Here is a 54,836-nt window from a genome sequence, read left to right as displayed (position 1 = left end):
CCAGGTCGCGCAGGTGGTTGAGCGTTGCCAGCAAGCGGTCGTTATCGCGCTGGTGCAGGCCGATCGAGGGCTCGTCGAGGATGTACATCACGCCCACCAGGCCTGCGCCGATCTGGCTGGCCAGGCGGATACGCTGGGCCTCGCCGCCAGACAGGGTATCGGCGCTGCGGTCCAGGGTCAGATAGTCGAGGCCGACGTTGACCAGGAACTGCAGGCGTTCGCAGATTTCCTTGAGAATCTTCGCCGCGATCTCGCCACGGCGGCCGGTGAGGCTCAGCGCGCCGAAGTAATTGCTGGCTTCGCCGATCGGCAGGTTGGTCACTGCCGGCAGGGTCTTCTCACCCACCCAGACGTGGCGCGCTTCGCGGCGCAGGCGGGTGCCGCGACAATCAGGGCAGGGCTGGGTGCCGAGGAACTTGGCCAGCTCTTCACGCACGGTGGCCGACTCGGTCTCGCGATAGCGACGCTCAAGGTTCGGCACGATGCCTTCGAACGGGTGCGAGCGCTTGACGATGTCGCCACGGTCGTTGAGGTACTTGAAGTCGACACTCTGCTTGCCACTGCCTTGCAGGATGACCTTCTGGTGCTCGGCGGACAGCTCGCCGAACGGTTCCTCCAGGCTGAAGCCGTAATGCGCGGCCAGCGAGCCGAGCATCTGGAAGTAATAGACGTTGCGCCGGTCCCAGCCGCGAATCGCGCCTTCGGCCAAGGTCAGCTCAGCGTTGACCAGGCGCTTGGTGTCGAAAAACTGCTTGACCCCCAGGCCATCGCAGGTCGGGCAGGCGCCAGCCGGGTTGTTGAAGGAGAACAGCTTCGGCTCCAGCTCGCTGATCGCGTGGCCGCACACCGGGCAGGCGAAGCGCGCCGAGAAGATCACTTCTTCGCCTTCCTCGTCGTCCATCGGCGCTACCAGGGCGATGCCGTCGGCCAGCTTGAGCGCGGTCTCGAAGGACTCGGCCAGGCGCTGCTGCAGGTCGGCGCGGACCTTGAAACGGTCTACCACCACATCAATGCTGTGTTTCTTCTGTTTGTCGAGCTTGGGCAACTCGTCGAGCTCGTACAGCTTGCCGTTGACCCGGGCGCGTACGAAACCCTGGGCGCGCAGCTCGTCGAACACCGCCAGGTGCTCACCCTTGCGCTCGCGGATAACCGGCGCCAACAGCATCAGCTTGCTGCCTTCGGGCTTTTCCAGCACCAGGTCGACCATCTGGCTGATCGTTTGCGCCTCAAGCGGGATGTCATGGTCCGGGCAGCGTGGGGTGCCGACGCGGGCATAGAGCAGGCGCAGGTAGTCGTAGATCTCGGTGATGGTGCCGACGGTCGAGCGCGGGTTGTGCGAGGTCGACTTCTGCTCGATGGAGATGGCCGGCGACAATCCTTCGATGGTGTCGACGTCGGGTTTTTCCATCATCGACAGGAACTGCCGGGCATAGGCCGACAGCGACTCGACATAGCGGCGCTGGCCTTCGGCGTACAGCGTGTCGAACGCCAGCGAGGACTTGCCGGACCCGGACAGGCCGGTGATCACGATCAGTTTGTCCCGGGGCAGGGTCAGGTCGATGTTCTTCAGGTTGTGGGTACGCGCCCCACGGATCAGGATCTTGTCCACTACGGCCTCGCTCGGCGGGCATAAACAAAGCAGTATACGGCGCGCTGCCAGTACGCGGCAAAGCGTCGCGTATATGCCGTCAAGGCGTCGGACTGATAGAATCGCCGCCGGTTCACACGAGGTTAATCCATGCACGACACCCACAACGAGCGCATGAGTGGCAGCGAAACCCGCGCCGCGAGCGGCCTGGCCCTGGTCTTTGCCTTTCGTATGCTGGGCATGTTCATGGTGCTGCCGGTGCTCGCCACCTACGGCATGGACCTGGCCGGCGCCACGCCTGCACTGATCGGCCTGGCCATCGGCGCCTATGGTCTGACGCAAGCGGTGCTGCAGATTCCGTTCGGGGTGATTTCCGACCGCATCGGTCGCCGGCCAGTGATCTATGTGGGGCTGGTGATCTTCGCCCTGGGCAGTGTGCTGGCGGCCCAGGCCGACTCGATCTGGGGGGTTATCGCCGGGCGCATCCTGCAGGGCGCGGGGGCGATTTCTGCGGCGGTCATGGCGCTGTTGTCCGACCTGACCCGCGAACAGCACCGGACCAAGGCCATGGCCATGATCGGCATGAGCATCGGCTTGTCGTTCGCCGTGGCGATGGTGGTCGGCCCGCTGTTGACCCGCGCCTTTGGTTTGTCAGGATTGTTCCTGGCCACTGCAGGACTTGCCCTCGTCGGCATCGCGCTGATCGCTTTCGTCGTGCCCAGCTCGCACAGTGTGCTGAGTCATCGCGAGTCCGGTGTCGCCCGTCAGGCCCTCGGCCCGACCCTGCGCAATCCGGACCTTCTACGCCTGGACATCAGTATTTTCGTGCTGCACGCGATCCTGATGGCCAGCTTCGTGGCGCTGCCGCTGGCCTTCGTCGAGCGCGGCGGGCTGCCCAAGGAGCAGCACTGGTGGGTGTACCTGACCGCGCTGCTGGTTTCATTTTTTGCAATGATCCCCTTCATCATCTACGGGGAAAAGAAGCGCAAGATGAAACGCGTGTTGCTCGGCGCGGTCAGTGTCCTGCTGCTGGTGGAGGTGTTCTTCTGGCAGTGGGCTGACAACTTGCGCGGACTGGTGATCGGCACCGTGGTATTCTTTACTGCATTCAACCTGCTGGAGGCATCCTTGCCTTCGCTGGTCAGCAAGGTGTCGCCTGCCGGCGGCAAGGGCACGGCGATGGGGGTCTACTCCACCAGCCAGTTCCTTGGCGCGGCACTGGGTGGCATCCTCGGTGGCTGGTTGTTCCAGCACGGTGGCTTGAGCATGGTGTTCCTCGGCTGCGCTGGCTTGTGCGCCTTCTGGCTGCTGACGGCGTTGCGCATGAACGAGCCGCCGTACGTGACCAGCCTGCGCATGCCGCTGACGCCGGAAGCGGTCCGGGAAGCCGGGCTGATCGAGCGCCTGATGGCCGTGCCGGGTGTGACCGACGCTGTGGTGGTGGCAGAAGAAGCCGCCATCTATATCAAACTGGATACGAAAATTTTGGACCGTGCGACCCTCGAGCGTCTGGTGAACCCAGCCTCTTCGGCGTGCGAAGCCTAGGAGAACGTTATGGCCCGTGGGGTTAACAAAGTCATTCTGGTCGGTACTTGCGGTCAGGATCCCGAAGTCCGCTACCTGCCCAACGGTAACGCCGTGACCAACCTGAGCCTGGCCACCAGCGAGCAGTGGACCGACAAGCAGTCGGGCCAGAAGGTCGAGCGCACCGAGTGGCACCGTGTCTCGCTGTTCGGCAAGGTCGCCGAAATCGCCGGCGAATACCTGCGCAAGGGTTCGCAGTGCTACATCGAGGGCAAGCTGCAGACCCGCGAGTGGGAAAAGGACGGCATCAAGCGCTACACCACCGAGATCATCGTCGACATCAACGGCACCATGCAGCTGCTCGGCGGTCGTCCGCAGGGCCAGCAGGGCGGTGGCGACCAGTACAACCAGGGTGGTGGCAACAACTACAACCAGGGCGGTCAGCAGCAACAGTACAACCAGGCCCCACGCCAGCAGGCCCAGCGCCCGCAACAAGCGCCGCAGCGCCCAGCGCCGCAACAGCCGGCTCCGCAGCCTGCCGCTGACTTCGACAGCTTCGACGACGATATTCCGTTCTGATCCTTTCCTGTGGGCACTAGGTACCACAGGTGAACGGAGCTGTGACAAGAAACCCGCTTCAGGCATGAAGCGGGTTTCTTTTTGCCAGTCAGTTTTCTTCGAGCGCCGCCTGGGCAAATTGTGCATCAAGCTCTGGTGTTGCTCCGCTGACGCCTATACCGCCGATATGCCTGCCGTTCACATCCATAATTGGCAACCCGCCTTCCAGCAAAGTGAAACCGGGCAGCGAAGCGTAGGGATTGGCTGGCAACCCAGCGCTGCGTTCACCCAGTGAACGGGATGAAAGTGGAAAGCGCGCAGATGTAGCGGCTTTGAGCTGCGCTACCTGGACACTACCGCTGCTGGTGCCGTCCATGCGGTGGAAATGCTTCAGGTTGCCGTGGTTGTCGACGATGCTGATGACGATGGCGAAGCCTTGGGCACGGGCGGCACGTTCAGCGGCATTAGCGATGGCGCGTGCTTGTTCGGCGGTGACTTGAGGCGCGGCGCCACTGTCCAGAGAGGCTGCCACGGTGAGGGAGGGGAGTATCGCGGCGCCGAGCAGAAGGCTGCCGAGTGAGCTTTTCACGTTCATGATAAATACCTCGTCCATGTGTACTACCAACCTAGCAAGCAAGTTACAGCACTTGGTGTAAGGCCTTTCCTAATGTTGTGTAGGGTATTTTTCTCTGCTGCTGCTTGCGCCATCTCATCCTGTTTAAAGGTGACCGCTCAGCTGCTCGGCGATTAAGCACCGTCACTCTGGTAGTTTTGTGTGTTTCCAAGGGGTGAGGTTGATTTGAGATGTTGGTTTGGCATTTTGAAATGCATGGTGGATAAGCGAAATATTTAGTGGATAGCAATGTAGGACTGTTCTGAATTTACTTTTTGGGGTGGCCAGGATAGAGGCGTGGTTTAAGCTATTGGACTTTCGCTGCTGGGGTGTAAAGATGAGCGCTGAAGATAAGCAGAAAATCGACATACAGTTGAACTCTATTCCCGGAGACTATTGCGTAGAGGGTTTGGAAGACGCCTACGCCACCTATCTTGAGGGTGAGGCAGGTGATAAGGCTTACAAAGGCTGGGTTGTTTGGTCCATCGGTATGATAGTCGCGGCACTAGGTGTTGTGACGCTGATCTTCGGGCCGGAAACCATTACATATGATCGGGGAATTGGGCCGAGTCTAATTAAATATGTACAGATTTATCTGGGCTCTATTACAACTATTGGCAACTTTATAGTTGTGGTAGGCATTTAAGATGATCTGCCTTGCAGGCGGGCCTGATAAAGGGTAATTATAGCCATGCAGTCGAACTCTGATTGCGATGCAGTACCTTGCCATTGCCGATTCAAGGCTGCCCTTAAGTACCTGAACTTTAATTGGGGAGAAGCGATGGCTATCGTCACATCTCTTCCATTCAGGAATTGAGACATGGATGTACTAATGGGGCTGCTGGCTGCCGCACTCTGGGGGGCCACCGACTTTCTGGTTGGCATGAATGCCCGGGCGGTCGGCGTAAGGCGGGCGGTATTCTTCGGGCAGTTGTTGGGCCTGTTGTTGATGGGGCTCATCATTGCCGGATCTTCTCAGCAGCTCACCAAGATGGTCGCGGCCCCGACAAGCGTGCTGCTGTTCGCCTGTATGGCGGCACTGTGTACCCTGATCGGCGCATTGGCGCTTTCGAAGGCGTTCGCGATCGGCCAGACATCGGTGGTGGCGCCGTTGGTGACTGCCTATGGCGTGTTCACCACGCTGCTGGCGTGGTTGGGGGGCGAGGTGCTGGGCACCTGGCAGATCTTCGGATTGCTGACCTGCTTTCTGGGCGTGGTCCTGGCCAGCCGTGAGGCAAAGGGCGGTAGTGGGCAAGCGCCTGCGGGCAGTCGTCTGTCAGTCGGTTTCGCCCTGCTGGCCGCGCTGCTGTATGGCATCAGCTTCTGGGTCCAGGGAAAATACGTATTACCGGTGCTGGGGCCAGTGAACATGCTGGCGCTCGGCTATGGGGTGGGGGTTCTGTTCCTGCTGCCCGCAGCGCTGCGAATGTTTCGAGGCCTGATTACGGTCAGGCTCAAGACCTGGGGGACCTTGTGTGGTGCCAGTCTTTTCAATCTGGGAGGTTTCTCGGCGTTTTCCTGGGGCGCGCTGCATGGCTCGATCGCAGTCGTTACGGTGATCAGCACCTTGTCCGGAGGCATTGCCGCCATTCTTGGCTTCCTGTTCTACCGCGAGCGTCTGTCCCTGCTACAGGTCGTCGGGGTGGCCCTGGTGCTGGCGGGCGCTGTACTTCTGCACCTGTATGAATAAGGTGGCGATTTACTTACAACCTGATCCATATCACCCCACTTCCCAGATTCTTGACTAGGCTTAACAGTTGGCGGTCTCTACCCACCGCCACCGTGAAGTCCCTGAGGCGCCGGCCAAGTCCCGTGCGCCCGAGAACCTGATCAGGAGTGCACGATGGACCTCAACCGTCGGCAATTCTTCAAGGTCGCCGCCGTCGGCCTTGGAGGCTCGAGCCTCGCGGCGTTGGGCATGGCCCCGACACCGGCATTCGCCGAGCAGATACGCCACTTCAAGCTGGCGCATACCAAGGAAACCCGTAACACCTGCCCCTACTGCTCGGTCGGCTGCGGCCTGATCATGTACAGCCAGGGTGACGCGGGCAAGAACGTCAAACAGAACATCATCCATATCGAGGGCGACGCGGACCATCCGGTCAACCGCGGCACCCTATGCCCGAAAGGCGCGGGCCTGCTGGACTTTATCCACAGCCCGAGCCGCCTGCAGTACCCTGAGGTGCGCAAGCCGGGCAGCAACGAGTGGACCCGCATCGAGTGGGACGAAGCCCTCGACCGCATCGCCGACCTGATGAAACAGGACCGCGACGCCAACTTCATCGAGAAGAATGCCCAGGGCCAGACGGTCAACCGCTGGCTCACCACCGGATTCCTCGCCGCGTCTGCCGCTTCCAGCGAAGCGGGCTACCTGACGCACAAGGTGGTCCGTGCGACCGGCATGCTGGGGTTCGATAACCAGGCGCGTGTCTGACACGGCCCGACGGTGGCAAGTCTTGCCCCGACGTATGGCCGTGGCGCGATGACCAATCACTGGTCCGATATCGCCAACGCAAACCTGGTCCTGGTGATGGGCGGCAACGCCGCTGAAGCGCACCCGTGCGGCTTCAAGTGGGTGACCGAAGCCAAGGCGCACAACAAGGCGCGGCTGATCGTGGTCGACCCGCGGTTCACCCGTACCGCCTCGGTGGCCGATTACTACGCACCGATCCGTACCGGCAGCGACATCGCCTTCATGGGCGGGCTGATCAACTACCTGCTGAGCAACGACAAGATCCAGCACGAGTACGTGCGCAATTACACCGATGTGTCGTTCATCGTCAAAGAGAGCTATGGCTTCGAGGACGGGCTGTTCAGCGGCTACGACGCGGCCAAGCGCGTGTATGCCGACAAGTCCGGCTGGGGCTATGAGCTGGGCGAGGACGGCTTCGCCAAGGTCGATCCGACCCTGCAGCACCCGCGTTGCGTCTATCAGCTGATGAAGCAGCACTACAGCCGCTACACGCCGGAACTGGCGAGCATGACCTGTGGCATGCCCCAGGACCAGATGATGAAAGTCTGGGAAGAGATCGCCACCTGTTCGGTGCCGGGCAAGACCATGACGATCCTCTATGCCCTGGGCTGGACCCAGCACTCGATCGGCGCGCAGATCATCCGCAGCGCGGCGATGGTGCAGTTGCTGCTGGGCAACGTCGGCATGCCCGGTGGCGGGGTCAACGCCCTGCGCGGGCACTCCAACATCCAGGGCCTGACCGACCTGGGCCTGCTGTCGAACTCGCTGCCGGGCTACCTCACGCTGGCCGGCGACGCCGAGCAGGACTACGCCACCTACATCGACAAGCGCGCCTCCAAGCCCTTGCGTCCGGGGCAGCTGTCGTACTGGCAGAACTACGGCAAGTTCCACGTCAGCCTGATGAAGGCCTGGTACGGCGCCAATGCCACGGCGGAGAACAACTGGGGCTATGACTGGCTGCCCAAGCTCGACGTGCCGGCCTACGACGTGCTGCGCATGTTCGAGATGATGGGCCAGGGCAAGGTCAACGGCTACATGTGCCAGGGCTTCAACCCGATCGCCGCGTTGCCGGACAAGAACCGCGTCACCGCCGCGCTGGCCAAGCTCAAGTGGTTGGTGATCATGGACCCGCTGGCTACCGAAACGTCCGAGTTCTGGCGCAACGCCGGCCCGTTCAACGACGTCGACACGGCCAACATCCAGACCGAGGTGATCCGCCTGCCCACCACCTGCTTCGCCGAAGAGGACGGTTCGCTGGTCAACAGCAGCCGCTGGCTGCAGTGGCACTGGAAGGGCGCCGATGGCCCGGGCCAGACCCGTACCGACGTGCACATCATGAGCGAGCTGTTCCTGCGCCTGCGCCAGCGCTATCAGGCCGAGGGCGGCGCCTATCCGGACCCACTGCTCAACATCAGCTGGCCGTACAAGGTCCCTGAGGAGCCATCCCCCGAAGAGCTGGCCAAGGAGATGAACGGCTGGGCGGTCAGTGATCTCACCGACGCCACCGGTGCCACGCTCAAGGCTGGGCAACAGCTCGCCGGCTTCGCGCAGTTGAAGGATGACGGCAGCACCGCGTCGGGCTGTTGGATCTTCGCCGGCAGCTGGACCGAGCAGGGCAACCAGATGGCCCGTCGCGACAACAGCGATCCCTATGGCATGCACCAGGTGCAGAACTGGGCCTGGGCCTGGCCGGCCAACCGCCGCATCCTCTACAACCGCGCCTCCAGCGACCCGCAAGGCAAGCCGTGGGACCCGGAGAAAAAACGCCTGGTGTGGTGGAACGGCAAGGCCTGGACCGGCACCGACGTGCCCGACTTCAAGGTCGACTCGCCGCCGGAAGCGGGGATGAATCCGTTCATCATGAACCCCGAGGGTGTGGCGCGCTTCTTCGCCATCGACAAGATGGCCGAGGGCCCGTTCCCCGAGCATTACGAACCTTTCGAGACACCGATCGGCATCAACCCGCTGCACCCGCAGAACAAGAAGGCCACCAGCAACCCGGCCGGGCGGATCTTCGATTCGGTGTGGGACACCTTGGGTACCCACGACGAGTTCCCGCACGCCGCGACCACCTACCGGCTGACCGAGCACTTCCACTTCTGGAGCAAGCATTGCCGGCTCAACGCCATCGCCCAGCCCGAGCAGTTCGTCGAGATCGGCGAGGTGCTGGCGAACGAGAAGGGCATCAAGGCCGGTGACCGGGTAAGGGTATCGAGCAAGCGCGGGCACATTGATGCGGTGGCGGTGGTGACCAAGCGGATCCGTCCGCTGCAGGTCAACAACCAGACCGTGCACCAGATCGGCATCCCGCTGCACTGGGGCTTCACCGGCGCCACGCGGCACGGCTACCTGACCAACACCCTGGTGCCGTTCCTCGGGGATGGCAACACGCAGACGCCGGAGTCCAAGTCGTTCCTCGTCAAAGTGGAGAAACTCTGATGGCCAGCCAAGACATCATTGCCCGCTCGGCCACCACCACCGTGCCGCCCTCGGTACGCCAGCAGCAGGAAGTCGCCAAGCTGATCGACACCACCAAGTGCATCGGCTGCAAGGCCTGCCAGGTGGCGTGTTCGGAGTGGAACGAACTGCGTGACGAGGTTGGCCACAACCATGGCACCTACGACAACCCCCAGGACCTCAGTGCCGAAACCTGGACCCTGATGCGCTTCACCGAGCACGAGCGCGACGACGGCAACCTGGAGTGGCTGATCCGCAAGGATGGCTGCATGCACTGCGCCGATCCGGGTTGTCTGAAAGCGTGCCCGAGCCCGGGCGCGATCATCAAGCATGCCAACGGTATCGTCGACTTCAACCAGGACCACTGCATCGGTTGCGGCTACTGCATCACCGGCTGCCCGTTCAACATCCCGCGCATTTCGCAGAAGGATCACAAGGCGTACAAGTGCACCCTGTGTTCCGACCGCGTGAGCGTGGGCCTGGAGCCGGCCTGCGTGAAGACCTGCCCGACCGGGGCGATCGTCTTCGGCAGCAAGGAGGAGATGAAGGTGCATGCCGATGAGCGCATCGTCGACCTGAAGTCGCGGGGCTACGACAACGCCGGGTTGTACGACCCGGACGGTGTCGGCGGCACCCACGTGATGTACGTGCTGCACCATGCCGACACGCCGCGGATCTACGCCGGTCTGCCGGACCAACCGGTGATCAGCCCGCTGGTCGGGCTGTGGAAGGGCTTCAGCAAGCCGCTGGCGCTGCTGGCCATGGGCGCGGCGGTGCTGGCCGGGTTCTTCCACTACGTACGTGTCGGCCCGCAGCGGGTCGAGGAAGACGAGCATCCGGCACCTGTGGATAACGATGTCCACCAGGTGGACCCGGCGGTGCATGTCTATGATCCGAACCGCCCGGGCGGGCAGGGGGAGCAGCGGCCATGAACGACAACAAGCCTATCCTGCGCTACAACGCCAACGAGCGGAGCAACCACTGGATCGTCGCGATCCTGTTCGTGCTGGCCGGCCTGTCGGGGCTGGCGCTGTTCCACCCGGCGCTGTTCTGGCTCAGCCACCTGTTCGGCGGCGGGCCGTGGACACGGATCCTCCACCCGTTCATCGGCGTGGCCATGTTCGTGTTCTTCCTTGGCCTGGTGCTGCGCTTCTGGCGCGCCAACTTCATCACCGCCAACGACCGCCTGTGGTTGCGCCGCATCGACCGGGTGATGCTCAACAAGGAGGAGGGCGTGCCGCCGATCGGCAAGTACAACGCCGGGCAGAAGCTGCTGTTCTGGACCTTGCTGGCGTGCATGCTGGTGCTGCTGGTCAGCGGCGTGGTGATCTGGCGGGCCTGGTTCAGCCATTACTTTGATATCGGTGCTATCCGACTGGCGACCTTGCTGCATGCCCTGGCGGCGTTCGTGCTGATCCTCAGCATCATCGTGCACATCTACGCCGGGATCTGGATCAAGGGCTCGATCGGCGCGATGCTGCATGGCTGGGTCAGCCGCGCCTGGGCGCGCAAGCACCATGAACTGTGGTACCGGGAAGTCACCGGCGACAAGACGCCGCACAATCACGGTAGAAAAGAAGGATGAGCGTTTGAGCACGATTCTCGAACCCGGGCAGATCGAAGCGTCGGCGGTAATGCCGCCGTTCCTGCATCTGCCGCCCGCCAATCTGTTCGCAGTGCGGGCCGCGCGCCTGGAGCACCTGGCCGAGGGCAATGCCCTTGGCGAGTATCTGCATCTGGTCGCGCGCCTGTGCCGGATCCAGCAGCAGCTTGTGGATAACCCGCCCGGTGGCTTGCCGGTAGCCGAGGAGCGTCAGCGCCTGTGCATAAGTCATGGCCTGCCACCCCTGGCAGCGGACGGCCTGGTGCGCGAAGGGCAGTGGCTGGTGTGGCTGCAAGCGCTGCTCGATCACTTCGAACCGGCGCCCGAAGGGCCACTGGCAGCGGCGCTGGGCAGCCTGCGCGAGAGCGGTGACGAACAGCGCAAGGGCTGGGCCATCGCGCTGCTCGGTGGCCAGTACGACGCCGTACCGGCGGCCTTGGTGCCCTTCCTGGGCGCGGCGTTGCAGGCCGCCTGGTCGAGTTGGTTGCTGACGCTGCCAGAGCCTGAGCTCAAGCCCGCTGGCAGCCTGGCCCAGTGCCCGGCCTGCGGCTCGCCGGCCATGGCCGGTGTGGTGCGCAATCGCGGCAAGCACAACGGCCTGCGCTACCTGGCCTGTTCGCTGTGTGCCTGCGAATGGCATGTGGTGCGGGTCAAGTGCGTGTACTGCGAGTCGAGCAAGGGCCTGCGCTACAGCAGCCTCGAGGATGACCGCCATGCGCCGGGCAAGGCACCGCTGCGCGCCGAGTGCTGTCCGGGGTGCCTGGGCTACCTGAAGCAGAGCTACCTGGAGAACGACGCGGCGGCCGAGCCGTTGGCCGATGACCTGGCGAGCCTGGCGCTGGATATGCGGCTGGACGACGAGGGCTTTCATCGGCTGGCGCCGAACCTTATGTTGGCACCGGGTGGTGGGTGAGTGTCTACACTTCGCTATCGAGTTGCCCCCATCGCCGGCAAGCCGGCTCCCACAGGTACAGCGCAAGCCTCGAGTCTGGCGCTGGAGCTGTGGGAGCTGGCTTGCCAGCGATAGGGCCCGAACAGACAACGGATCAGTCACAGGTAGTACCGCATGTCTCCAAGCCCCGCCAGCGACACCCCACGCTTGCCCTCCATCGACACCCTGCTGCGCCATCCGGCCTGCCAGCCGCTGCTCGACCGTCATGGCCGCGACGCTACTCTGGCCACCCTGCGCCAGCTCCTCGACGACCTGCGCGAACCAGCTCGCCTGGGTCAGCTTGGCGCCGTGGAACTGAGCGCCGACGTTCTGCTCGGGCGCACGGGCGAGCGCCTGGCCATCCAGCAGCGCAGCCAGGTGCGCCGGGTCTTCAACCTCACCGGTACGGTGCTGCACACCAACCTCGGCCGCGCCCTGCTGCCGGAGGAGGCGGTGGAGGCGATGCAGGTCGCCGCCCGCTATCCGCTGAACCTGGAGTTCGACCTGGCCACCGGCAAGCGGGGTGACCGCGACGACCTGATCGAAGGCCTGATCCGCGAGCTGACCGGCGCCGAAGCCGTCACCGTGGTCAACAACAATGCCGCCGCCGTGCTGCTGGCGCTCAACAGCCTGGGCGCACGCAAGGAGGGCATCATCTCCCGCGGCGAGCTGATCGAGATCGGCGGTGCGTTCCGCATCCCCGACATCATGGCCCGCGCCGGGGTGAAGCTGCACGAGATCGGCACCACCAACCGCACCCACGCCCGCGACTACGAAGGCGCGATCAACCCGCGCACAGGGCTGCTGATGCGCGTGCATTGCAGCAACTACAGCATCCAGGGCTTCACCACCCAGGTACCCACCGCCGAGCTGGCGCGCATCGCCCACGATCATCAGTTGCCGCTGCTCGAAGACCTGGGCAGCGGCAGCCTGCTCGACCTGACCCGCTGGGGCCTGCCGGCCGAGCCGACGGTGCGCCAGGCGCTGGCCGACGGCGCCGACATCGTCACCTTCAGCGGCGACAAGCTGTTGGGCGGCCCGCAGGCGGGGATCATCGTCGGGCGCAAGGAACTGATCGCGAAGATCAAGAAGAACCCGCTCAAGCGTGCCCTGCGGGTCGACAAGATCACCCTTGCCGCGCTGGAGGCGGTGCTGCAGCTCTATCGCAACCCCGATCGCCTGGCCGAACGCCTGCCCGGCCTGCGCCTGCTGACCCGTGCGCAAGCCGAGATCGCCGCCCAGGCCGAGCGCCTGGCGCCCGAGTTGGCTGCTCGTCTCGGCGCGCAATGGGTGGTGAGCGTCGAGCCGGCCCTGGGCATGATCGGCAGCGGCAGCCAGCCGGTGGCGCGGCTGCCCAGCGCGGCGCTGTGCCTGCGCCCGCAGGTGTCGAAGAAACTGCGCGGGCGTAGCTTGCATGTACTGGAGCGCGCGTTGCGCGACCTGCCGGTGCCGGTGCTCGGGCGTATCGACGACGATGCCCTGTGGCTTGACTTGCGCCAGCTGGACGACGAGGCCCAGTGGCTGGCGCAACTGCCGGCGTTGCAACTGGGGGCGGTGCAGTGATTGTCGGGACTGCCGGCCACATCGACCATGGCAAGACCGCGCTGCTCCAGGCCCTGACCGGCCAGGCCGGCGACACCCGCCGGGAGGAGCGCGACCGGGGCATGACCATCGACCTCGGCTATCGCTACGCGGCGCTGGCGCAAGGGGCGCCGCTGACAGGCTTCATCGATGTGCCGGGCCACGAGCGGTTTATCCACAACATGCTGGCCGGTGCCCATGGCATCGACCTGGTACTGCTGGTGGTGGCCGCCGACGATGGGGTGATGCCGCAGACCCGTGAGCACCTCTCGATTATCGAGTTGCTGGGCATTCCCCAGGCGCTGGTGGTGATCAGCAAGTGCGACCGGGTCGAGCCGTCGCGGTTGAGTGAAGTCCGGGCCCAGGTCATCGAACTGCTCGCGCCCGGCCCCTACGCCGGGGCCAGGCAGTTTGCGGTTTCGAGCCTGTCCGGCGAGGGCATCGACGCCCTGCGCGAGGCTTTGCTGGCGGCTGAAGCGCATGTTCGCCAGCGCAGCGTGCGTGGCGGTTTGCGTCTGGCGGTAGACCGAGCTTTCGCGGTTTCCGGAGCGGGAGTCGTGGTCACCGGCACGGCGCTGGCCGGGCAGGTCAGCGTCGGCGATACCTTGCTGCTCGGCAAGGCCGGCAAAGCGGTGCGGGTGCGTGGCCTGCATGCCCAGAACCAGGCAGCCCTGGTCGCCGCAGCCGGGCAGCGGGTGGCCTTGAACATCAGCGCGGAAAAGCTCTCGGCCGAGCAGGTGCATCGTGGCGACTGGCTTATGCCGGAGTGGCTGCATGCGCCCAGCGTGCGGGTCGATATCGACTTCACCCTGCTGCCGGGTGAAACCCGCGCCTTCGAGCATTTCAGCGCAGTGCACGTGCACCTGGGCACCCAGGATGTCACCGCCCGGGTTGCCTTGCTCGAAGGTGAGCGGCTCGCGGCCGGCCAGCGCATGTTCGCCCAGTTGCTGCTCAATGCCCCGCTGCAGGCGGTGCATGGGGATCGCCTGGTGCTGCGTGACCAACGCGCCCAGCGCACGCTGGGTGGTGGGCGTGTGCTCGACCCGTTCGCCCCGAGCCGGCAACGGCGCAGCGAAGCGCGCTTGCGTCAGTTGCAGGTGCTGCGCGACGCCGACAATCTCGAGCAAGCGTTGTCGGCCCTGCTCGAGGCGGCCCCCGGCGGTCTCGAACCCCGGCGTCTGGAGCGCCAGTTCAACCGCTTGCGCGAGACCTGGCAGTTGCCGGATTCGGTGCTAGTGATTGCCACCCGTCAAGGTCAGCTGTTGTTCGATCACTTACAGTGGCAGGCACTCAAGCGACAGGTGCTGGAGCGTCTGGCGCAGTTCCATGCGCAAGAGCCCGACCAGCTTGGCCCGGACCGGGACCGCTTGCGCCGCTTTACCGCCTTGCCATTGGAGCGCCCAGCGTTTGTCAGCTTGCTCGATGAGCTGCTGGGCGCAGGTGCGATCAGCAGCAGCGGCCCCTGGTTGCACCTGCCGGACCACCGGGTCCAGTTGAGCGACGCGGACAGCGCATTGTGGGAGCGTCTGTTGCCGCGCTTGTTGGCAGGTGAGTTCGACCCGCCCTGGGTACGGACCCTGGCCGGCGAGGAGGGTTGCGAAGAGGCTGATGTCCGGCTGTTGTTGCGCAAGCTGGCCCGGTTGGGCCTGGTGCATCAGGTGGTGCGTGACCTGTTCTACCCGGAGGCGACGCTCAGGCGCATGGCGGAGCTGCTGTTGCGCCAGGCTGCGACTTCGCCGATAGTGCAGGTCGCGGCGTTTCGCGATGGTTTGGCCATCGGCCGCAAGCGCAGTGTGCAGATACTCGAGTACTTCGACCGCATCGGCGTGACTCGACGGGTCGGTGACCTGCGGCAGGTTCGTGCCGACAGCGCCCTGGCCCAACCGCAACACGGGCCCTGATTTCAAGGAAGGCAATCGCGCCCGGTGGCGCGGCCGGGCTTCAAACCCGGTTGGGGACGGCAGCCGTTCCCGGGCAGGTTCGACTCCCGCTGCCTTCCGCCACTTTTCCAGATGCTGAAACGATCGCGGGGCAAGCCCGCGCCCACGGATTTGTGGGAGCGGGCTTGCCCCGCGATGGCGAACGGAAGATCTGCGAATCAGGCGCGCTCGCCGCACAGGTCCAGCGCGAACCAGTGCTCCGCCGCCTGTACATCCAGCCCCGAGCCCAGCAACGCGAACAGCTTGCCCAGCGCCGCCTCGCGGGTCATGCCGCCGCCACTGACCAGCCCGGTGTCGCGCAGGCGGCTGCCGGCGGCGTAGGTGTCGAACACCACCGAGCCTTCCGGGCATTGGCTGATGGCAACGATCATCACGCCGCCCTGGCGGGCGTCGTGCAGCGCGTCGAGCAGCGCCTGGTCATCCGACGGGCCGGTGCCGCTGCCGTAGCACTCCAGCACCAGGCCCTGGATGCCGCTGTCGAACAGGCCGCGCAGGTGTTCGGCCGCAAGGCCCGGGAACACCGGCATGACCGCCAACTTGACCGGCTGGCGTGGCTGGCGGTAGTCCAGGCGGGTCGGCAGTTCCGGGGCACGCTCGCCATCACGATGGCGCGGCAGCACGGTGAAGGCGTCGAAGGCTTCGCTGCGCAGTTTCGAGGCGCGGCAGCCGTGCAGCAACTGGCCATGGAAATACAGCTGCACGCCATTTTCCAGGCCGTTTTCGAACAGATTGAGCGCGCCGACCAGGTTGGCCCAGGCATCGCTTTCCGGCGCGCCGGCCGGCAGCATGGAACCGGTCAGCAGGACCGGCACCGGCAGGCCCAGCAGCAGGAACGACAGGGCTGCCGCGCTGTACGCCAGGGTGTCGGTGCCGTGCAGCACCAGCACGCCGTCGTGGCCGTCGCGCTCGACCGCCTCGACGATGGCATCGCGCATCGCCAGCCAGTTGGCCTGTTGCATGTTGGCGCTGTCGATCAGCGGGTTCAGTTCACGCAGCGCCCATTGCACCTTTGGCGCATCGCCGCAGGCGGCAAAGTGTTCGCGCATGCGCGCTTCGAAGCCACCGGCCGGCGCGAGGCCTTCGGCGGTCTGCAGCATGCCGATGGTGCCGCCGGTGTAGAGGACGAGGAGATTCTTGACTGCACGCATGGGAGTATTCCGTAGCGATGTAGCGAAGGAAGGAGACAACCGCCCCGGGCGGGGCGGTTGTGGCAGGGCAGGGTATCAGTGCTGCGCTGGCGCCGGGGCGGCGGCTTTGTCAGCGGCTGTTTCAGCCTGCGGGTTGGCCGGCCAGGCGGCGCGGTCCAGGTCCAGGTCGGCGAACTTGCTGGAGTCGAACACTGGCTGCTTGATGCCCGCCTTGCGTTGGGCGTCGTAGTCGCGCATCACGCGCAGGCCGACCTTGAACAGCATGGCCAGGGCGATCAGGTTGACGAAGGCCAGGCAGGTCATGGTGATGTCGGCGAAGGCGAACACGGTCGACAGGTCCTGGGTCGAACCCCACACTACCAGCGCCAGCACCAGGCCACGGAAGGTCATCAGCACGGCACGGTTGCGGCTGAGGAACTGCAGGCTGTTCTCGCCCAGGTAGTAGTTGTAGAGGATGCAGGTGAAGACGAACAGCGACAGCGCGACGCTGACGAAGATGCGGCCCCAGTCACCGACCACGGCGGCCAGCGAGTTCTGGGTCAGGACGATGCCGTCACCTTCGAAGCCCGGGGTGTAGAAGCCCGACAGCAGGATCAGCAGCGCGGTGCAGGTGCAGATCACGAAGGTGTCGAGGAACACGCTGAAGGCCTGGACCACGCCCTGGGCGCCCGGGTGCTTCACGGCGGCCACGGCGGCCACGTTCGGCGCGCTGCCCAGGCCCGCTTCGTTGGCGAACACGCCACGCTTCACGCCCATGACGATGGCGCTGCCGAGCAGGCCGCCGAACGCCGGGTCGAGGCCGAAGGCGCTCTTGAAGATGGTTTCCAGCATGGCTGGTACGTGCTCGATCTGGGTGCCGATCACGTACAGGGTCACGCCGATGTAGGCCAGGGTCTTGACCGGTACCAGCAGGTCGGACACAGCGGCGATGCGCTTGATGCCGCCGATGAAGGTGATGGCCAGCAGCACGGCGAGGACGATGCCGGTTTGCTTGGGATCGAAGGCGAAGGCGTTCTGCAGCGAGTGGGTCACGGTGTACGACTGCAGGCCGATGAAGGCGAAGCCGTAGGTGACCAGCAGCAGGATCGAGAACACGATGGCCATGCTTTTCAGCTTCAGGCCGTGCTGGATGTAGTACGCCGGGCCGCCGCGGTACAGGCCGTCGCCGTCGGCGCGCTTGTAGACCTGGGCCAGGGTGCATTCGAAGAAGCTGCTGGACATGCCCACCAGTGCGGTGACCCACATCCAGAACACGGCGCCTGGGCCGCCGAGGGTCACGGCGATACCGACACCGGCGATGTTACCGGCGCCGACGCGGCCGGCGAGGCTCAGCATCAGGGCCTGGAACGAGCTCAGTTGGCCTGCCTGGCCGCGAAGGGATTCCTTGAAGACGCCGAACATGTGGCCGAAGTGGCGGAACTGGACGAACCGCGAGCGGATGGTGAAGTAACCGCCGAGTCCGACGATCAGCACGATGAGGAGTTTCCCCGAAAGGAAATCGTTGAGTGCTTCGAGCATTGGAAAATGACCTCGATTCTTATTCTTCGCATGGAAAGACCAGCGGACGGCAGGCGCACCGCTATTCATTGGGGGCGCATGGTTGGCCATGACAACTATGGTTACAATTTCGCGGGTTGCTCCATTTTGGTGCGAGTTGATGCTAGAATGGCGCCACTCGCATCACCTGGACCCGCGTATCATGGGCGATCATTTCGCTATCAACCTCAAATTGGCCTGCAGCCATTACCGCTCTATCTCCGAGGTTTGCCGGCAGCTGTCGATCAACCGGGCGCAGTTCAACAAGTACCTGAGCGGCCAGAGCCGCCCGACGGCCTACAACCTCAAGCGCATCGGCGACTTCTTCGGTGTGGAGGACTACGAGCTGGGCCTGCCGCCCGAGCAGTTCGCCCGCCTGATCGGCGCACGCAACCAGCAGCAGCCTGTCGGCCCCCAGGACGACCCCATCAGCGAGCTGTTCAAGCCACTGCATAAAGAAGCCGGCAACCTCTCGCGCTATTGCGGCTATTACTTCGAATACTCCAACTGCATGTCGGTGCCCGGTTCGATCCTGGTGTCGCTGGTGCACCTGTGGGAGGAGCGCGGCAGTTTCCTGTTCGAGCGCCAGGAGCGCCAGGAACGCAGCAGCGGCCTCGACCGGCATGCCGAGGTGCGCTGCCGCTACCTGGGCGCGGCGTTCCAGCTGCAGGACCGGATGTTCCTGATTGACTACGAGTCGCTGACCCTCAACGAGATGAGCCAGACCGTGCTCATCCCCAGCTTCAAGAGCCGTATCAGCCGCCTGAACGGCCTCAAGACCGGGGTTTCCAGCGGTGACCGGCGCAACCCGGCCTGCACCCGCGTGGTGTGGGAATACCTCGGCGAGGAGATCAACCGCATCAACGCCTTCCGGCAGATCAAGCTGTACCGCCCGGACGATCCGCGCATCGACGACGATATCCGCGACCGCCTAAGTGCGGGGATGATCAGCAACGGGTTGTTCGAGATCGAGTAGCCACCATCACGACCTGCTGGAGATTGCCCAGCCCTTCGACAGCGTCACCAGCGTGGGAGCGGGCTTGCCCCGCGATAGCGTCGGCACGACCAACGAGGGTCGCCCGATCAGACGCGATCGCGGGGCAAGCCCGCTCCCACGCAAGGACAGCAGCGCTCCACCGAATTCAATCGAGAATGAACGCCGCCACCGCGTCGGCCACCTGATCCGCCACCTGTGGCCGGTCACGCAGGTGCGCGGCGATGCCGTGGTCGCAGTCGGTGAGCATCAGGCATTCCACATGGGGCGCCGGCACCGAACGCAGCAAGGCGTGGGTGACCTCCTCGGGGATCGGGCTGTAGCGTTCGACACCCGCCAGGCGCCGGGTGCCGGCCGAGGTGCCGGGGCCCTGGCCGTGCACCTTGGAGTTGAGCCCGTCATATTCGCCGATCACCAGCAGCACCCGGCCCTGGAACTGACGTAGGAAGGCATAGCTGTCGCAGTCGAGGAACGCATAAGGCTTGCGGATCGCTTCGCTGAAGGCCGGCCCGAAGGGCGCGCAATGGGCTGCATCGGGGTAGACCGCCGGGCAGATCAGCACCAGCTTGCGCACGTTGGGGCGTTGGGCGGCCAGCTTGAGGGCGATGGCGGCGCCCAGGCTGTGGCCGACCAGGGTGTCGCTGCGCGCATCCAGATGCTGGTGGAAGCGCAGGGCTTCCTGCAGGTTGCTGGCCAACGACGCGTCCTTTGCACCCGGCTCGCTGGCCAGGCTGTGGCCGGAGAGGTTGCCGGTCAGCGAACCGATCCCCTGCTGTTGCAGGCGATAGAGCAAAGGGTTCAGGCGGGTGAAATCGGAGCGGGCGCCGCCGACCACGAAGACCGTGGGGGCGCACTCATGTACCGGGAGCAGCAGGCGGGCCTGTTGCCGATAACCGTCGAAAGCCTCGTCGATGAAGCGTTCCGGGCCGGGAGCGGGTTCGTCGTATTGCCATCTGGCGCGCAGCGCGGTGTTCGACTCGGCATCCATGTTGATCTCCTTGAACAGGCCATGCGCAGTATAAGTAGCTGTCGGCAAAGGCGGAACACCCGTCCGATCGGCGCCAATCGGCACGCGGTGCGCGCCAGGCCTTGCCTGGGTTGGACTTCCCCTGTCGGAAACAGCAAAATGAACCCTTTCCTCCATCGACCAGACCGGACCTGTTGACTCTATGCGTATGCGCCTGATGCTGTTGGGTGGTGGCAATGCCCTCGGGCAAGCGCTGATTCGTCTCGGGGCCGAGGAAGATATCGCTTTCCTGGCGCCTCGCCCTCCGGAAAACGGCTGGGATCCGGCCAGCCTGACCCTGCTGCTCGACGAGCAGCGCCCGCACACCGTGATCAACCTGGCCTACTACTTTGACTGGTTCCAGGCCGAGTCGGTCAGCGAGCAACGCCTGGCTCAGCAGGAGCGGGCGGTGGAGCGGCTCGCCGAGTTGTGCCAGCACCACGAGATGATCCTGGTGCAGCCGTCCAGCTACCGGGTGTTCGATGGCTCGCGCGCCACCGCCTACAGCGAGAAGGACGAACCGGTGCCGCTCGGCCTGCGTGGCCAGGCGCTGTGGCGCATCGAGCAGAGCGTGCGCGCCACCTGCCCGCAGCATGTGCTGCTGCGTTTCGGCTGGCTGCTGGATGAAAGCCTCGATGGCGCGCTCGGGCGTTTCCTGACCCGTGCCGAGCAGCCCCAGGAGTTACTGCTGGCCGATGACCGCCGCGGCAACCCGACACCGGTGGACGACGCGGCACGGGTGATCCTCTCGGTGCTCAAGCAGCTCGATTGCCAGGCGCCGCTGTGGGGGACCTACCACTACGCCGGCAACGAGGCTACCACGCCGCTGGTGCTCGGCCAGGCGATCCTTACCGAGGCCACCCAGTGGCGCAAGCTGGCCGTGCAGGCGCCCACCGCCCAGGCCCACGCCGCCCGCCCGGATGCCAGCGAGGAGCCGCAACACGCGGTACTGGCCTGCAAGAAGATCCTTCATACCTTCGGCATCAAGCCACGCGCCTGGCGCGCCGGCTTGCCGCCCCTACTGGACCGATTCTACCGACATGGCTGACGCCCCCATCCTGATCACCGGCGGTGCCGGCTTCATTGGCTCGCACCTGTGCGACGCGTTGCTGGAGAAAGGCTACGCGGTGCGTATCCTCGACGACCTGTCGACCGGCAAGCGCGACAACCTGCAACTTGGCCACCCGCGCCTGGAACTGCTCGAGGGCGATGTCGCCGATGCCGCGCTAGTGGCCCGTACCGCCAGTGGTTGCCAGGCAGTGGTGCACCTGGCCGCGGTGGCCTCGGTGCAAGCTTCGGTGGAAGACCCGGTGAAGACCCACCAGAGCAACTTCATCGGCACGCTGAACGTGTGCGAGGCGATGCGCCTGAACGGCATCCGCCGCGTGCTGTTCGCTTCCAGCGCGGCGGTGTACGGCAATAACGGCGAAGGCCTGTCGATTGCCGAAGACACCCCCAAGGCGCCGCTGACCCCCTATGCGGTGGACAAGCTGGCCAGCGAGCAGTACCTGGACTTCTACCGCCGCCAGCATGGCCTGGAGCCGGTGGTGTTCCGCTTCTTCAACATCTTCGGGCCACGCCAGGACCCTTCCTCGCCGTATTCAGGCGTGATCAGCATCTTCTGCGAGCGCGCCACCAGTGGCAAACCGATCACGGTGTTCGGTGATGGCGAGCAGACCCGCGACTTCCTGTTTGTCGGTGACCTGGTCCAGGTAATGGTGCAGGCGCTTGAGCAGCAGGCGGTGGAAGAGGGTGCGGTGAACATCGGCCTGAACCAGGCGACCTCGCTGAACCAGTTGCTCAAGGCGCTGGAACAGGTGGTGGGCGGTTTGCCTGCAATCAGCTACGGCCAGGCACGGTCGGGGGACATCCGCCATTCGCGGGCGGACAACTCGCGTTTGCTGGCACGTTTCGCATTTCCCGAGCCAACGCCGTTTGTCGAAGGCCTGGCCCGCTTGCTCGGCAAAGCTTGAGCCTCTCGCGGGGCTTGCCCCGCGATGACGTCACGATTGCCGGATCACCCGCCGCCGGCAATCCTCCGGCCCCAGCACCCGCCCGTCCCGCGCCCGCACCTGCAATGTCTCCAGCCCCTGGCCGCGATCGTCGACCAGCTGCGAGCGTGACTCTCCCGCCGTGAACAGGTAGCGCTCCCCCCATTGGCGCAAGCCGATCACGATCGGAAACACCGAACGGCCCTTTTCCGTCAGCGCATATTCCTTGTAGGCACTGCCATCGGACGCAGGCTGCTGTGCCAGCAGCCCGGCCTCCACCAGCAGTTTCAGGCGCGAAGCGAGGATGTTCTTCGCCAGCCCGAGGTTTTTCTGCAATTCGCTGAAGCGGCACGGGCCATCGAAGGCATCGCGCAGGATCATCAGCGCCCAGCGCTCGCCGAGCACCTCCAGGGCGCGGGCCACTGGGCATTGCTGGTTGTTCTCGTCGAGCATGAGGCGTTCCTTGAGTGTGATCTGGTTGCAGAATAAAACCATGTTTGCTAGAAATCCAGTTTCATGGTTTTAAATTGAAACCAGATTTGGAGAGATTGCTGATGCCACCGCTCACTCGCGGATTGACGCTGTTGTTGGCTACCGCCTGCGCCCTGGCCGTGGCCACGGTGTACCTCGCCCAGCCGCTGTTGGAGGCCATGGCCGCGAGCCTCGGCGTAAGCGCTGCGCGCGCCGGCCTGGTGGTGGGCATGACCCAGGCCGGCTATGCCTTGGGTCTGTTGCTGATTGTGCCGCTGGGCGACCTGGTTGATCGTCGCCGGCTGATTGTCGGCCAGTTGCTGGCATCGGCCGGCGCGCTGTTGGCCGTGGCGTTTGCCGTGGACTGGGCCATGCTGCTGGCGGCGATGGCCATGGTCGGCCTGGCTGCGGTGGTGGTGCAGGTGATGGTCGCGCATGCCGCCACACTGGCCACGCCAGCTCAGCAGGGGCAGGCGGTGGGGACTGTCACCAGTGGCGTGGTGCTGGGGATCCTGTCAGCGCGCTTGGTCTCGGGTGCACTGGCTGACCTGCTGGGCTGGCACGGCGTATACGTCGTGGCGGCGGGGCTGGCGTTGGCCATGGCGTTGTTGCTGGCCTGGCGCTTGCCTGCTGTCAAGCCGCAGGGGCCGAGGCAGCGCTATCGGGTACTGTTGGTTTCAGTGCTGCGCTTGTACCGGCATGACCGTCTGCTACGTCAGCGCGGTGTGTTTGCGGTGCTGATCTTCGCGGCGTTCAGCGTGCTGTGGAGCACGATGGTGTTGCCCCTGAGCGCCGCGCCCCTGGCTCTGGACTATACACAGGTCGGGCTGTTCGGCCTGGCCGGCGTGGCTGGCGCGCTGGCGGCGTCGCGTGCCGGGCGCCTGGCGGATCAAGGGCATGGCCGGCGGGTGAGCGGATGGGCGCTCGGGCTGTTGACGCTGTCATGGCTGCCCAGCGCCTACCTGGAGCAGTCATTGCTGGCGCTGTTGATTGGGGTGCTGATGCTGGACCTGGCCGTGCAGGCCGTGCATGTGACCAACCAGAGCCTGTTGCTGGCGGGGCGCGGCGAGATGGCCAGCCGGCTGATCGGTGCCTACATGTGCTGTTATTCGATCGGTAGCGGGGTGGGTGCGGTCTTGGCGACCTGGGTGTATGGGCAGTGGGGCTGGGTGGCGGTGTGCGGGTTGGGGGCGGGGATAAGCGCTGTTGCGTGGGGCTATTGGGGGTACCTGTGGTGGGGCGAGACGGCGCGGGGCAAGCCCGCTCCAGAAGGAACGGGCTTGCCTGCGGATCAGAACTTGTAGCCGATGCCGACCATGTAGACCCATGGATCGACGTCCACGTCGACCTTGGTCTTGCCGACGCCCAGGGCGCTCGGGCCATCAATGCTGGCCTTGGTGTCGATGTCGACGTACCAGACCGCGGCGTTGAGCAGCAGGTTGTCGGTGAGCATGTAGTCCATGCCCAGTTGGCCGGCGATGCCTACCGAGTCCTTCAGCTTCATGTTGCTGAAGCCCTGGGCCTTGCGGTTGCTGCTCAGGTCTTCATCGAAGAACATCGTGTAGTTGATGCCCACGCCAGCGTAGGGCTGGAATTTGGAGCTTGGCTCCATCGGGTAGTACTGCAGCGACAGGGTCGGAGGCAGTTGCTTGATGTCGGCCAGCTTGCCATCCAGGCCTGGGCCGAGGCCCTTGACGCCGACTTTGTGCTGGAATGGCGTGGCGGCCAGCAGTTCCAGGCCGATGTGGTCGGTGAGCATGTAGGCGAAGGCCAGGCCCAGCTGGGTGTCGCTGTCCAGGGTCGCCTTGGTGCCCGAGACTTTGGCGCCATCGAGCTTGATGTCACCGCTGCTTTCGTTCGGCGCGGTGGTGATGGCGCCGGCGCGGAGGATGAAATCCCCCGCCTGGTGGGCGTGGGCAACAGGGGCTGCGAGCGCCAACGCGACGAGCGAGGCACTGAGCAAGGACTTGTTCATGGAAGCTCCCAGAGGACGTGAGTAATCGAGTAGTCCAATGGTACGAAGCTGACTAAACAGAAAGTTTGACCCAGCTCAACGAAGCCTCTTCAAACGGGCGTGCACAGTTCTCACTTCAGCTCATAAGCGTAGATTTTCTCGGCTTCCATCTGGTAGCCCGCATCGGCTAGCTCGCTGCTGGACGCCTTGACCTGCATCGTGCCTTCGATCCAGTAGGGTTGATAGAGGTCTTCGATACGTACGCCCATCTCGCTGAAGATGTGCACGATCTGGTTCGAGGGTGGCGGTGGCACGTGGATGCAGGCGCCGTAGTAGGGCACCAGGAGGAACTCGGTGGTGCGGCCTTCGTCGCTGACCTCCAGCGGCACGATGTAGCCGGGGATCTTCACGGGCTGGCCGTCCAAGGCCTTTACCACCGGTGCGTTGGGTGCCTGCTGGCGCGCGGCGGGGGCGGCCTCGGCAGCCAGCGCGTCGCTGATCTGCGACAGGTCGTGCAGCGGCGTCAGCTGCGGCGGGATGATCGGCGCGCCCTCGGGGATCAGCGCGGGCCAGTCCAGTTCACGAGGTTCGGCGGCACACACCGTGGATGCCAGCAAAACCACTGCCAGTAACAGGTAATGCCAAGCAGTGGGGGCCTGCCTGTTGTCCATGGACGTCGCGGTCATGAAGGTTCTCAAAGATGAATCGACAGGCCATCGGCCAGCGACTGCCGGTAGGCACGCCAGGCTGGCACGCTGCCCATCAGCAGCGCCGCGCCAAGGATGATAGCCAGCAGCGTCCACTCATGGGCGCTTGGCCAGGCCAATGGCAGGTACAGCCCGTAGTTGGCCTGCACATAGCCCTGCGCCAGGGCAATGCCGGCATACAGCAAGCCAAGCCCGGCGGCGATGCCCGACAATGCCAGGGCCAGTGCCTCGAGCACCAGCAGCCCGGCGATATGCCAGGGACGGGCCCCCACCGAGCGCAGGATGGCCATTTCCCGGCGGCGTTCGTTGAGGCTGGTGAGAATCGCGGTGAGCATGCCGATCAGGCCGGTGAGCACGACGAACAACGACACCACGAACAATGCCTGCTCGGCCGTGCCCATCAGGCTCCACAGCTCCTGCAGGGCCACGCCGGGCAGGATCGCCAGCAGGGGCTCGGCACGGTACTCGTTGATCTCGCGCTGCAGGCTGAACGTGGCGATCTTGCTGTTGAGCCCGAGCATGAAGGCGGTGATGGCGGTGGGCTGCAGGTCCATGGCGCGGGCCTGCTCGGCACTGATGCGCCCGGCGCCACGGGCCGGGACGCCGTTGTGCCAGTCGATGTGGATCGCTTCCATCCCTGCCAGGCTGATGTGCAGGGTGCGGTCCACCGGGGTGCCGGTGCGTTGGAGCACGCCGACCACGGTGAAGGGCTTGTCGTCGTGCTTGACCAGGCTAATGGCGGCCACGCCGTGCGCCAGTACCAGCTTGTCACCCAGTTTGTAGTGCAAGGCCTCGGCGACTTCGGCGCCCAGCACCACTTCGAACGGATCGTCGGCGAACGCCCGGCCCTGGTCGAGTGCCAGGTGCTGGCGGCGACCGAACTGGTAATGGCTGAAGTAGTCGGCGCTGGTGCCCATCACCCGGTAGCCACGGTGCGAATCGCCCAGTGAAATCGGGATCGCCCACTTCACCCGTGGATCCTTGGCGTAATGCTCGTAGCTGTCCCAGCGGATGTTGTTGGTGGCATTGCCGATGCGGAACACCGAGTACAGCAGCAGATTCACCGACCCCGAACGGGCACCGACGATCAGGTCGGTGCCGCTGATGGTGCTGGCGAAACTGGCGCGGGCTTCGGTGCGTACCCGCTCGACGGCCAGCAGCAAGCACACCGACAGGGCGATGGCGAACGCGGTGAGCAGGGCGGTGAAACGGCGGTTGGCCAGGCTGGCCAGGGCAAGGCGAAGCAGGTACATCAGGCCTCCCGGGGCTTGGCGGCGCGATTGAGCTCGGCCAGGGACAGGTGGCGGTCGAACAGCGGCGCCAGGCTCTGGTCATGGCTGACGAACAGCAGGCTTGCGCCGGCGTCGCGGCATTCGTCGAACAACAGGCGGATGAACGCCTCGCGGGTGTCGGCGTCGAGGGCCGAGGTCGGCTCGTCGGCGATGACCAGCTCGGGCTGGCCGATCAGCGCCCTGGCCGCGGCGACCCGCTGCTGCTGCCCGATCGACAGGCTGTCGGCGCGGCGGGCGAGCAGGGCCGGGTCGTCCAGGCCCAGGTGGGCGAGCAACTGGGCAGCGGCCTGGTCGATGCTGCCATGGCGCTGGGCGGCGCGAGCGGCACGGCTTTTCGAGAAGCGGCAGGGCAGCTCGACGTTTTCGCGCACCGAGAGGAACGGCAACAGGTTGAACTGCTGGAAGATGTAGCCGGTGTGATCGACCCGGAAGCGGTCGCGTGCGCCCTGGCCCAAGGTCGCCAAGTCTTGGCCGAGCAGGCGGATGCTGCCCTGGCCTGGGCGGTTGACCCCGCCCAGCAGGCCGAGCAGGGTGGTCTTGCCACTGCCGCTGGGACCCTTGAGGAACAACGCCTCGCCGGGCTCCAGGCGAAACGCTGGGATCTCCAGCAGCGGCGCCTGGCCAGGCCAGGCGAACACCAGGTCATGCAGTTCGATCAGCGGCTGGCTCATTCAGAACTCGACCACGGCCTTGGCGGGGGTGGCTTCCACGCCTTTCTGGCCATTCGGGCCGATCAGTTGCACGTTGATCTTCTGGGTTTGCGGGAAGGTTTTGAACAGGCGGCCGAGGTCGATCTGGGTGAGTTTGCCCGGGGTGGCGCAGGTCAGCTGGTAATGGGCATTGATGTCGGCGTGCTGGTGCGCCTCGCCGCCAGCTTCGGGGGCATTACCGAACAGCGGGCTTTCCAGCTCCTGGGCCTCCTCCTTGCAACCGGCGGCCTGGGCGATGGCGAACAGCTTCAGGGGTTGTTCGAGCTGCTGGCGGGCGGCGGCGACCTTGGCTTTGTCGGCGTCGCTGCTGGCGGCGTGTTCGAAGCCGACCAGGTTCATCGCCGGGCTGTCCAGCGCCAGCTCGAGGACGTTGCCGTCGAGTACCGCGTTGAGCTTGGCCACGCCGTGCTCATGGGCACCGAGGGTGCCATGGGCGTGATCGTGATCGTGGTCATGGTCGTGATCGTCGTGGGCATGGGCCACGGCCAGGGGAAGCAGGGCGAAGGGCAGGGCGAGCAACAGACGACGCATGGACGGCTCCACAGGCGGCTTGGGATGAACTTGTGATGTTATAACAATTTTTATTTGCGCCGCCAGCCTGCCTGGCACAGGTTTCATGTTCGTGGGAGCATGGCGCAATCGAGCCTGGAAACAAGGAAATAATCGTGAGAATTCGTGGACAGATCGGCGAGTGGCCGGTGGACCTGACTGTCGAGCTGGAGCCGCATGAATGGGCGCAGCTGGGGCGTAGGCTGGATGCCCAGGCGCCGGTGGAAGCAGCGCCGGTCAGCGCCAGCCCGGCACCTCGACAGGATGACGGGCAGTGGGCGGCGGCGCGTGAAGTGCTGCGTCAGGCAGGGCAGATGGGTGGTCCGGAGCTGCTGGAGCGTCTGGAAGGTTTGGCCGGAAGCGTGGCGGCAGGCAAGCGGCTGCTGGTGCGGTTGCGCCATAGCAGTGAGGTGAAGGTGGAAAGTGGCGTGGATGCGCCGGTGTATCGCTGGGTGGGATGAGGGGCTGCATAGCAGCCCCAGCAGCCTCAGAACAACGCGGAAGAGAGCTTGCGGCGGTACACACTGACCAGCGGATGCTCGGTGCCCAGCAGCTCGAACACCTGTAGCAGCGCCTTCTGTGGCAGGCCGTTCTCGTAGGCGCGGTTGCGCTGGAACAGCTTCAACAGACCATCCATCGCGGCCTCGTACTGCTGGCGTGCCAACTGCTGGATGCACAGCTGGTAGGCTGCTTCGTCATCCTGCGGATTCTGCGCCAGGCGGCTCTTCAGCTCCGCGGCTTCCGGCAGGCTGGCGGCCTGGCGCAGGAAGGTCAGCTGGGCCTTGGCGCCGGCCAGTGCGGCCTTGTGCTCGTCGGTCTTGACCGCGTCGAGCACCACCTGGGCCTCGCCCAGCTCGCCGCGCTCGGCCAGGCAGCGGGCGTAGAGGATCAGCGCCTCGGCATTGCTGTTGTCTTCACCCAGCAGCACCTGCAGCAGGGCCTCGGCCTCGCTGAAGCGACTTTCGGCGAACAGCGCCTTGGCCTGCTCCAGCGGCGCGGCGGCGGGCGGCGCGGGCATCTGCACATGGGGTTCGAGCATGGCGCGGATGGCCGACTCGGGCTGCGCGCCGGCAAAACCATCGACCGGTTGACCATCCTTGAACAGCACCACGGTCGGCAGGCTGCGGATGCCGAACTGGGCGACGATCTGCTGCTCGACGTCGCAGTTGATCTTGGCCAGCAGCAACTCGCCCTGATAACCCTCGGCGATCTTCGCCAACAGCGGCATCAGTGCCTTGCACGGCGCGCACCATTCGGCCCAGAAGTCGACCAGTACCGGCTTGTGGAAGGAGTTCTCGATGACCAGTTGCTGGAAGTTGGCATCGGTGGCATCGAAGATATAGGGCAGGTTCTGGTTAACTGGCGCTTGGCTCATCGCAACTCTCGCAAATCCGTGAATGCCCCCACTATAAGGGCTCGCGGCTGGCGTGGTACAGGCTGACGCGGCGGAATTCGTGCGGCTCGGCCAGATCCGGCAGGGTCAGCGCTTCCAGCACGCCGAGCGGGCGGTACAGCGGATGGCTGAAGTCACGCACCCGAGAGTCGGCCACCAGTGCCTGGCGGCCACGGCTGAGGAATGCGTCCAGCAACGGCAGGTTGGCGCGGTCGTACAGTACATCGGCGACCAGAATCAGGTCGAAGCGGTCGCCCTCGGCGAAGAAATCGCGGCTGTAGCCCAGCGTCACGCCGTTCAGTGCGGCGTTGGCGCGGCAGGCGTCCAAGGCCAACGGGTCGAGGTCGCAGGCCACTACTTCCAGCGCGCCGGCCCGGGCGGCGGCGATTCCGGCGATGCCGGAGCCGGCGCCGAAGTCCAGCACGCGCTTGCCACGCACCCAGTGCGGCTGCTCGGCCAGGTAGCGCGCCATGGCCAGGCCACTGGCCCAGCAGAAGCTCCAGTAGGGCGGATCTTCGAGAATGCGCCGGGTTTCCTCGCTGCTGAATGCGCGATCCATGTTCTGGTCGTCGATCAACCAGAGTTTCAGATCGCATTCGGGCAGTTCGCTGACGATCAGGCGCGCTTCGCCGATCAGGCGGCTCAAGGCCTGTTGCAGGGCCAGCGGGGTCATCTACGGTGCCTTTTCGAAACGCAGCGGGCCGGTGGCCTGGGTCTGGGCCTGGGCGATGCGCACCGGCGGCAGGTGCAGGATCAGTTGCCCGGAGCGGCTGGCGCGGCCACGCAGTTCGACCCGCGCGCCGGCAGGGAAGGCTTCGGGGTTGAAGCGCAGGCGGTAGGGCAGGGCCTGGCCGGTGCCGCTCAGGGTACTGCTGGCCAGCAGTTGCTGTGGGCGGCCGCGCTCGTCGATCACCAGCAGGGCCAGCTCCACATCGGCACCTGCCGGGATTTCCATCAGGGTACCGCTCAGCTCGCGCTGGTAGGCCGGCAGCGGGCCCAGGGGTTCGGTCTTCTTCGCCACCTTGGCCGGCACCGGCGCCGGGGCCTGTTCCGGCTTGGGGCGGTCGCTGCCGCAGGCGGCGAGCAGGGCGGCGCAACACAGCACGACGAGCGCTCGAGGGTACATGGGGTCGTCCTTCACGGGCAGATTTGCATGGATGGTAAACCCTTTGGCTTGTCTTGCCAGTGCAATGCGCTACCATGGCCCTCCCTTTTTTTTGTTGCCTGCCACCATGCACTGTCCGTTTTGCGGCGCCAACGACACCAAGGTCATCGACTCGCGCCTGGTCGCCGAGGGCGAACAGGTGCGTCGCCGTCGCGAGTGCGTCGCTTGCGGCGAACGTTTCACCACCTTCGAAACCGCCGAGCTGGTGCTGCCGCGGCTGATCAAGCAGGACGGCACGCGCCAGCCCTTCGATGAGGACAAGCTGCGGGCCGGCATGCAGCGCGCGCTGGAAAAGCGCCCGGTCAGCGTCGAGCGCCTGGAAGCGGCGCTGGCGCACATCAAGAGCCGCCTGCGTGCCACCGGCGAGCGTGAAGTGAAATCGCTGGTGGTCGGTGAGATGGTGATGGCCGAGCTGCGCAAGCTCGACGAAGTGGCCTACATCCGATTCGCCTCGGTCTACCGGCGTTTCCAGGACCTCGACGAATTCCGCGAAGAAATCGACCGCCTGGCCCGCGAGCCAGCCAAAGAGTAAGCATGTCCAGCCAAACCATTCTCGACGCCCACTACATGGCCCGGGCCGTGGAACTGGCCCGCAACGGCCTGTACAGCACCCACCCCAACCCCCGCGTGGGCTGCGTGATCGTGCGCGATGGCGAGGTGGTCGGCGAGGGCTGGCATGTGCGTGCTGGCGAGCCGCACGCCGAGGTTCACGCCCTGCGCCAGGCCGGCGAGCGCGCCCTAGGCGCCTGTGCCTACGTCACCCTCGAGCCCTGCAGCCACCATGGGCGCACGCCGCCGTGCGCCGAAGCCCTGGTCAACGCCGGGGTGGCGCGGGTGGTGGTGGCCATGCAGGACCCCAACCCGCAAGTGGCCGGCAATGGCCTGCGCCGTCTGCGCGAGGCCGGCATCGAGGTCGCCAGCGGGGTGCTCGAAGCCGAGGCCCGCGCCCTCAACCCAGGCTTCCTCAAACGTATGGAGCACGGCCTGCCATTCGTGCGCGCCAAGCTGGCGATGAGCCTGGACGGTCGCACTGCCATGGCCAGTGGCGAGAGCCAGTGGATCACCGGCCCCGCCGCCCGTGCCGCGGTCCAGCGCCTGCGCGCCCGGTCCAGCGTGGTGCTGACCAGCGCCGAAAGCGTGCTGTTCGACAACGCCCGCATGACCGTGCGTGGCGAAGAACTGGGCCTGGATGAGGCGTTCACCGCCCTGGCCGTGTCGCGCCCGCCGCTGCGCGTGCTGATCGACGGGCGCCTGCGCCTGCCACTGGACGCGCCGTTCTTCCAGGCCGGCCCGGCGCTGGTGGTGACCGCCGCCGGCGAGGACCCTCGTTATGCCGCCGCCGGCCATGAGTTGCTCGACCTGCCCGGCAGCGACGGCCGCGTCGACTTGCCGGCCCTGCTGCGGGTGCTGGCCGGGCGCGGCGTCAACGAAATCCTCCTGGAAGCCGGCGCCGGCCTGGTCGGCGCCTTCGCCCGCCAGGGCCTGGTCGACGAGTACCAGTTGTTCGTCGCCGGCACCTTCCTCGGCTCCGATGCCCGTCCGCTGCTGGACTGGCCGTTGTCGAAAATGAGCGAGGCGCCGCGGCTGAAGATTACCGACATGCGCGCGGTCGGCGATGACTGGCGAGTCACTGCCATCCCCCTGCCGGCCCCCGGCGTATAATGCCTGGCTTGCTTCGCGCAGCCCGTACTTGAGGAGAACAGCATGTTCACCGGCATCATCGAATCCATCGGCACCATCCGCAGCCTCACCCCCAAGGGCGGTGACGTGCGTGTCTATGTCGAGACCGGCAAGCTCGACCTGGCCGACGTCAAGCTTGGCGACAGCATCGCGGTCAACGGCGTGTGCCTGACCGCCGTCGAGCTGCCCGGCGACGGCTTCTGGGCCGACGTCAGCGTCGAGACCCTCAAGCGCACGGCCATGGTCGACCTCAAGAGCGGCAGCCGGGTCAACCTGGAAAAGGCCCTGACCCCGACCACCCGCCTGGGCGGCCACCTGGTCAGCGGCCACGTCGACGGTGTCGGCGAGATCGTCTCGCGCGCCGATAGCGCCCGCGCCATCCAGTTCCGCGTGCGTGCGCCCAAGGAGCTGGCCAAGTACATCGCCCACAAGGGCTCGATCACCGTCGACGGCACCAGCCTGACGGTCAACGAAGTCGATGGCGCCGAGTTCGAGCTGACCATCGTCCCGCACACCCTGTCCGAAACCATCATGGCCGACTACCGAGCAGGGCGTCGGGTGAACCTTGAGGTCGACCTGCTGGCCCGTTACCTGGAGCGTCTGCTGCTGGGCGACAAGGCCGCCGAGCCGAGCAAAGGCAGTGGCATCACCGAAAGCTTCCTGGCCGCCAACGGCTTCTTGAAATCCTGATTGAGAAGGGGGTGCCGCGTGGCGCTCAACAGCATCGAAGAACTGGTCGAAGACATCCGCCAGGGCAAAATGGTCATCCTCATGGATGACGAAGACCGCGAGAACGAAGGCGACATCATCATGGCAGCCGAATGCTGCCTGCCCGAACACATCAATTTCATGGCCAAGCACGCCCGTGGCCTGATCTGCATGCCGATGACCCGCGAGCGCTGCGAAACCCTGAAGCTGCCGCTGATGGCGCCGCGCAACGGTTCGGGCTTCGGCACCAAGTTCACTGTGTCGATCGAGGCCGCCGAAGGCGTCACCACCGGCATCTCCGCCGCCGACCGCGCCCGTACCGTGCAGGCCGCCGCGGCCAAGGACGCCAAGGCCGAGGACATCGTCAGCCCTGGGCATATTTTCCCGCTGATGGCCCAGCCCGGCGGCACCCTGGCTCGCGCCGGCCATACCGAGGCCGCCTGCGACCTGGCGCGCATGGCCGGTTTCGAGCCAAGCGGGGTGATCTGCGAGGTGATGAACGACGACGGCACCATGTCGCGCCGCGCCGAGCTGGAAGTGTTCGCTGCCGAGCATGGCTTGAAGATCGGCACCATCGCCGACCTGATCCACTACCGCATGATCCACGAGCGCACCGTGCAGCGCGTGTCCGAGCAGCCGATCGAGAGCGAGCTGGGCGAATTCAACCTGGTCACCTACCGTGACGCGGTGGAAGGCGACGTGCACATGGCCCTGACGCTCGGCAAGATCTGCGCCGAAGAGCCGACGCTGGTGCGGGTGCACAACATGGATCCGCTGCGCGACCTGCTGCTGGTCAAGCAGCCGGGGCGCTGGAGCCTGCGCGCGGCCATGGCCGCGGTGGCCGAGGCCGGCAGCGGCGTGGTCCTGCTGCTGGGCCACCCGCTGGACGGCGACGTGCTGCTGGCGCACATCCGCGAAAGCGCGGGCGATGCGCAGCCCAAGGCACCCACCACCTACAGCACCGTCGGTGCCGGTTCGCAGATCCTGCGCGACCTCGGTGTGCGCAAGATGCGCCTGATGAGTTCGCCGATGAAGTTCAATGCGATATCCGGATTCGATCTGGAAGTTGTAGAATACGTGCCCTCCGAGTGACTTGAGGCGGCCTGATCGCCCTTAAGCTCGAGTCAAAACCCTCCCGAGGCCGCCACAGCGCGGCCTCGCTCTTGAAGATGAGAACTCCGGAATGACCCTGAAGACCATCGAAGGTACCTTCATCGCCCCCAAAGGTCGCTATGCTTTGGTGGTTGGCCGCTTCAACAGCTTCGTCGTCGAAAGCCTGGTAAGCGGTGCAGTCGATGCCCTGGTACGCCACGGCGTCAGCGAAAGCGACATCACCATCATCCGTGCCCCGGGCGCGTTCGAAATCCCGCTGGTGGCACAGAAAGTCGCCCAACAGGGCGCTTATGACGCGATCGTCGCCCTGGGCGCGGTGATCCGTGGCGGTACCCCGCACTTCGAATACGTGGCGGGCGAGTGCACCAAGGGCCTGGCCCAGGTGTCCATGGAGTTCGGTGTTCCGGTGGCCTTCGGCGTACTGACCGTCGATTCCATCGAGCAGGCCATCGAGCGTTCCGGCACCAAGGCCGGCAACAAAGGTGCCGAAGCTGCCCTGTCCGCTCTGGAAATGGTCAGCCTGCTGGCGCAGTTGGAGGCCAAGTGATTAGCGACGAAAGCGATCGTTTCAACCCGCGCGATCCAAAACCCGCGGATGCCGGCAAGCCCTCGAAGAGCGCCAAGCGTCGCGAAGCCCGCAAGCTCGCCACGCAAGCGCTCTACCAGTGGCACATGGCCAAGCATTCGCTGAACGAGGTCGAGGCGCAATTCCGGGTCGACAACGATTTCACCGATATCGACGGCGCCTACTTCCGCGAGATCCTGCACGGGGTCCCGGCGAAGAAGGCCGAGATCGACGAGGCGCTCAAGCCTTGCCTGGACACGCCGCTGGAAGAGCTCGACCCGGTCGAGCTGGCCGTGCTGCGCCTGTCCACCTGGGAATTCATGATGCGCGTCGACGTGCCGTACCGCGTCGTCATCAACGAAGGTGTGGAGCTGGCGAAGGTGTTCGGCGCCACTGACGGCCACAAGTTCGTCAACGGCGTGCTCGACAAGCTGGCTCCGCGTCTGCGTGAGGCGGAAGTCAAGGCGAACAAGCGCTGATCGCGGCGCTGACGAGCCATGGGTGAGTTCGAGCTGATCCGTCATTTCTTCGCCGCAGCGCCCTGTGCGCAGGGCGGCGAGGGCGTGGCCCTGGGGATCGGCGACGACTGTGCCCTGCTGAACCTGCCTGCCGGCGAGCAGCTGGCGATCTCCACCGACACGCTCGTGGCCGGTGTGCATTTCCCCGCAGTGTGCGACCCGTTGCTGCTCGGCCAGCGTTCGCTGGCCGTGGCGGTCAGCGACCTGGCGGCCATGGGCGCCACGGCCATCGGCTTCACCCTTGCCCTCACCCTGCCCCAGGTCGGCGCGCAATGGCTTGCCGGCTTTGCCGACGGCCTCGGCCGCATGGCCGCGCGCTGCGGTATCAGCCTGATTGGTGGCGACACTACACGCGGCCCGTTGAGCATCACCGTGACCGTGTTCGGCCGGGTGCCGACCGGCCAGGCGCTGCGTCGCAGCGGCGCGCAGCCGGGCGACCTGCTGTGTGTCGGTGGTTTCCTGGGCAACGCGGCGGGGGCCTTGCCGCTGGTGCTGGGCGAACGCGAGGCGGCTGCCGATGTGGCCGGGCCATTGCTCGAGCATTACTGGTCGCCCTTGCCGCAACTGCAACTGGGCGAGCGCCTGCGCGGCCTGGCCACGGCGGCGCTGGATATTTCCGACGGCCTGCTGGCCGACTGCGGGCATATCGCCAAGGCGTCCGGCGTTGCGCTGCAGGTGAACCTGGCGCAGGTCCCCGTGTCTGCTCCTTTACAGGCTTTGCTCGGTAGAGAAGCGGCCTTGCATGCAGCGCTCACCGGTGGTGACGACTACGTGCTGGCGTTCACCGTGCCGGAAAGCGCACTGACCGCCCTGGCCCGCGAGGTGCACGTCATCGGTCGTGTACTGGAAGGCCAGGGCGTGACCTTGCGTGACCCGCAAGGCCAGGACATCACCCCCGTGCAGCGGGGCTATCAACATTTCAGGGAGACACCGTGACCGACCACCCCAACCAGGTGCCTGCGGAGTTCGTTCCGCCTTCGGTCTGGCGCAACCCGTGGCACTTCATCGCCTTCGGCTTCGGCTCGGGCACCCTGCCCAAGGCGCCGGGGACCTGGGGTTCGCTGGTGGCGCTGCCGTTCATCCCGTTGTGGCAGATGCTACCCGACTGGGGTTATTGGCTGTTGCTGGGCATCAGCATGCTGTTCGGCGTGTGGTTGTGCGGCAAGGTGGCCAACGACTTGCGCGTGCACGACCACGAGGGCATTGTCTGGGACGAGATCGTCGGCATGTGGATCACCCTGTGGCTGGTGCCGGAAGGTTGGCAGTGGCTGCTGGCGGGGTTCCTGATGTTCCGCTTCTTCGACATCCTCAAGCCGTGGCCGATCCGCTGGGTCGACCGCCATGTGCATGGTGGGTTCGGCATCATGCTCGACGATATCCTGGCCGGCGTGTTCGCCTGGCTGGGCATGCAGGTTCTGGTGTGGGCGGTGGCCTGAGACAGGGAGCGTTGCAATGGGCCTGAAGGCTGTGGTGCTGGCATCGATGCTATTGGTCGCGGGACCGGGTGCGATGGCCCAGGAGGTGCCGGCGCAGGTGCGTCTGGTCAGCGAGGCGTGGGTCGACTACACCAATGCCGATGGCAGCGGGCTGGCCTGGGACGTGTTGCGCAAGGTGTTCGAGCCGGCCGGGGTCAAGGTCGTGGTCAAGAGCGCGCCCTACAGCCGCGCCGTCGGACTGGTGAAACGCGGCGAGGCGGATGCCTGGGTAGGCTCCTACAAGGAAGAGAACGCCGACAACCTGTACCCGCAGTGGTACTTCGACCAGGACCATATCTATGCCTTGGGCCTGGTCGACAAACCGGTGCCAACGCTCGAGACCATCGGCCAGTACCGGCTGGCCTGGGTGCGCGGCTACGACTACGCCAGCTATCTGCCCGAGGTCCACAACTTCCGCGAGATCCAGCGGCGCGAGGGCATCCTGCCCATGCTCGAACATGACCGGGTCGATTTCTACATCGATGCGCTCGCCGAGGTCGACTACGTGCTTGGCCAGGCGCCCGATGCCACGCGCTTTCGCCGCACCCACGTCGCCGAGCTGCCGTTGTATCTGGCCTTCGCCCACAGCGAACAGGGCAAGGCCCTGCGCGACCTGTTCGACCGGCGCATGGAGCAACTGGTGCGCAGCGGCGAGCTGAAGCCGATCTTTGAGCGCTGGAAGCAGCCTTATCCGTTTACGGATGATCACCTGCCTCATCAATAAATGCCCCGCAGTCCGCTCCCGCAGGGGCCGGTGTGCGGCCATATGCATCTAACTTTTCGATCTTAAGCCACGATATTCCTCCTGCGCACCTGCGCCGGGCTGCTGATACAATCGACCGATCTGAAAAATCCTACTGCCCAGGAGCACAACGTGCCCGTCGTCTTTGTTGCCGCCTCGAAACTCCCGACTCCCTTTGCGACCTTCACCATGCATGGCTTCCTCGACGAAGCCACTGGCCGCGAGCACGTGGTGCTCAGCCTGGGTGATATCGCCGACGGCGAGCCGGTGCTGGGGCGTCTGCACTCCGAGTGCCTGACTGGCGATGCGCTGTTCAGCCAGCGTTGCGACTGTGGCTCGCAGCTGGAGGCTGCATTGCAGGCCATCGCCCGTGAAGGCCGTGGCGTACTGCTGTACCTGCGCCAGGAAGGCCGTGGCATCGGCCTGCTGAACAAGATCCGCGCCTACGAACTGCAAGACGGCGGTGCCGACACCGTCGAGGCCAACGAGCGCCTGGGCTTCGCCGCCGACCAGCGTGACTACGCCATGTGCCTGCCGATGCTCGAGCACCTGGGCGTGAAGTCGTTGCGTCTGATGACCAACAATCCGCGCAAGGTAAAGGCCCTGACCGACATGAGCATCAAGGTCGCCGAGCGCGTACCGCTGCACACTGGCCACAACCCGCACAACCGCCTGTACCTGGCCACCAAGGCCGACAAGCTCGGGCACATGATGGGCAACAAGCACCAGGGCGAGGTGCCCCAGGCGTGACTCGCACAGAGGTGAAGCGGCGGCTGGCGCTGGCCTGGTGGCAGTACCTGGCCGTGGGGTTGCTGCCGCTGCCGGTGATGGCCTGGGCCTTTGGTGACGGCGAGGCGCTGATCCCGGTGCTGGCCATGCCGCTGTTCATCGCCGGTGCCGCCAGCATGTTCCTCAGCCTGCCGCGCTTCAGCGCGTACAAGCGGGCGTTGATCGCCAGCGACAAGGTATTGGGCAGCGCCGAAGAACCGGCGGCCTGGATCGAGCTGGCCCGCGTGCGCCGCCTGGCTATGCTGTTCGCCTGCTTCCCGGCCTGGGTTGCCGCGCTGTCGGTGCTGGTCGGGTTGGAGGCGGTACCGCAGATTCTCCTCGCCCTGTCCACCGTGGTGTTGCTGTACCTCTATCGCATCCCACGCCAGCTCGGCTGATGCGGGCGCTGTTCGCCGGGTTTTTGCTGCTGTGTCTCGGCGCCGTGGCCGAGGCCGCGCCGCGGGTGGTCAGCCTGGCGCCGTCGATGACCGAGATTGTCCTGGAGCTACGAGCCGGCGAGTTGCTGGTCGGTGTGCTCGATGGCGGCGAGCGTCCGCCGGCGCTGGCCCGGTTGCCTTCCGTCGGCCGCCATGGCCAGCTCGACATGGAGCGCCTGTTAAGCCTCGAGCCCGACCTCTTGCTGCTGTGGCCCGGCAGCGTGCCGCCGGCCCAGCGCGACCAGCTCAGGCGCCTGGGCATCGCCACGTTCAGCGGCGAGCCCGGCAACCTCGACCAGTTGATCGACCAGATCGAAGCCATCGCCCAACGTATTGGCCGTGACCAGCAAGGCCGCGCCTATGCCGCCAGCCTGCGTGAGCGGTTGCAGGGGCTGCGCGACCGCTACCGGCGTGAGGCGCCGCTGCGGGTGTTCTACCAGGTCTGGGACAAGCCGCTGTACACCTTGGGTGGCCGCCAGGTGGTCAGCGACGCCTTGCGCGTGTGCGGGGCGCGCAATGTGTTCGATGACCTGGCCCAGCCCGCCCCGCAGGTCAGCGTGGAGTCGGTGTTGCTGCGCGACCCCGAGGTGATCCTGGCGGGCGATGAGGCGCAACTGGCCAGTTGGCGCAACTGGCCGCGGCTGAGCGCCGTGAAAGGCGAGCGCTTGCTGGTGGTGCCGGACAAAGGCCTGGAGCGGCCCAGCGGGCAGATGATCGAGGCCACTGCTCGGCTGTGTGCGTTGCTCGATGCTAGAGCGCCGGTGTCCAGGTAAGGCTCAACAGCCAGGTGCGTCCTTCTTCGCGGTAACCGTGCCAACTGCCGTCGTAGCTGTAGAGGACGCGGCTGTATTGCTTGTCCAGCAGGTTGTCCAGCTTCAGATCCACCCTCACCTCGTCTGTCAGGGCCATGCCGCCACGTAGGCCGAGCAACCCATAGCCCCCCATGCGCCGGTTGTTGGACGGATCGTCGTAGCTGCCACTGACAGCCTGCCAGCTGGCGCCCACGCTGTAGCGAGCAAATTGTCGATCCACATCCAGGCTCAACGTGCGACGAGCGCGGCGTTGAAGGGTATGGCCGCTTTCCCGGTCACGCGGGTCGACCAGGCTCAGGCCCAGCTGAGAGGTCCAGCCGGCCCATTCCTGTTGCAGCGACAGTTCCATGCCATTGATTCGCGCGTTTTCGACATTGCCGGGTCGCCTGCGCTCGGGGTCGTAGTTGATTGCGTCGCGCAGGTCGGTGCGATACAGCGAGGCTTCCAGCCGTGTCTCACTGGCCAGCTGGCTGCGCCATTGCAGTTCGTAGCTTTTCGAGTGCTCGGGGCGCAGGTCCGGGTTGCCGTACTTCACATCGTAGAGATCGTTGAAGGTCGGGGCGCGAAAGCCTTCGCTGTAGGAGAGCAGCACGTCGTTGCGAGGGTTCAGCGGGACTGTGAGGCTGGCATTCCAGGTGGTCTGGTCGCCGAATTGCTGGTTACGGTCCTGGCGTACACCCAGTTCGCTCGAGAAGCTGTCCCCGGCAAAGCGATATTGAGCGAAGGCTGCGCGGTTCCAGCGGCTGTCCTCGCTGAAGTTCGCCGTACCGTGGAAGCGATCCTGGTACCAGTCGCCACCCAGCATCAGCTGGTTGCGCTCGTCGAGTGTGAAGTCGTTCTGCCAGGTGACCTGATCACGGTAGGTGTTGTAGATGAAGCGCTCGTCGCTCATCTTGTCGCGCTTGTCGTCACGGTTTTCGCTGTGGCCAAGTTCCAACCTGGAGTGCCAGGTGTCGCTTAGCTGGGCGTCGAACCAGGTGCCCAGGCTGCTGACACTGAAATCGGTGTAGGGCTGCTGTGGATAACTCAGATAGGTGGATTCATCCAGCCGCCCATAAGGATTGTCGTATTCACTGCGCCCACGGCTGTCGAGCAGGTTCAGGCCCGCTTCGAAGCGCTCGTTGAAGCTGTGGCTCAAGCTCAGGTTCAAAGAGCGGTTGCGATAGGCGTCATGGTCGCCATCGCTGGCATACGACGGCCCGGTCGAATCGATGCCGGCCGTCTCGTCCAGGCTGGCGCCGAGGTTGAAGCGGGTCGCGCCATCGCCACCGGACAGGCCCAGGCTGCGCTGCCAGGTCTGGTTGCTGCCGGTTGCCAGGCGCAGGCGCGGTTGCAGGCCCTGGCCCTCGCCACGCCGGGTGAAGATCTGGATCACCCCGCCGATGGCGTCGCTGCCGTAAACCGCCGAGCGCGAACCGCGCAGCACCTCCACCCGTTCGATCTGGTCGATGCCGAGAAACTGCAGGCCGCTGTCGCCGGAGGTGGTGTTGGCGATGCGCACGCCATCAACCAGCACCAGGGTCTGGGCGGCCTTGGTGCCGCGCACGAAGATGCCCGGCAGGCTGCCGCGACCGCCGGTGGGCGCGACCTGCACGCCGGGCACGCGGGCGAGCAGATCGGTGACGCTGCTGGGTTGCAGGCGGTCGATGTCGGCACGGGTGAACACCGTGTTGGCGGCGCTGGTGGCGGTACGCGACTCGACCTGGCGGCTGGCGCTGATCAGCACGTCGGGGAGCTTGAGGGCGTCGTCGCGGGAAGGTTCGGCTGCCAGGGTGGCGGCGGGGAGGCAGAGCAGGGGGAGGGCGCGGATCTTCATGGGGCAGTTCCATTGCAATCGCGGGGCAAGTCGCATCGGCGCACCGGCGCTCCCACGCAGTTATCGTGGGAGCGGCGGCGCGCCGATGCGACTTGCCCCGAGATATGGCCTTACAGGCCGAGCTTGGCCATTCGGGTTTTGACGGAGGCTTCGATCCCTGCCGCATCCAGCCCGCACTCGGCCAGCATCTGCGCAGGCTTGGCGTGCTCGACATAGATATCCGGCAGCCCCAGGTGCAGCAGCGGCTTGACCACCGCTTCGCGGGCGAGGAACTCGCCGACCGCTGCGCCGGCGCCACCCATGATGGCATTCTCTTCGATGGTCACCAGCAACTCATGGCTGGCGGCCATTTCCAGCACCAGCGCCTCGTCCAGAGGCTTGACGAAACGCATGTCGACCACGGTGGCGTCGATCTGCTCGGCCACCTGCAGGGCTTCGGCCAGCTGTACGCCGAACACCAGCAGGGCAACCTTGCCACCCTGGCGGCGGACCACGCCCTTGCCGATTTCCAGGGGCTCCAGGTCGCCGCTGATCGGCGCGTTGGGGCCGGTGCCACGTGGGTAGCGCACGGCGGCCGGGCCCTTGTAATGGTGGCCGGTGCTGAGCATCTTGCGCAGCTCGTTCTCGTCGCTCGGAGTCATCACCAGCATGCCGGGGATGCAACGCAGGTAGGACAGGTCGTAGGCGCCGGCGTGGGTCGGGCCGTCCTCGCCGACCAGGCCGGCGCGGTCGATGGCGAACAGCACATCGAGGTCCTGTACCGCCACGTCGTGGATCAGCTGGTCATAGGCGCGTTGCAGGAAGGTCGAGTAGATCGCCACCACCGGCTTGGCACCCTCGCAGGCCATGCCCGCGGCCAGGGTGACCGCGTGCTGCTCGGCGATGGCGACGTCGAAGTAGCGCTCCGGGTAGCGTTCGCTGAAGTCGATCAGGTCCGAGCCTTCCTTCATCGCCGGGGTGATGCCCACCAGGCGATTGTCGGCGGCGGCCATGTCGCACAGCCACTGGCCGAACACCGAGGCGTATTTCGGGCCGCTGGTCTTCTTCGGCGCGACCGGCTTGTCGGCCGGCTCCAGCTTGGTGATGGCGTGGTAGCCGATCGGGTCGACCTCGGCCGGGGCGAAGCCCTTGCCCTTCTTGGTCACCACGTGGAGGAACTGCGGGCCCTTGAGGTCGCGCATGTTGCGCAGGGTGGCGATCAGGGTCGGCAGGTCGTGGCCGTCGATCGGGCCGATGTAGTTCCAGCCCAGCTCCTCGAACAGCGTGCCCGGCACCAGCATGCCCTTGGCGTACTCCTCGGTGCGGCGGGCGATTTCCCAGGCGCCGGGCAGGCGCGACAGCACTTTCTTGCTGCCTTCGCGCATGCTCGCGTAGGTGCGGCTGGAGAGGATCTTGGCCAGGTAGTTGGACAGGCCGCCGACATTGCGCGAAATCGACATGTCGTTGTCGTTGAGGATCACCAGCATGTCGGCGTTGACTTCCTGGGCGTGGTTCAGCGCCTCGAAGGCCATGCCGGCGGTCAGCGCGCCGTCGCCGATCACCGCGATCGACTTGCGCGGGTCGTTCTGCAGGCGGGCGGCGATGGCCATGCCCAGCGCGGCGCTGATCGAGGTGCTGGAGTGGCCGACGCCGAAGGTGTCGTACTCGCTCTCGCTGCGGCGCGGGAAGGCGGCGATGCCGTCCTTCTGGCGCAGGCTGAGCATGCGCTCGCGCCGGCCGGTGAGGATCTTGTGCGGGTAGGCCTGGTGGCCGACGTCCCACACCAGCCGGTCATCCGGGGTGTCGAAGACGTAGTGCAGGGCGATCGTCAGCTCGATGACGCCCAGGCCCGCACCAAAATGCCCACCGGTCTGCCCAACGGTATAGAGCAGGTCCTGGCGCAGCTCGTCGGCCAGGGTCTCCAGGTCGGCTTCGGCCAGCCGGCGCAGGCCGGCGGGCGTGTCGGCGCGGTCCAGCAACGGCGTGACCGGGCGTTCGCGGGGGATCTCTTGAAACGTCGTGGGCATCAGGCGAGTCGTTATAGGTGTGAAGACGCGGCAGTTTACCCCATTGTAGGAAAAGCTGCCCATTCAGTCGGGTGTTGAGCGGGGGCTGCGGCGCACCCCATCGCCGGCAAGCCGGCTCCCCCAGGTATCGCGTTGTCCGTGAGCGCTGGTGTGTCGGCAGCGGCGCTGATCAGTGGCGGCGTTCGACGATGTAGCGGGCCAGCGCCCGCAGTGGCTCGGCATTCTCGGCAAAGCCTGCCAGCGCGGCCAGCGCCTGGTCGCGCAGCTCCAGGGCATAGGCCTTGGCCGCCTCCAGGCCGAGCAGGGCCGGGTAGGTCGGCTTGTCGCGGGCGATATCGGCGCCCTGGCGTTTGCCCAGGGTGGTGGTGTCGCTCTCCACGTCGAGGATATCGTCCTGCACCTGGAACGCCAGGCCAATGGCCTGTGCATAAGTCTGCAGCGCATCGAGCTGGACCTGCCCGGCGCGGGCGCTGGCCAAGGCGCCGAGGCGCACGCTGGCTTCGATCAGTGCGCCGGTCTTGTGCCGGTGCATGTACTCCAGGGCTTTCTGGTCGAGCTTCAGGCCGACCGAACCGAGGTCGATGGCTTGCCCGCCGACCATGCCCGCAGGGCCGGCCGCCTTGGCCAAGGCCTGGACCATCTGCAGGCGGATGGCGTCGGGCTGCGGGCTCAGGCGCGGATCGAGCAAGGCGCTGAAGGCCAGGCTTTGCAAACCGTCGCCGGCGAGGATCGCGCACGCCTCGTCGAAGGCCTTGTGGGTGGTCGGCTGGCCGCGGCGCAGGTCGTCGTCGTCCATGGCCGGCAGATCGTCGTGTACCAGCGAGTAGGCGTGGATCAGCTCAACCGCGCAGGCGGCGCCGTTGGCCTGCTCCGCCGGTACGCCGAAGGCTTCGCAGGCGGCGTAGGCCAGCAGCGGGCGCACGCGCTTGCCGCCGTTCATCACGCTGTAGCGCATGGCGGCATAGAGGCGCTCGAGCTCCTTGGCGGGAGCCTGGAACAACGGTTCGAGCGCCGCGTCGACCCGGGCCTGGGCGCTCGCCTGGTACTGGGCGATCATGCCTCGGGCTCCGCATCGAATGGCTGCGCGGCCAGCTCGCCGTCACGCTCCAGCAGGATCTGCACCTTCTGCTCGGCCTGGGCCAGGGCGCCCTGGCAATCGCGGGTCAGGGCGATGCCTTGCTCGAAGGCGGCCAGCGACTCTTCCAGCGACAGTTCGCCGTTCTCCAGGCGCTCGACCAGGGCTTGCAGGTCGGCGAGGGATTGTTCGAAATCGATGGAGGCTTTTTTGCGGGCCATGGCGACGGTCTCGGTGGTGTTCAGAACGGCGCGACACTAGCAGAGCGGGGCAGGGGGAGCAAATCACGCAGGGTTATCGTTCGTCGCATTTTGTTGCACTTGTTCGATGTGAGCCATCTTGCAATCTGCGAAGCAATGGAATTGTGGGGGTGGCGGCCCTCTGCCATAATCCGCGCGCTCTGGCCCGTGGGCCAGCGGCTTCCCTCCCCGACGTCATGTAATGGACTACGTTGTGAGCTTCCTCTCGATCGAATTCGGCCTCTGTTTCACGCTGTTCTTCATACTTTATTGGAGCCTGTGCTGGAGTGTCCGGCTGCAGAACCTGCTGCTGCTGACGGCCAGCTATGGCCTGGTGGCCAGCTTCAGCCTGCAGTCGCTTTACATCCTGCTGGGCTACAGCGTGCTGGTGTACCTGCTCGGCCTGCTGGCGGGGCGCTACCCTGGACGCTGGTTCAGTCGCGTGCTGCTGTTGACGCTGGTGCTGGGCTGTTTCTACCTGTTCAAGTATCAGGCGTTCTTCGTCGAAGGCGCGCAGGCCGCACTGGCCACCGCCGGGTTCGACGTGGCGCTGCCGTTGCTGGAAGTGCTGGTGCCGATCGGGCTGTCGTTCTATACCTTCCATTCGGTCAGCTACCTGGTGTCGATCAACCGGCGCGAGCTGACGCCGTCGGCGCCGCTGGACCTGGCCTTGTACCTGGCGTTCTTCCCCAGCCTGGTGGCCGGGCCGGTCAACCGCGCCCTGCACATGCTGCCGCAGATCCGCCCGCCGGCCATGCGCCAGGTGCTGGAGCCGCAGCGGGCACTGGGGCTGATCGCGATGGCGGTGGTCAAGTTGTTCTTCCTCAGTGCCTGGCTGGGCAGCGAGTGGGTGGACCCGGTGTTCGACACCCCGGGCAGCGCCTCCCCCGAGCAGGTACTGTTGAGCGTGTACGGTTACAGCCTGCTGATCTACTTCAACTTCAGCGGCTACACCAACCTGGTCACCGGCATCGCCTTGTTGCTGGGGTTCCGCCTGCCGGACAACTTCGACGCGCCGTATGCCGCACACAACCTCAAGGAGTTCTGGGGGCGCTGGCACATCAGCCTGTCGCGCTTCATCCGCGACTACGTCTATATCCCGCTGGGCGGCAACCGCCAGGGCGTATGGCGCGGCAACCTGAACATGCTGCTGGCGATGCTGGTGTCCGGGCTGTGGCACGGGGCGAGCGTGAACTTCATCATCTGGGGCGCACTGCACGGCGTGGGCCTGGCCATCTCCAAGCTGTTCAGCCAGTGGTGCCCAGGGTTCGCCAACCTGCCGGGATCGGGCTTGCTGGCGCGGTTGATGACCTTCCACTACGTGGCTTTTGCCTGGATCTTCTTCCGCAGCCCGACGTTGGAGGGCGCGCTGGAGATGCTCGGCGACATCGCCCAGCTCAGCCTGGCGGGCCTGAACAGTGTCACTGGCCTGATGCTGCTGGCCTGCGTGCTGTTCGTGGCCAGTTATCCACAATGGCTGGCGCTGCTGCGCCAGAGTGGCGCGGCCTTCCAGCGCCTGCCGTGGCAGCTGTATCCGATCCCGCTCGGGGTCGGTGTGTCGCTGGTGATTTTCGCTTCGCAGTCGGGCGTGCCGGGGTTTATCTATGCAAGCTTCTGATAGCAAACAGCTGTTCCAGGTACAGATGGGCGCTGCCCGTTGCCTGTACGCGATCGTGGTCACCACCGCGCTGCTGTTCTGGCTGAACCAGGACTCGATCAAACTCTACTGCCAGCAGAAGTACCACCAGAGCTGCGAAATCCCGCTGCTGGGCCAGATGCCGGCCTGGCGCATGGGGGCGCAACTGACGGCGCTGCTGGAGGCCCGCCGTGACGACCTGCTCGAGCGCCTGCAGCCGGCGCCGCAGGTAGCCGAAGCGCCGCTGCCCGAGGTGCTGCCCGCGCCGATGCCGGTGGTCACGGTCGACCTGCAGACCCCGGCGGCGCTGGCCAAACCGCTGCCGCACGGTGCGGCGCACACGCCGGCGCCTGTTCACGTGCCCGCGCCCGTCGCTGTAACCCCGTCCGTCGCGGCAGTGCCGGCGTCAGTGCCAATGCCAGCGGCAACTCCAGCACCAGCCCCGGCGCCGGTATTGCTGCAACCGGGCACCGTGGCCTCCCTGGCCGCTGGTGACGAGGTGTTCCTGGTCGGCGATTCGCTGATGCAGGGCGTTGCCCCGCACCTGGCCAACAGCTTGCGCAAGCGTTACCAGATCCGCACCGTCAACCTCAGCAAGCAGAGCACCGGCCTTGCCTACCCGGGCTTCTTCAACTGGCCGAAGACCGTGGCCGAGACCCTCGACCACGAACCGAACGTGCGCCTGATGGTAGTGTTCCTCGGCCCCAACGACCCGTGGGACATGCCCCAGGGCAAAGGCAAGCCGTTCCTGCGCTTCAAGTCGCCGGAATGGGAGGTGGCCTATCGCGCCCGGATCGATTCGATCCTCGAGCAGGCCCGCACGCACAACGTGCAGGTTATCTGGGTCGGACCGCCGAACATGGAGAAGGCGCGGCTGTCCACCGCCATGGGTTACCTCAGCGGGCTCTACCAGGAGCAGACCGCGCTGTACGGCCAGTACTACGTGTCGGCCAACCCGATCCTCGGCTACGCCGACGCCAGCTTCGCGTACACGGTGCAGACCGCGCAGGGCAAGCGGGTGAAGGTGCGGGTCGACGATGGCATTCATTTCACCATCACAGGCCAGAAGATGATCGCCGAGCAGATACTGTCGCTGATCAGCTTTCCAGGCCTGACCGTAACAGGACATTGAGATGCGCCAATGGCATCACCTGCTGGGCCTGGCCCTGCTGATCAGCGCCGCGCCGGGTTGCAGCACCGGCGCCAACAGCGTGAGCGCCCAGCCCGCGGCGCGGCCCACCGCCGCGCCCGCCAGCCGCCAGGACGGCAACGTCGCCCTGCTCGCCGGCAAGCTGCGCAATGCCGGGCGTGCCCCGGTTGCCATCGTCCAGCTGGGTGATTCGCACACCGCCGCCGACCTGTTCAGCGGCGAGCTGCGCCGCCTGCTGCAGGCACGCTACGGCGACGGTGGCATTGGCCTGGTGCCGGCCTCGCCGGTGCCGGGGATCCGTAACGACCGGGTGATCATCAAGAGCGAGAAGCGCCAGTGGGAGCTGGTGTCGGCGCGCAACCAGCACAGCCATCAGTTTCCGCTGGGCGGCTACCTGTCGCTGCCGCAGGCCAACCGTTCCAGCGTGATGCTGCAAGCGCGGGACGAGGACCGCCAGCGCTACAAGGTCTCGGCGTTGTACCAGTCCAGCGGGAGTGCCAGCCTGCTGGTCAATGGCGGCCAGCGCCGGGTGTTGCCGGCTAGCAACGGCCAGTGGCGCTTCAGCCCGGCGTTCGCCAATGTCGGCCTGCCGGTGCAACTGACGGTGGAGGGTGGCCGTGGCGTCGCCTTGGGTGGCTGGTACCTGCAGGGGCAGAAGAATGCCGGGGTGATCTATTCGACGCTGGGCATCAACGGCGCGCGCCTGGAGGTGGTGGACAAGTGGCAGGCGGGTTGGCGCAACAGCCTCAAGGCCGTGCGGCCGGACCTGGTGATCCTGGCCTACGGCACCAATGAGGCGTTCGACGACAAGCTCGACCTGGCGCTGTACCAGGCGCAGCTGGAGGCGACCCTTACGGGCGTGCGCAAAGACCTGCCACAGGCGGCGATACTGCTGGTCGGCCCGCCGGACTCGATCAAGCAGCGCAAGGCGCGCAGTTGCGCGGCGCGCCAGCCGCAACCGCTGGCCTCGGTGATCCGTATCCAGAAGCAGATGGCGCGCAAGCACAAGGCGCTGTTCTGGGATTGGCAGGGGTTTATGGGCGGGCCGTGCTCGATCGCCGGCTGGCAAGCGCAGGGGCTGGCGCGGCCTGATCTTGTCCATCTGACAGCCGATGGCTATCGCAAGAGTGCGGCGGGGTTGTATGAGTATCTGAAGGGGCCGTTGGGGTTGCGTTGAGGCCTGGCCTCATCGCGGGGCCAGCCCGCCCCCACGAAGCACCTTGGTACTTGGCGTGGGAGCGGGCTTGCCCCGCGATGCCTTTGGATCAGGCCGGCTCGGCCTCCAGCTCAACCATCGCCTCGCGATAGCGCGCCAGCTCCTCGATGGTCAGCACCGGCAGGTTGTACTGCCGCGCATACACCGCCACCTGCTCGCCCCGGGCCATGCTGCCATCGGGGTTCATCAGTTCGCACAGCACCGCCGCCGGGCGCAGGCCGGCCAGGCGGGCCAGGTCCACCGAGCCTTCGGTGTGGCCGCGACGGGTCAGCACGCCGCCGTCACGGGCGCGCAGCGGGAACACATGCCCTGGGCTGACGATATGGCGCTGTTGCGCGGTGGAGCGCAGCGCGGCTTCGATGGTGGTGATGCGGTCCTGGGCCGACACGCCGGTGCTGACCCCTTCGGCCGCTTCGATGGTGACGGTGAAACCGGTGCCATGGCGGGCCTGGTTGTTCTGCACCATCGGCGCCAGCTGCAGGGCGTCGACGGTGGCTTCGTCCAGGCACAGGCAGACGATGCCGCTGCAATCGCGGATCATCATGGCCATGGTCTGCAGCGACAGGTTCTCGGCGGCGGCGACGATGTCGGCTTCGTCCTCGCGGTCGTCGTCGTCGAGCAGCAGCACCGGGCGCCCGGCCTGGAAGGCGGCGATGGCGGCGCTGACGTTGGGGAATTGCTTGTTAAGCGGGGTGGACATGAAACGCTCCTCGTGAATGATCGATGAACGTCTCGGGGCGAACAAAATGCGCGCGCAAGGGCGCCTGGACGGCCCCTGCCAAACGCCTTCTTTCATCCGGACTATGACCGTCGGCCCTGGAATCTCACCAGATCTGCTGACCCCCGGCATGGCCGGGGCGCTCGCGGGCTCATCTTTCGATTTACCGCCGGTGGGGACTTTCACCCCGCCCTGAAGACCCGGGGAGCATACCGCAAACCGACCATTCGCTGGCAAGCCCTGCTTAAGTCGATGCCGGTCTTTCCTCAATCCCTGTGGGAGCGGCGGTTCGGCGCCCCGATTTGTCCTGCGAACACGGGTGTAGCCCGTGCCAGGCAGCGATGTCTCAAGTCCATGCAGCGGGCAAGAGAGAAACCGAGGGAGTGAAGAAAACTCGGCTAGACCGAAGTCTGCCCGTGCACGGCTGCCATAGGACATGCTCGATTACTCATCAACGTTCTCACACCCGGCCGCAAACATCGCGACTCAGGGACGTTATTCCTGAGGTGATTTCCCGACAACAGAGGAGCTTCGGCAAGTCGCGTAGGATACTTCCCAAGCCTGTTTGGCTCGAAGCATTTGGTTTCCGATTGGGAAACGTCCTACGGCTTATGCGCGCTGTTAAGCGGCCAAGGCCGGTGAAGGCGGGACGCCTGAGCCAAAAAGGTTTATCGTTTGGCATGCGAATTTGCAGGGCCTGGGAAGACACTAGACATGACCGAGCGTGACCCGTTGAAAACATCGCGTGCAGGAGTGATTCAGCTCAAGCGCATGACCATCGACAACTTCAAGTCGCTGGTTGGTTTTTCGATATCACTGACCAAGTTCACCTGTCTGATCGGGTTGAACGGTGCCGGTAAGTCGACAATTCTTCAGGCGATGGACTTCCTGTCGCAACAGATGCGTGGCGATCTTACGGGCTGGTTGAAGAGTCGGGAGTGGAAGGCGACTGACCTCAAGTCCAAGCTAGGCAAGACCAGCAATATAACTTTCGAGCTGCGCTGCACGTTGGATAACTCAGCGTTGGTATGGCGAGGAAGTTTCAATCGCTCGTTGCTGCGCTGTACCCAGGAAAGTATCGAGCTTGACGACACCGTGGTCATGAAGGTCGACGACGGCCGGTTTGTAGTGGACCAGAACGGGTTGGGGGCTTGGCTGACGGGGGACATCGCATTCGAGTACCAAGGGTCTTTGCTCTCGCAACTCAAGGAAGAAAGTGTGAGCCCGCAGTTGCGCCTGTTCAAACGTTTTATCGCGACGATCACGTCGCTGGATGCCCTGTCACCTCAGCATTTACGCCGCAAGTCACGTGAGGCTGATGGCGGGCTGGGTTTTGCAGGCGAAAAGTTTTCTTCATTTCTCCACGCCTTGCCCGAAGCCAGCAAACTTCGGTTGCTCGAATTGTTGGGGGGGCCTTATCCACAGGTCCAGGCCATCGACCTGTCGGCCTTGCGTGCAGGCTGGAAGTCGCTAAGCATCCAAGAGCGCTATGCCGATCATCGCTTCAGTACCGAAGCCCGGCACATGAACGATGGCATGTTGCGCCTGATGGCGATCCTTGCCGAAACCTTGTCCGATCACCAGTTCATGCTGTTTGATGAAGTTGAAAATGGCATCAACCCCGAAGTGATCGAGTTTTTGCTCGATCACCTTGTGAACACCCCCCAGCAAGTCATGGTGACCACGCACAGCCCAATGGTGTTGAACTACCTCGAGGATGAAGTTGCACGCGAAGGGGTGCAACTGATCTACAAAATGCAGGATGGGCGGACCCGGGCTATTGCGTTCTTCGGAATACCGGCGATGGCCGAGAAGTTGAGGGTCATGGGGCCGGGTGAGGTCTTTGTAGATACCAACCTTGTTGCATTGACCAAAAAGCTGGCTCAGGGAGAGCACTGATGCTGCTGCTCGTTAGTGGAGAAGGGCCTTCGGATATTGGTGTGGATGTGCCAGGTGAGCAAGGCTGGGTATTTAGGCCAGGGCCGATGACTCATGTCATAGACCGCTTGTTCGAACATCGATGTGACTACTCAGCACTGCTGTGTGAAATGATCGAGTTCATCTCCGAGCGAGCGCTCGTAGAGGCGAAGGAAAAGAATTCAGGCCGCAAGTTTCGGGCGCCTGGAAAGCGCAAAGAGCAGGAAACGAACTTCTTCTACGAGAATGCGCAGCGTCTAGCCATTCTATCTGTCGAGCGTCAGATGCAGGCGGATAGGATGGTGGTTCCGGTCCTGTTCCGAGACAGCGACACCGTATCCATCAGGGAGTGGCGCGCCAAATGGCGGTCAATGCTGGATGGCTTCGAATCTGGTGGTTCATCGTTGGGCGTGCCGATGATTCCGCAGCCAAAGTCCGAAGCGTGGCTGCTCTGCGCGTGCAGGGATCCTCAGTACGAGCATTGCGCACAGTTGGAGAGCGCCCCTGGAAACGATGACGCGCCTGCCCCGCTCAAGCCGATGCTGGATGCGGCACGTAATGGTAGGAGTAGCGCGCAGGAGTTGGTCGAAGCCATTGAAAACGGCGATATCGACCCCCTGCGTATCACAATGCCTAGCTTCGATGAGTTCCGTACACGCTTGAATCACGTACTGGATCAATTCAACGGTCACCCCTGACCCTTCACCTGCTGCCAATCCAATCCGAACCGCGCCAGGTACTTGCGCAGGCGGTCGGCGTCGTTGGGGTTGGCCTTCTCCTGGCGTGATACCGCGAACAGCTGGCGCCCGGCCTCGGACAGGCTCTGGGCGCGGCGGCACACATCGATCACCGCCTGCAGTTGTACCTGGTCGAACAGGTCCAGTTCGCGGCCGGCCAGCAGCGGCTCGGTTGCCGATCCCAGGCCCCAGGCATAGCGCAGCCGAGCGATCTCTTCCTCGACCAGTGCCTCGTCGATGCGCCCGCTGTCGGCCAGGGTCGCCATGCGCGTGATCGATGCCGACAGCTCGCGGAAGTTGCCGGCCCAGCGTGCTTCGCTGGCGTGGGCGAAGGCGAGGTAGCGGCGCTTGGCTTCGAGATTGAAGCGCACCTGGCGGCCTTGTTCGCGGGCGTGGCGTTGCAGCTCGAAGTCGAGGTTCGGCTCGATGTCCTCGCGGCGTTCGGCCAGGCCAGGCAGGCCGAATGTCCACAGGTTGATGCGGGCGAACAGGTCTTCGCGGAACGAGCCGTCGGCGACCTTGGCGCGCAGGTCGCGGTGGGTGCCGGCGATCAGTTGGAAGTTGCTTTCCACCTCGCGGTCGGCGCCCAGCGGGAAGAAGCGTTTTTCTTCGATGGCCTTGAGGAGCATGGCCTGTTCGTCGGCGCCCAGTTCACCGATCTCGTCGAGGAACAACATGCCGCCGTCGGCCGCGCGCAGCAGGCCGTCGCGGGCGTTCTGCGCGCCGGTGAAAGCGCCCTTGGTGTGACCGAACAGGGTCGACATCGCGCCGTCGCCGCGCAGGGTGGCGCAGTTCACCTCGATGAAGCGCCCGCCCAGTAGGTGGCGGCCGCGCTTGAGCTCGTGGACGCGACGGGCCAGGAACGACTTGCCGGCACCGGTCGGGCCAACCAGCAGCATCGGCGCCTTGGAGCGCAGGGCGACCCGTTCGATCTGCTCGATGGTGCGGTTGAACCCGGGGTTGCGCGTGGCGATGCCGGACTTGAGCAGCGACTGCCCCTCGACCTGTTCCCGGCGAAAGCGCGAGGCGATCGGGTCGTAGCGCGACAGGTCGAGGTCGATCAGCGTGGCGATGCCGGCCGGGTCGCTGTTTTCGTCGTGCTTGCGCGAGGGCGAGGTCTGCACCAGGCGCGCCGGGAGGTAGCGCGCCTCGGTGAGCAGAAACCAGCAGATCTGCGCGACGTGGGTGCCGGTGGTGATATGCACCAGGTAGTCCTCGTGCTCGGTGTTGAAGCTGTAGCCGCTGGCGAAGTCGTGCAGGGCGCCGTAGACCTCCTCGAAATCCCACGGGTTGCGCAGCGCCAGAGGATGCAGGCGCACCTCGGTGCCGGGCGAGACCTGCTGGATGTCGGCGCGGATTCGCTCGGCCAGGCCGAGGTCGCGTGCGCCGGGGCCGTGGATAAGTTCCAGACGGTCCAGGGGCAGGTCGGGTTGCTGGCACAGGCCGATGGTTGGCCGCCACTTGTTCCAGCGCGCCGCACCCTTGCCGTTGCGGTCGAGGGTGGTGCCGAGAAAACCGATGGCGACGAGGGGCTTGGTCATCCGTGCTTATCCAAAAAGATAAATGTGTATCGCAGGATATACGAAAAATGAAATCGGGTAGACGCGTTGTAATGTATCGGCTAACACTAAATAAAAATAAATGCTTATAAATCAATTAGTTATACGATTTCTTCAAGAGCGAATGAAAACCTGGCACGCCGCTCGCTATATCCCTCTCGACTGCATCGCCAGGCAGGCCCTCGGGTCAGGGGATATCAACCCCCGCCGGTGCACGTACCCACCCTCAGGTGTTGGTGTCGTGCATGCCGCCGCTGCAACGAACGGTCATTGCGGCGCAAGCCTGTAAACAGGCTTGCGAGGCGCTCGCCGGGCCAAGTCCCGGCACTACCCTCCACGGTAGCTACAACCGCAACACCCGCAGGTGGGGCACAGGCAACGCAACCAGGGCCAGGATGGTCCGCTTTTGCGAAGGACGCCTGAGCCACCGCTGGCCCACCCGGCCCGCCGGCCGGGCCTGGCGCAACGATGGAGGCCGCCGGAGCAAGCGCTCCCGGCCCCGGACTCCGCCAGGCTTCGCCTACGGCGCTCGGTGAGTCAGCGACCCCTGCAACCAAGGACATTGATAAAAGGATGAGCAAGATGAAACTGTTGAAACGCTTTGTGGTGAAGAAAAACGAACGTGGCCTGCTGATGAGCGAAGGCGACTTCGTGTCGATTCTCGAGCCTGGCCAGTACCAGCGTTTCGACTGGCAAGACCGGCTGACGGTGACCACCTTCAGTCTCCAATCCCCGCTGTTCGACCACCCGCTGGCGCAGTACCTGCGTGGGCATGAACCAGCTCTGGTCGAGCAGCATTTCGAAGCCATGGACCTGGCGCAGCACGAGGCCGGCCTGCGTTTCGAGAACGGCCGCCTGGTCGAGTTGCTGGCACCGGACAGTCGCCGCCTGTACTGGAAAGGCCAGGTCGAGCATGGCTTGCAGCGCATCGATCTGAACAAGGGCCGGCGCCTGGACGATGAGCTGGTGGTGCGCCTGAACCGCCCCGGCGTAGCCGGTACGGAGCTGGTCCTGCTGGCACTGGTGCCGGCGTTCCATGTCGGTGTGCTGAAGATCGACGGCGTGGTTGTCGGATTGCTCGAGCCGGGCCGGCATGGCTACTGGCGCTGCGGCAGCCAGGTAGTGGTCGAGATGGTCGATACCCGTCTGCAGGCACTGGAGGTAAACGGCCAGGAGATCCTCACACGCGACAAGGTCAGCCTGCGCCTGAGCCTGGTGGCCAACTGGCGTTACAGCGATGTGCTCGGCGCCCACGGGCAGATGAGCAAACCGGTGGAGCACCTGTACCGCGAACTGCAGTTCGGTTTGCGTGCCGCGGTGGGCACCCGCACCCTCGACGAACTGCTGGAAGACAAGCAGTCCATCGACGGTAGCGTCACCGAGCACCTGCTGGCGCACCTGCAAGGCAGTGGCCTGGAGGTGAGCAGCCTGGGGGTGCGCGACATCATCCTGCCGGGCGAAATGAAAACCCTGCTGGCGCAAGTAGTGGAAGCAGAGAAGGCCGCCCAGGCCAACGTGATCCGCCGGCGTGAGGAAACCCAGGCGACCCGCTCGCTGCTCAACACCGCCAAGGTGATGGAAGGCAACCCGACGGCCCTGCGCCTGAAGGAGCTGGAAACCCTGGAGCGGGTGGCCGAGCGTATCGACCGGATTTCGGTGTTCGGTGGCCTGGATCAGGTATTGAATGGCATGGTCAGCCTCAAGGCGGGTTGACCCTTTGCGACACGACGTAACGCAACAAGGAACAAGGTAATGAACATACTCG

The 54,836-nt window shown here is 65.2% G+C and carries 54 protein-coding genes, 1 tRNA gene and 1 riboswitch (2 of these 56 running past the window's edge); of the genes, 35 read left to right on the top strand and 20 right to left on the bottom strand.

Going from position 1 to position 54,836, the window contains the following annotated elements; genetic code table 11:
• Nucleotides 1-1,609: the 5' portion of an excinuclease ABC subunit UvrA gene (uvrA, locus tag ACVWY1_RS18430; RefSeq protein ID WP_046857340.1), read on the bottom strand. It extends 1,226 nt beyond the left edge of the window; the window shows 1,609 of its 2,835 coding nt (coding positions 1-1,609); the start codon lies at nt 1,607-1,609; the stop codon falls past the left edge of the window.
• Nucleotides 1,610-1,738: 129 nt separating this feature from the next.
• Between uvrA and ACVWY1_RS18425 the strand changes: the two genes are divergently transcribed.
• Together ACVWY1_RS18425 and ACVWY1_RS18420 are read left to right on the top strand one after the other, a co-directional pair.
• Nucleotides 1,739-3,133, top strand: a complete 1,395-nt coding sequence (locus tag ACVWY1_RS18425; protein ID WP_139668119.1) for an MFS transporter — start codon at nt 1,739-1,741, stop codon at nt 3,131-3,133.
• Between the two features lie 9 nt (nt 3,134-3,142).
• Nucleotides 3,143-3,691 carry a single-stranded DNA-binding protein gene (locus tag ACVWY1_RS18420; RefSeq protein WP_023629920.1) on the top strand — a complete coding sequence of 183 codons (549 nt, stop codon included), beginning with the start codon at nt 3,143-3,145 and terminating at the stop codon, nt 3,689-3,691.
• Between the two features lie 88 nt (nt 3,692-3,779).
• On the opposite strand, the gene ACVWY1_RS18415 is transcribed toward ACVWY1_RS18420, so the two are convergent.
• A complete protein-coding gene (locus tag ACVWY1_RS18415; protein WP_457378608.1) occupies nt 3,780-4,283 on the bottom strand; it encodes a GlcG/HbpS family heme-binding protein in 504 nt (167 codons plus the stop codon).
• A gap of 337 nt (nt 4,284-4,620) precedes the next feature.
• On the opposite strand from ACVWY1_RS18415, the gene ACVWY1_RS18410 reads away from it, so the two are divergent.
• The 9 genes from ACVWY1_RS18410 to ACVWY1_RS18370 all read left to right on the top strand — a co-directional run bounded on the left by ACVWY1_RS18410 (nt 4,621) and on the right by ACVWY1_RS18370 (nt 15,331).
• Nucleotides 4,621-4,929, top strand: a complete 309-nt coding sequence (locus tag ACVWY1_RS18410) for a hypothetical protein (RefSeq protein ID WP_457378607.1) — start codon at nt 4,621-4,623, stop codon at nt 4,927-4,929.
• A gap of 174 nt (nt 4,930-5,103) precedes the next feature.
• A complete protein-coding gene (locus ACVWY1_RS18405; protein ID WP_430944674.1) occupies nt 5,104-5,973 on the top strand; it encodes a DMT family transporter in 870 nt (289 codons plus the stop codon).
• Nucleotides 5,974-6,126: 153 nt separating this feature from the next.
• Nucleotides 6,127-9,195, top strand: coding sequence for a formate dehydrogenase-N subunit alpha (gene fdnG, locus ACVWY1_RS18400; RefSeq protein WP_457378606.1), 3,069 nt, complete (start codon nt 6,127-6,129; stop codon nt 9,193-9,195).
• Nucleotides 9,195-10,145, top strand: a complete 951-nt coding sequence (gene fdxH / locus ACVWY1_RS18395) for a formate dehydrogenase subunit beta (protein ID WP_038707246.1) — start codon at nt 9,195-9,197, stop codon at nt 10,143-10,145. Before fdnG ends, fdxH begins: the two co-directional genes overlap by 1 nt.
• The gene (locus tag ACVWY1_RS18390) at nt 10,142-10,798 is read left to right on the top strand and encodes a formate dehydrogenase subunit gamma (protein ID WP_102684367.1); all 657 of its coding nucleotides are present in this window, start codon (nt 10,142-10,144) and stop codon (nt 10,796-10,798) included. The genes fdxH and ACVWY1_RS18390 overlap by 4 nt, the downstream gene beginning before the upstream one ends.
• Before the next feature lie 4 nt (nt 10,799-10,802).
• A complete protein-coding gene (fdhE, locus tag ACVWY1_RS18385) occupies nt 10,803-11,729 on the top strand; it encodes a formate dehydrogenase accessory protein FdhE (RefSeq protein ID WP_457378605.1) in 927 nt (308 codons plus the stop codon).
• Nucleotides 11,730-11,882: 153 nt separating this feature from the next.
• A complete protein-coding gene (selA, locus tag ACVWY1_RS18380; protein ID WP_457378604.1) occupies nt 11,883-13,310 on the top strand; it encodes an L-seryl-tRNA(Sec) selenium transferase in 1,428 nt (475 codons plus the stop codon).
• Complete coding sequence (gene selB, locus ACVWY1_RS18375) at nt 13,307-15,229, top strand: selenocysteine-specific translation elongation factor (RefSeq protein WP_457378603.1); 1,923 nt, start codon at nt 13,307-13,309, stop codon at nt 15,227-15,229. The genes selA and selB overlap by 4 nt, the downstream gene beginning before the upstream one ends.
• Nucleotides 15,230-15,235: 6 nt before the next feature.
• Nucleotides 15,236-15,331: transfer RNA gene (locus ACVWY1_RS18370), tRNA-Sec, on the top strand.
• A gap of 95 nt (nt 15,332-15,426) precedes the next feature.
• Here the strand turns inward: ACVWY1_RS18370 and ACVWY1_RS18365 are convergent.
• Together ACVWY1_RS18365 and ACVWY1_RS18360 are read right to left on the bottom strand one after the other, a co-directional pair.
• Nucleotides 15,427-16,416 carry an asparaginase gene (locus ACVWY1_RS18365; RefSeq protein ID WP_457378602.1) on the bottom strand — a complete coding sequence of 330 codons (990 nt, stop codon included), beginning with the start codon at nt 16,414-16,416 and terminating at the stop codon, nt 15,427-15,429.
• A 75-nt stretch (nt 16,417-16,491) separates the two neighbouring features.
• Entirely contained in the window at nt 16,492-17,934 is a 1,443-nt protein-coding gene (locus tag ACVWY1_RS18360) for an alanine/glycine:cation symporter family protein (RefSeq protein WP_023632679.1), read from the bottom strand.
• A gap of 181 nt (nt 17,935-18,115) precedes the next feature.
• Here ACVWY1_RS18360 and ACVWY1_RS18355 point away from each other — a divergent pair, with 181 nt between their 5' ends.
• Complete coding sequence (locus ACVWY1_RS18355; protein WP_023632678.1) at nt 18,116-18,928, top strand: helix-turn-helix domain-containing protein; 813 nt, start codon at nt 18,116-18,118, stop codon at nt 18,926-18,928.
• 166 nt (nt 18,929-19,094) lie between these two features.
• Here the strand turns inward: ACVWY1_RS18355 and ACVWY1_RS18350 are convergent, their stop codons facing one another.
• Nucleotides 19,095-19,934: an alpha/beta hydrolase gene (locus tag ACVWY1_RS18350; protein WP_277502585.1), complete on the bottom strand. Its 840-nt coding sequence runs from the start codon at nt 19,932-19,934 to the stop codon at nt 19,095-19,097.
• Nucleotides 19,935-20,115: 181 nt separating this feature from the next.
• Here ACVWY1_RS18350 and ACVWY1_RS18345 point away from each other — a divergent pair, with 181 nt between their 5' ends.
• Nucleotides 20,116-21,000: a sugar nucleotide-binding protein gene (locus ACVWY1_RS18345; RefSeq protein ID WP_038707252.1), complete on the top strand. Its 885-nt coding sequence runs from the start codon at nt 20,116-20,118 to the stop codon at nt 20,998-21,000.
• Nucleotides 20,993-21,925 (top strand): NAD-dependent epimerase/dehydratase family protein, encoded by a 933-nt coding sequence (locus tag ACVWY1_RS18340; protein WP_457378601.1) that lies wholly within the window; start codon nt 20,993-20,995, stop codon nt 21,923-21,925. The genes ACVWY1_RS18345 and ACVWY1_RS18340 overlap by 8 nt, the downstream gene beginning before the upstream one ends.
• Nucleotides 21,926-21,955: 30 nt before the next feature.
• On the opposite strand, the gene ACVWY1_RS18335 is transcribed toward ACVWY1_RS18340, so the two are convergent.
• Nucleotides 21,956-22,396, bottom strand: a complete 441-nt coding sequence (locus tag ACVWY1_RS18335; RefSeq protein WP_102684374.1) for a winged helix-turn-helix transcriptional regulator — start codon at nt 22,394-22,396, stop codon at nt 21,956-21,958.
• A 98-nt stretch (nt 22,397-22,494) separates the two neighbouring features.
• Here ACVWY1_RS18335 and ACVWY1_RS18330 point away from each other — a divergent pair, with 98 nt between their 5' ends.
• Entirely contained in the window at nt 22,495-23,718 is a 1,224-nt protein-coding gene (locus tag ACVWY1_RS18330) for an MFS transporter (protein ID WP_277505533.1), read from the top strand.
• Here ACVWY1_RS18330 and ACVWY1_RS18325 read toward each other — a convergent pair.
• The 5 genes from ACVWY1_RS18325 to ACVWY1_RS18305 form a co-directional block, all read right to left on the bottom strand.
• Complete coding sequence (locus ACVWY1_RS18325; protein WP_046857328.1) at nt 23,706-24,389, bottom strand: OmpW/AlkL family protein; 684 nt, start codon at nt 24,387-24,389, stop codon at nt 23,706-23,708. The genes ACVWY1_RS18330 and ACVWY1_RS18325 overlap by 13 nt on opposite strands.
• Nucleotides 24,390-24,499: 110 nt before the next feature.
• A complete protein-coding gene (locus ACVWY1_RS18320; RefSeq protein WP_371918107.1) occupies nt 24,500-25,054 on the bottom strand; it encodes a DUF3299 domain-containing protein in 555 nt (184 codons plus the stop codon).
• A gap of 8 nt (nt 25,055-25,062) precedes the next feature.
• Nucleotides 25,063-26,328: an ABC transporter permease gene (locus ACVWY1_RS18315; protein ID WP_110704223.1), complete on the bottom strand. Its 1,266-nt coding sequence runs from the start codon at nt 26,326-26,328 to the stop codon at nt 25,063-25,065.
• A complete protein-coding gene (locus tag ACVWY1_RS18310; protein WP_046857325.1) occupies nt 26,328-27,038 on the bottom strand; it encodes an ABC transporter ATP-binding protein in 711 nt (236 codons plus the stop codon). Before ACVWY1_RS18310 ends, ACVWY1_RS18315 begins: the two co-directional genes overlap by 1 nt.
• Nucleotides 27,039-27,608 carry a DUF2796 domain-containing protein gene (locus ACVWY1_RS18305; protein ID WP_102683830.1) on the bottom strand — a complete coding sequence of 190 codons (570 nt, stop codon included), beginning with the start codon at nt 27,606-27,608 and terminating at the stop codon, nt 27,039-27,041.
• Between the two features lie 134 nt (nt 27,609-27,742).
• On the opposite strand from ACVWY1_RS18305, the gene ACVWY1_RS18300 reads away from it, so the two are divergent.
• Nucleotides 27,743-28,087 carry a hypothetical protein gene (locus tag ACVWY1_RS18300; protein WP_277502589.1) on the top strand — a complete coding sequence of 115 codons (345 nt, stop codon included), beginning with the start codon at nt 27,743-27,745 and terminating at the stop codon, nt 28,085-28,087.
• A gap of 26 nt (nt 28,088-28,113) precedes the next feature.
• Here the strand turns inward: ACVWY1_RS18300 and trxA are convergent, their stop codons facing one another.
• From trxA to ACVWY1_RS18285, 3 genes are read right to left on the bottom strand one after another with little or no spacing between them, the layout of a single operon-like run.
• The gene (gene trxA / locus ACVWY1_RS18295; RefSeq protein WP_198754399.1) at nt 28,114-29,001 is read right to left on the bottom strand and encodes a thioredoxin; all 888 of its coding nucleotides are present in this window, start codon (nt 28,999-29,001) and stop codon (nt 28,114-28,116) included.
• 31 nt (nt 29,002-29,032) lie between these two features.
• Nucleotides 29,033-29,692 carry a class I SAM-dependent methyltransferase gene (locus tag ACVWY1_RS18290; RefSeq protein ID WP_277502591.1) on the bottom strand — a complete coding sequence of 220 codons (660 nt, stop codon included), beginning with the start codon at nt 29,690-29,692 and terminating at the stop codon, nt 29,033-29,035.
• Complete coding sequence (locus ACVWY1_RS18285; protein WP_110704211.1) at nt 29,693-30,145, bottom strand: YbaY family lipoprotein; 453 nt, start codon at nt 30,143-30,145, stop codon at nt 29,693-29,695.
• A gap of 106 nt (nt 30,146-30,251) precedes the next feature.
• Between ACVWY1_RS18285 and nrdR the strand changes: the two genes are divergently transcribed.
• From nrdR to ACVWY1_RS18225, 12 genes are all read left to right on the top strand, one after another.
• Complete coding sequence (gene nrdR / locus ACVWY1_RS18280; RefSeq protein ID WP_009685710.1) at nt 30,252-30,716, top strand: transcriptional regulator NrdR; 465 nt, start codon at nt 30,252-30,254, stop codon at nt 30,714-30,716.
• 2 nt (nt 30,717-30,718) lie between these two features.
• Entirely contained in the window at nt 30,719-31,846 is a 1,128-nt protein-coding gene (ribD, locus tag ACVWY1_RS18275) for a bifunctional diaminohydroxyphosphoribosylaminopyrimidine deaminase/5-amino-6-(5-phosphoribosylamino)uracil reductase RibD (RefSeq protein ID WP_277502595.1), read from the top strand.
• A 42-nt stretch (nt 31,847-31,888) separates the two neighbouring features.
• A complete protein-coding gene (locus tag ACVWY1_RS18270) occupies nt 31,889-32,554 on the top strand; it encodes a riboflavin synthase (RefSeq protein ID WP_102683825.1) in 666 nt (221 codons plus the stop codon).
• A gap of 18 nt (nt 32,555-32,572) precedes the next feature.
• On the top strand, nt 32,573-33,664 hold the full coding sequence (ribBA, locus tag ACVWY1_RS18265) for a bifunctional 3,4-dihydroxy-2-butanone-4-phosphate synthase/GTP cyclohydrolase II (RefSeq protein WP_038707258.1): 1,092 nt from the start codon (nt 32,573-32,575) through the stop codon (nt 33,662-33,664).
• A 91-nt stretch (nt 33,665-33,755) separates the two neighbouring features.
• Complete coding sequence (ribH, locus tag ACVWY1_RS18260) at nt 33,756-34,232, top strand: 6,7-dimethyl-8-ribityllumazine synthase (RefSeq protein WP_023631199.1); 477 nt, start codon at nt 33,756-33,758, stop codon at nt 34,230-34,232.
• Nucleotides 34,229-34,729, top strand: a complete 501-nt coding sequence (gene nusB, locus ACVWY1_RS18255; protein WP_023631200.1) for a transcription antitermination factor NusB — start codon at nt 34,229-34,231, stop codon at nt 34,727-34,729. The genes ribH and nusB overlap by 4 nt, the downstream gene beginning before the upstream one ends.
• Nucleotides 34,730-34,747: 18 nt before the next feature.
• Nucleotides 34,748-35,704 carry a thiamine-phosphate kinase gene (thiL, locus tag ACVWY1_RS18250; protein WP_277502596.1) on the top strand — a complete coding sequence of 319 codons (957 nt, stop codon included), beginning with the start codon at nt 34,748-34,750 and terminating at the stop codon, nt 35,702-35,704.
• Complete coding sequence (locus ACVWY1_RS18245) at nt 35,701-36,204, top strand: phosphatidylglycerophosphatase A family protein (protein ID WP_023632630.1); 504 nt, start codon at nt 35,701-35,703, stop codon at nt 36,202-36,204. The genes thiL and ACVWY1_RS18245 overlap by 4 nt, the downstream gene beginning before the upstream one ends.
• A gap of 16 nt (nt 36,205-36,220) precedes the next feature.
• On the top strand, nt 36,221-36,967 hold the full coding sequence (locus ACVWY1_RS18240) for a substrate-binding periplasmic protein (RefSeq protein ID WP_277502600.1): 747 nt from the start codon (nt 36,221-36,223) through the stop codon (nt 36,965-36,967).
• A gap of 150 nt (nt 36,968-37,117) precedes the next feature.
• Nucleotides 37,118-37,735, top strand: coding sequence for a GTP cyclohydrolase II (ribA, locus tag ACVWY1_RS18235; RefSeq protein ID WP_023631163.1), 618 nt, complete (start codon nt 37,118-37,120; stop codon nt 37,733-37,735).
• Nucleotides 37,732-38,151, top strand: coding sequence for an MFS transporter (locus tag ACVWY1_RS18230; RefSeq protein WP_457378600.1), 420 nt, complete (start codon nt 37,732-37,734; stop codon nt 38,149-38,151). The genes ribA and ACVWY1_RS18230 overlap by 4 nt, the downstream gene beginning before the upstream one ends.
• Complete coding sequence (locus ACVWY1_RS18225) at nt 38,151-38,963, top strand: cobalamin-binding protein (protein WP_111533278.1); 813 nt, start codon at nt 38,151-38,153, stop codon at nt 38,961-38,963. The genes ACVWY1_RS18230 and ACVWY1_RS18225 overlap by 1 nt, the downstream gene beginning before the upstream one ends.
• Here ACVWY1_RS18225 and ACVWY1_RS18220 read toward each other — a convergent pair.
• From ACVWY1_RS18220 to ACVWY1_RS18205, 4 genes are all read right to left on the bottom strand, one after another.
• Nucleotides 38,941-40,818: a TonB-dependent receptor plug domain-containing protein gene (locus ACVWY1_RS18220; protein WP_277502601.1), complete on the bottom strand. Its 1,878-nt coding sequence runs from the start codon at nt 40,816-40,818 to the stop codon at nt 38,941-38,943. The two genes, ACVWY1_RS18225 and ACVWY1_RS18220, sit on opposite strands and share 23 nt — an antisense overlap.
• Before the next feature lie 110 nt (nt 40,819-40,928).
• Complete coding sequence (dxs, locus tag ACVWY1_RS18215) at nt 40,929-42,824, bottom strand: 1-deoxy-D-xylulose-5-phosphate synthase (protein ID WP_258599547.1); 1,896 nt, start codon at nt 42,822-42,824, stop codon at nt 40,929-40,931.
• A gap of 169 nt (nt 42,825-42,993) precedes the next feature.
• Nucleotides 42,994-43,881, bottom strand: a complete 888-nt coding sequence (gene ispA, locus ACVWY1_RS18210) for a (2E,6E)-farnesyl diphosphate synthase (RefSeq protein WP_277502602.1) — start codon at nt 43,879-43,881, stop codon at nt 42,994-42,996.
• Entirely contained in the window at nt 43,878-44,120 is a 243-nt protein-coding gene (locus ACVWY1_RS18205; RefSeq protein WP_011531978.1) for an exodeoxyribonuclease VII small subunit, read from the bottom strand. The genes ispA and ACVWY1_RS18205 overlap by 4 nt, the downstream gene beginning before the upstream one ends.
• A 220-nt stretch (nt 44,121-44,340) precedes the next feature.
• Between ACVWY1_RS18205 and ACVWY1_RS18200 the strand changes: the two genes are divergently transcribed.
• Genes ACVWY1_RS18200 through ACVWY1_RS18190 form a run of 3 tightly spaced genes read left to right on the top strand, consistent with a single transcriptional unit; the run spans nt 44,341 to nt 48,101 of the window.
• Nucleotides 44,341-45,756, top strand: coding sequence for an MBOAT family O-acyltransferase (locus tag ACVWY1_RS18200; RefSeq protein ID WP_277502603.1), 1,416 nt, complete (start codon nt 44,341-44,343; stop codon nt 45,754-45,756).
• Entirely contained in the window at nt 45,743-46,906 is a 1,164-nt protein-coding gene (locus ACVWY1_RS18195) for an SGNH/GDSL hydrolase family protein (RefSeq protein WP_277502604.1), read from the top strand. The genes ACVWY1_RS18200 and ACVWY1_RS18195 overlap by 14 nt, the downstream gene beginning before the upstream one ends.
• A gap of 1 nt (nt 46,907) precedes the next feature.
• Nucleotides 46,908-48,101 (top strand): SGNH/GDSL hydrolase family protein, encoded by a 1,194-nt coding sequence (locus ACVWY1_RS18190; RefSeq protein WP_277502605.1) that lies wholly within the window; start codon nt 46,908-46,910, stop codon nt 48,099-48,101.
• Between the two features lie 88 nt (nt 48,102-48,189).
• Here ACVWY1_RS18190 and ribB read toward each other — a convergent pair whose 3' ends face one another.
• Nucleotides 48,190-48,840, bottom strand: a complete 651-nt coding sequence (gene ribB, locus ACVWY1_RS18185) for a 3,4-dihydroxy-2-butanone-4-phosphate synthase (protein ID WP_038707266.1) — start codon at nt 48,838-48,840, stop codon at nt 48,190-48,192.
• Between the two features lie 80 nt (nt 48,841-48,920).
• Nucleotides 48,921-49,062, bottom strand: a riboswitch (FMN riboswitch).
• 510 nt (nt 49,063-49,572) lie between these two features.
• Between ribB and ACVWY1_RS18180 the strand changes: the two genes are divergently transcribed.
• A complete protein-coding gene (locus ACVWY1_RS18180) occupies nt 49,573-50,757 on the top strand; it encodes an AAA family ATPase (protein WP_430943920.1) in 1,185 nt (394 codons plus the stop codon).
• On the top strand, nt 50,757-51,473 hold the full coding sequence (locus ACVWY1_RS18175) for a hypothetical protein (protein WP_457378599.1): 717 nt from the start codon (nt 50,757-50,759) through the stop codon (nt 51,471-51,473). Before ACVWY1_RS18180 ends, ACVWY1_RS18175 begins: the two co-directional genes overlap by 1 nt.
• Here ACVWY1_RS18175 and rtcR read toward each other — a convergent pair.
• Nucleotides 51,464-53,053, bottom strand: a complete 1,590-nt coding sequence (gene rtcR / locus ACVWY1_RS18170) for an RNA repair transcriptional activator RtcR (protein WP_457378598.1) — start codon at nt 53,051-53,053, stop codon at nt 51,464-51,466. The genes ACVWY1_RS18175 and rtcR overlap by 10 nt on opposite strands.
• A 600-nt stretch (nt 53,054-53,653) precedes the next feature.
• On the opposite strand from rtcR, the gene ACVWY1_RS18165 reads away from it, so the two are divergent.
• Nucleotides 53,654-54,784 (top strand): slipin family protein, encoded by a 1,131-nt coding sequence (locus ACVWY1_RS18165; RefSeq protein WP_277502609.1) that lies wholly within the window; start codon nt 53,654-53,656, stop codon nt 54,782-54,784.
• A gap of 39 nt (nt 54,785-54,823) precedes the next feature.
• Nucleotides 54,824-54,836, top strand: the 5' end (the start) of a protein-coding gene (locus ACVWY1_RS18160; RefSeq protein ID WP_277502610.1) for an RtcB family protein. The gene runs 1,193 nt beyond the window's last position; the window shows 13 of its 1,206 coding nt (coding positions 1-13); the start codon lies at nt 54,824-54,826; its stop codon lies beyond the right edge, outside the window.

The organism is Pseudomonas sp. TE6288, from assembly GCF_054062095.1.
This window is presented reverse-complemented; position numbering and strand designations above follow the sequence as displayed.

What these genes read in the sequence shown, in the direction of transcription:
- ACVWY1_RS18425 (WP_139668119.1), top strand. Translation starts at nt 1,739, where the DNA reads ATGCACGACACCCACAACGAGCGCATGAGTGGCAGCGAAACCCGCGCC.
- ACVWY1_RS18420 (WP_023629920.1), top strand. Translation starts at nt 3,143, where the DNA reads ATGGCCCGTGGGGTTAACAAAGTCATTCTGGTCGGTACTTGCGGTCAG.
- ACVWY1_RS18415 (WP_457378608.1), bottom strand. Translation starts at nt 4,283, where the DNA reads ATGGACGAGGTATTTATCATGAACGTGAAAAGCTCACTCGGCAGCCTT.
- ACVWY1_RS18410 (WP_457378607.1), top strand. Translation starts at nt 4,621, where the DNA reads ATGAGCGCTGAAGATAAGCAGAAAATCGACATACAGTTGAACTCTATT.
- ACVWY1_RS18405 (WP_430944674.1), top strand. Translation starts at nt 5,104, where the DNA reads ATGGATGTACTAATGGGGCTGCTGGCTGCCGCACTCTGGGGGGCCACC.
- fdxH (WP_038707246.1), top strand. Translation starts at nt 9,195, where the DNA reads ATGGCCAGCCAAGACATCATTGCCCGCTCGGCCACCACCACCGTGCCG.
- ACVWY1_RS18390 (WP_102684367.1), top strand. Translation starts at nt 10,142, where the DNA reads ATGAACGACAACAAGCCTATCCTGCGCTACAACGCCAACGAGCGGAGC.
- selA (WP_457378604.1), top strand. Translation starts at nt 11,883, where the DNA reads ATGTCTCCAAGCCCCGCCAGCGACACCCCACGCTTGCCCTCCATCGAC.
- ACVWY1_RS18365 (WP_457378602.1), bottom strand. Translation starts at nt 16,416, where the DNA reads ATGCGTGCAGTCAAGAATCTCCTCGTCCTCTACACCGGCGGCACCATC.
- ACVWY1_RS18360 (WP_023632679.1), bottom strand. Translation starts at nt 17,934, where the DNA reads ATGCTCGAAGCACTCAACGATTTCCTTTCGGGGAAACTCCTCATCGTG.
- ACVWY1_RS18355 (WP_023632678.1), top strand. Translation starts at nt 18,116, where the DNA reads ATGGGCGATCATTTCGCTATCAACCTCAAATTGGCCTGCAGCCATTAC.
- ACVWY1_RS18350 (WP_277502585.1), bottom strand. Translation starts at nt 19,934, where the DNA reads ATGGATGCCGAGTCGAACACCGCGCTGCGCGCCAGATGGCAATACGAC.
- ACVWY1_RS18345 (WP_038707252.1), top strand. Translation starts at nt 20,116, where the DNA reads ATGCGTATGCGCCTGATGCTGTTGGGTGGTGGCAATGCCCTCGGGCAA.
- ACVWY1_RS18340 (WP_457378601.1), top strand. Translation starts at nt 20,993, where the DNA reads ATGGCTGACGCCCCCATCCTGATCACCGGCGGTGCCGGCTTCATTGGC.
- ACVWY1_RS18335 (WP_102684374.1), bottom strand. Translation starts at nt 22,396, where the DNA reads ATGCTCGACGAGAACAACCAGCAATGCCCAGTGGCCCGCGCCCTGGAG.
- ACVWY1_RS18325 (WP_046857328.1), bottom strand. Translation starts at nt 24,389, where the DNA reads ATGAACAAGTCCTTGCTCAGTGCCTCGCTCGTCGCGTTGGCGCTCGCA.
- ACVWY1_RS18320 (WP_371918107.1), bottom strand. Translation starts at nt 25,054, where the DNA reads ATGACCGCGACGTCCATGGACAACAGGCAGGCCCCCACTGCTTGGCAT.
- ACVWY1_RS18315 (WP_110704223.1), bottom strand. Translation starts at nt 26,328, where the DNA reads ATGTACCTGCTTCGCCTTGCCCTGGCCAGCCTGGCCAACCGCCGTTTC.
- ACVWY1_RS18310 (WP_046857325.1), bottom strand. Translation starts at nt 27,038, where the DNA reads ATGAGCCAGCCGCTGATCGAACTGCATGACCTGGTGTTCGCCTGGCCT.
- ACVWY1_RS18305 (WP_102683830.1), bottom strand. Translation starts at nt 27,608, where the DNA reads ATGCGTCGTCTGTTGCTCGCCCTGCCCTTCGCCCTGCTTCCCCTGGCC.
- trxA (WP_198754399.1), bottom strand. Translation starts at nt 29,001, where the DNA reads ATGAGCCAAGCGCCAGTTAACCAGAACCTGCCCTATATCTTCGATGCC.
- ACVWY1_RS18290 (WP_277502591.1), bottom strand. Translation starts at nt 29,692, where the DNA reads ATGACCCCGCTGGCCCTGCAACAGGCCTTGAGCCGCCTGATCGGCGAA.
- ACVWY1_RS18285 (WP_110704211.1), bottom strand. Translation starts at nt 30,145, where the DNA reads ATGTACCCTCGAGCGCTCGTCGTGCTGTGTTGCGCCGCCCTGCTCGCC.
- nrdR (WP_009685710.1), top strand. Translation starts at nt 30,252, where the DNA reads ATGCACTGTCCGTTTTGCGGCGCCAACGACACCAAGGTCATCGACTCG.
- ribD (WP_277502595.1), top strand. Translation starts at nt 30,719, where the DNA reads ATGTCCAGCCAAACCATTCTCGACGCCCACTACATGGCCCGGGCCGTG.
- ACVWY1_RS18270 (WP_102683825.1), top strand. Translation starts at nt 31,889, where the DNA reads ATGTTCACCGGCATCATCGAATCCATCGGCACCATCCGCAGCCTCACC.
- ribH (WP_023631199.1), top strand. Translation starts at nt 33,756, where the DNA reads ATGACCCTGAAGACCATCGAAGGTACCTTCATCGCCCCCAAAGGTCGC.
- thiL (WP_277502596.1), top strand. Translation starts at nt 34,748, where the DNA reads ATGGGTGAGTTCGAGCTGATCCGTCATTTCTTCGCCGCAGCGCCCTGT.
- ACVWY1_RS18240 (WP_277502600.1), top strand. Translation starts at nt 36,221, where the DNA reads ATGGGCCTGAAGGCTGTGGTGCTGGCATCGATGCTATTGGTCGCGGGA.
- ACVWY1_RS18225 (WP_111533278.1), top strand. Translation starts at nt 38,151, where the DNA reads ATGCGGGCGCTGTTCGCCGGGTTTTTGCTGCTGTGTCTCGGCGCCGTG.
- ACVWY1_RS18220 (WP_277502601.1), bottom strand. Translation starts at nt 40,818, where the DNA reads ATGAAGATCCGCGCCCTCCCCCTGCTCTGCCTCCCCGCCGCCACCCTG.
- dxs (WP_258599547.1), bottom strand. Translation starts at nt 42,824, where the DNA reads ATGCCCACGACGTTTCAAGAGATCCCCCGCGAACGCCCGGTCACGCCG.
- ispA (WP_277502602.1), bottom strand. Translation starts at nt 43,881, where the DNA reads ATGATCGCCCAGTACCAGGCGAGCGCCCAGGCCCGGGTCGACGCGGCG.
- ACVWY1_RS18205 (WP_011531978.1), bottom strand. Translation starts at nt 44,120, where the DNA reads ATGGCCCGCAAAAAAGCCTCCATCGATTTCGAACAATCCCTCGCCGAC.
- ACVWY1_RS18200 (WP_277502603.1), top strand. Translation starts at nt 44,341, where the DNA reads ATGGACTACGTTGTGAGCTTCCTCTCGATCGAATTCGGCCTCTGTTTC.
- ACVWY1_RS18195 (WP_277502604.1), top strand. Translation starts at nt 45,743, where the DNA reads ATGCAAGCTTCTGATAGCAAACAGCTGTTCCAGGTACAGATGGGCGCT.
- ACVWY1_RS18190 (WP_277502605.1), top strand. Translation starts at nt 46,908, where the DNA reads ATGCGCCAATGGCATCACCTGCTGGGCCTGGCCCTGCTGATCAGCGCC.
- ribB (WP_038707266.1), bottom strand. Translation starts at nt 48,840, where the DNA reads ATGTCCACCCCGCTTAACAAGCAATTCCCCAACGTCAGCGCCGCCATC.
- ACVWY1_RS18180 (WP_430943920.1), top strand. Translation starts at nt 49,573, where the DNA reads ATGACCGAGCGTGACCCGTTGAAAACATCGCGTGCAGGAGTGATTCAG.
- ACVWY1_RS18175 (WP_457378599.1), top strand. Translation starts at nt 50,757, where the DNA reads ATGCTGCTGCTCGTTAGTGGAGAAGGGCCTTCGGATATTGGTGTGGAT.
- rtcR (WP_457378598.1), bottom strand. Translation starts at nt 53,053, where the DNA reads ATGACCAAGCCCCTCGTCGCCATCGGTTTTCTCGGCACCACCCTCGAC.
- ACVWY1_RS18165 (WP_277502609.1), top strand. Translation starts at nt 53,654, where the DNA reads ATGAAACTGTTGAAACGCTTTGTGGTGAAGAAAAACGAACGTGGCCTG.